At 72.0% G+C, this 47,452-nt stretch carries 42 protein-coding genes, 2 tRNA genes and 3 pseudogenes (1 of these 47 running past the window's edge); 19 read left to right on the forward strand and 28 right to left on the reverse strand.

The window, feature by feature from the left end:
* Window positions 1-141, forward strand: partial view of a hypothetical protein gene (locus tag BLS43_RS24160; protein ID WP_093088995.1) — the 3' portion only. The gene continues 111 nt to the left of window position 1, outside the view; 141 of the gene's 252 nt are visible here — the last part of the coding sequence; its start codon lies beyond the left edge, outside the window; it ends in the stop codon at window positions 139-141.
* A 4-nt stretch (window positions 142-145) separates the two neighbouring features.
* Here BLS43_RS24160 and BLS43_RS24165 read toward each other — a convergent pair whose 3' ends face one another.
* From BLS43_RS24165 to BLS43_RS24185, 5 genes are all read right to left on the reverse strand, one after another.
* Window positions 146-1,396 (reverse strand): glycosyltransferase, encoded by a 1,251-nt coding sequence (locus BLS43_RS24165; RefSeq protein ID WP_093088996.1) that lies wholly within the window; start codon window positions 1,394-1,396, stop codon window positions 146-148.
* Window positions 1,397-1,398: 2 nt separating this feature from the next.
* The gene (locus BLS43_RS24170; RefSeq protein ID WP_143030199.1) at window positions 1,399-2,832 is read right to left on the reverse strand and encodes a sugar transferase; all 1,434 of its coding nucleotides are present in this window, start codon (window positions 2,830-2,832) and stop codon (window positions 1,399-1,401) included.
* A gap of 319 nt (window positions 2,833-3,151) precedes the next feature.
* Window positions 3,152-3,937, reverse strand: a complete 786-nt coding sequence (locus BLS43_RS24175) for an SGNH/GDSL hydrolase family protein (protein WP_093088998.1) — start codon at window positions 3,935-3,937, stop codon at window positions 3,152-3,154.
* 101 nt (window positions 3,938-4,038) lie between these two features.
* Entirely contained in the window at window positions 4,039-5,151 is a 1,113-nt protein-coding gene (locus BLS43_RS24180; protein WP_143030200.1) for a hypothetical protein, read from the reverse strand.
* 54 nt (window positions 5,152-5,205) lie between these two features.
* Complete coding sequence (locus BLS43_RS24185; RefSeq protein WP_425438566.1) at window positions 5,206-5,802, reverse strand: HNH endonuclease; 597 nt, start codon at window positions 5,800-5,802, stop codon at window positions 5,206-5,208.
* Window positions 5,803-5,958: 156 nt separating this feature from the next.
* Here BLS43_RS24185 and BLS43_RS24190 point away from each other — a divergent pair, with 156 nt between their 5' ends.
* Together BLS43_RS24190 and BLS43_RS24195 are read left to right on the forward strand one after the other, a co-directional pair.
* Window positions 5,959-6,285 carry a DMT family transporter gene (locus BLS43_RS24190; protein WP_093089001.1) on the forward strand — a complete coding sequence of 109 codons (327 nt, stop codon included), beginning with the start codon at window positions 5,959-5,961 and terminating at the stop codon, window positions 6,283-6,285.
* Complete coding sequence (locus tag BLS43_RS24195; RefSeq protein ID WP_093089002.1) at window positions 6,278-6,778, forward strand: TetR/AcrR family transcriptional regulator; 501 nt, start codon at window positions 6,278-6,280, stop codon at window positions 6,776-6,778. The genes BLS43_RS24190 and BLS43_RS24195 overlap by 8 nt, the downstream gene beginning before the upstream one ends.
* Before the next feature lie 153 nt (window positions 6,779-6,931).
* Here BLS43_RS24195 and BLS43_RS24200 read toward each other — a convergent pair whose 3' ends face one another.
* From BLS43_RS24200 to BLS43_RS24210, 3 genes are read right to left on the reverse strand one after another with little or no spacing between them, the layout of a single operon-like run.
* The gene (locus BLS43_RS24200) at window positions 6,932-8,023 is read right to left on the reverse strand and encodes a cystathionine gamma-lyase (RefSeq protein ID WP_093089003.1); all 1,092 of its coding nucleotides are present in this window, start codon (window positions 8,021-8,023) and stop codon (window positions 6,932-6,934) included.
* 59 nt (window positions 8,024-8,082) lie between these two features.
* Window positions 8,083-9,090 (reverse strand): NAD(P)H-dependent glycerol-3-phosphate dehydrogenase, encoded by a 1,008-nt coding sequence (locus BLS43_RS24205; protein WP_093089004.1) that lies wholly within the window; start codon window positions 9,088-9,090, stop codon window positions 8,083-8,085.
* Entirely contained in the window at window positions 9,087-9,812 is a 726-nt protein-coding gene (locus BLS43_RS24210; protein ID WP_093089005.1) for a lysophospholipid acyltransferase family protein, read from the reverse strand. The genes BLS43_RS24205 and BLS43_RS24210 overlap by 4 nt, the downstream gene beginning before the upstream one ends.
* A gap of 55 nt (window positions 9,813-9,867) precedes the next feature.
* Here BLS43_RS24210 and cofC point away from each other — a divergent pair, with 55 nt between their 5' ends.
* Together cofC and BLS43_RS24220 are read left to right on the forward strand one after the other, a co-directional pair.
* Window positions 9,868-10,500: a 2-phospho-L-lactate guanylyltransferase gene (gene cofC, locus BLS43_RS24215; protein ID WP_093089006.1), complete on the forward strand. Its 633-nt coding sequence runs from the start codon at window positions 9,868-9,870 to the stop codon at window positions 10,498-10,500.
* 90 nt (window positions 10,501-10,590) lie between these two features.
* Window positions 10,591-11,322: a GntR family transcriptional regulator gene (locus tag BLS43_RS24220; RefSeq protein WP_093089007.1), complete on the forward strand. Its 732-nt coding sequence runs from the start codon at window positions 10,591-10,593 to the stop codon at window positions 11,320-11,322.
* Here the strand turns inward: BLS43_RS24220 and BLS43_RS24225 are convergent.
* From BLS43_RS24225 to BLS43_RS24265, 9 genes are all read right to left on the reverse strand, one after another.
* Window positions 11,319-12,986, reverse strand: a complete 1,668-nt coding sequence (locus BLS43_RS24225) for an ABC transporter substrate-binding protein (protein ID WP_093089008.1) — start codon at window positions 12,984-12,986, stop codon at window positions 11,319-11,321. The genes BLS43_RS24220 and BLS43_RS24225 overlap by 4 nt on opposite strands.
* A gap of 60 nt (window positions 12,987-13,046) precedes the next feature.
* Window positions 13,047-13,904 carry an ABC transporter permease gene (locus BLS43_RS24230; protein WP_093089009.1) on the reverse strand — a complete coding sequence of 286 codons (858 nt, stop codon included), beginning with the start codon at window positions 13,902-13,904 and terminating at the stop codon, window positions 13,047-13,049.
* Between the two features lie 3 nt (window positions 13,905-13,907).
* Window positions 13,908-14,954, reverse strand: a complete 1,047-nt coding sequence (locus BLS43_RS24235; RefSeq protein WP_093089010.1) for an ABC transporter permease — start codon at window positions 14,952-14,954, stop codon at window positions 13,908-13,910.
* Window positions 14,951-15,733, reverse strand: coding sequence for an ABC transporter ATP-binding protein (locus tag BLS43_RS24240; protein ID WP_093089011.1), 783 nt, complete (start codon window positions 15,731-15,733; stop codon window positions 14,951-14,953). Before BLS43_RS24240 ends, BLS43_RS24235 begins: the two co-directional genes overlap by 4 nt.
* Window positions 15,730-16,620 (reverse strand): ABC transporter ATP-binding protein, encoded by an 891-nt coding sequence (locus tag BLS43_RS24245; RefSeq protein ID WP_093089012.1) that lies wholly within the window; start codon window positions 16,618-16,620, stop codon window positions 15,730-15,732. The genes BLS43_RS24240 and BLS43_RS24245 overlap by 4 nt, the downstream gene beginning before the upstream one ends.
* A 48-nt stretch (window positions 16,621-16,668) precedes the next feature.
* Complete coding sequence (locus BLS43_RS24250) at window positions 16,669-17,976, reverse strand: NtaA/DmoA family FMN-dependent monooxygenase (protein WP_093089013.1); 1,308 nt, start codon at window positions 17,974-17,976, stop codon at window positions 16,669-16,671.
* Window positions 17,976-19,283, reverse strand: a complete 1,308-nt coding sequence (locus BLS43_RS24255) for an NtaA/DmoA family FMN-dependent monooxygenase (protein ID WP_093089014.1) — start codon at window positions 19,281-19,283, stop codon at window positions 17,976-17,978. Before BLS43_RS24255 ends, BLS43_RS24250 begins: the two co-directional genes overlap by 1 nt.
* 157 nt (window positions 19,284-19,440) lie before the next feature.
* On the reverse strand, window positions 19,441-20,745 hold the full coding sequence (locus BLS43_RS24260) for an NtaA/DmoA family FMN-dependent monooxygenase (RefSeq protein ID WP_176921513.1): 1,305 nt from the start codon (window positions 20,743-20,745) through the stop codon (window positions 19,441-19,443).
* Window positions 20,745-22,061, reverse strand: a complete 1,317-nt coding sequence (locus BLS43_RS24265; RefSeq protein WP_093089016.1) for an NtaA/DmoA family FMN-dependent monooxygenase — start codon at window positions 22,059-22,061, stop codon at window positions 20,745-20,747. Before BLS43_RS24265 ends, BLS43_RS24260 begins: the two co-directional genes overlap by 1 nt.
* A 292-nt stretch (window positions 22,062-22,353) precedes the next feature.
* Between BLS43_RS24265 and BLS43_RS24270 the strand changes: the two genes are divergently transcribed.
* Together BLS43_RS24270 and BLS43_RS24275 are read left to right on the forward strand one after the other, a co-directional pair.
* The gene (locus BLS43_RS24270; RefSeq protein WP_425438567.1) at window positions 22,354-24,696 is read left to right on the forward strand and encodes an RNA degradosome polyphosphate kinase; all 2,343 of its coding nucleotides are present in this window, start codon (window positions 22,354-22,356) and stop codon (window positions 24,694-24,696) included.
* Window positions 24,693-25,595, forward strand: coding sequence for an NUDIX hydrolase (locus BLS43_RS24275; RefSeq protein WP_093089018.1), 903 nt, complete (start codon window positions 24,693-24,695; stop codon window positions 25,593-25,595). Before BLS43_RS24270 ends, BLS43_RS24275 begins: the two co-directional genes overlap by 4 nt.
* 102 nt (window positions 25,596-25,697) lie before the next feature.
* Here the strand turns inward: BLS43_RS24275 and BLS43_RS32145 are convergent.
* Window positions 25,698-26,024: pseudogene (locus BLS43_RS32145) on the reverse strand (helix-turn-helix transcriptional regulator); the annotation flags it as partial.
* 80 nt (window positions 26,025-26,104) lie between these two features.
* Here BLS43_RS32145 and BLS43_RS24280 point away from each other — a divergent pair.
* Window positions 26,105-27,451, forward strand: a pseudogene (locus tag BLS43_RS24280) (AMP-binding protein); the annotation flags it as partial.
* 222 nt (window positions 27,452-27,673) lie between these two features.
* On the opposite strand, the gene BLS43_RS24285 reads toward BLS43_RS24280, so the two are convergent.
* The 3 genes from BLS43_RS24285 to leuC form a co-directional block, all read right to left on the reverse strand.
* Window positions 27,674-28,294: an HU family DNA-binding protein gene (locus BLS43_RS24285; RefSeq protein ID WP_093089019.1), complete on the reverse strand. Its 621-nt coding sequence runs from the start codon at window positions 28,292-28,294 to the stop codon at window positions 27,674-27,676.
* Window positions 28,295-28,409: 115 nt separating this feature from the next.
* Window positions 28,410-28,997, reverse strand: a complete 588-nt coding sequence (gene leuD, locus BLS43_RS24290; protein WP_093089020.1) for a 3-isopropylmalate dehydratase small subunit — start codon at window positions 28,995-28,997, stop codon at window positions 28,410-28,412.
* Complete coding sequence (gene leuC, locus BLS43_RS24295; protein WP_093089021.1) at window positions 28,997-30,409, reverse strand: 3-isopropylmalate dehydratase large subunit; 1,413 nt, start codon at window positions 30,407-30,409, stop codon at window positions 28,997-28,999. The genes leuD and leuC overlap by 1 nt, the downstream gene beginning before the upstream one ends.
* 74 nt (window positions 30,410-30,483) lie before the next feature.
* Between leuC and BLS43_RS24300 the strand changes: the two genes are divergently transcribed.
* On the forward strand, window positions 30,484-31,185 hold the full coding sequence (locus tag BLS43_RS24300; RefSeq protein WP_176921514.1) for an IclR family transcriptional regulator: 702 nt from the start codon (window positions 30,484-30,486) through the stop codon (window positions 31,183-31,185).
* Between the two features lie 171 nt (window positions 31,186-31,356).
* Entirely contained in the window at window positions 31,357-32,673 is a 1,317-nt protein-coding gene (locus BLS43_RS24305; protein ID WP_093089023.1) for a hypothetical protein, read from the forward strand.
* A gap of 29 nt (window positions 32,674-32,702) precedes the next feature.
* Here the strand turns inward: BLS43_RS24305 and BLS43_RS24310 are convergent, their stop codons facing one another.
* A complete protein-coding gene (locus tag BLS43_RS24310; protein WP_176921515.1) occupies window positions 32,703-33,482 on the reverse strand; it encodes an HAD family hydrolase in 780 nt (259 codons plus the stop codon).
* 35 nt (window positions 33,483-33,517) lie between these two features.
* Between BLS43_RS24310 and BLS43_RS24315 the strand changes: the two genes are divergently transcribed.
* On the forward strand, window positions 33,518-34,009 hold the full coding sequence (locus tag BLS43_RS24315) for a PH domain-containing protein (RefSeq protein ID WP_093089025.1): 492 nt from the start codon (window positions 33,518-33,520) through the stop codon (window positions 34,007-34,009).
* A 7-nt stretch (window positions 34,010-34,016) separates the two neighbouring features.
* Window positions 34,017-35,456 (forward strand): PH domain-containing protein, encoded by a 1,440-nt coding sequence (locus tag BLS43_RS24320; RefSeq protein ID WP_176921516.1) that lies wholly within the window; start codon window positions 34,017-34,019, stop codon window positions 35,454-35,456.
* On the opposite strand, the gene BLS43_RS24325 is transcribed toward BLS43_RS24320, so the two are convergent.
* On the reverse strand, window positions 35,419-36,984 hold the full coding sequence (locus tag BLS43_RS24325) for a helicase HerA-like domain-containing protein (RefSeq protein ID WP_093089027.1): 1,566 nt from the start codon (window positions 36,982-36,984) through the stop codon (window positions 35,419-35,421). The two genes, BLS43_RS24320 and BLS43_RS24325, sit on opposite strands and share 38 nt — an antisense overlap.
* A 38-nt stretch (window positions 36,985-37,022) precedes the next feature.
* Between BLS43_RS24325 and orn the strand changes: the two genes are divergently transcribed.
* The 5 genes from orn (at window position 37,023) to BLS43_RS24350 (ending at window position 38,893) form a co-directional block, all read left to right on the forward strand.
* On the forward strand, window positions 37,023-37,625 hold the full coding sequence (orn, locus tag BLS43_RS24330; RefSeq protein ID WP_093089028.1) for an oligoribonuclease: 603 nt from the start codon (window positions 37,023-37,025) through the stop codon (window positions 37,623-37,625).
* 61 nt (window positions 37,626-37,686) lie between these two features.
* A tRNA-His gene (locus tag BLS43_RS24335) sits at window positions 37,687-37,759 on the forward strand.
* A gap of 96 nt (window positions 37,760-37,855) precedes the next feature.
* Window positions 37,856-37,928 (forward strand) — tRNA-Lys (locus BLS43_RS24340).
* 330 nt (window positions 37,929-38,258) lie between these two features.
* Window positions 38,259-38,615 (forward strand): DUF6247 family protein, encoded by a 357-nt coding sequence (locus BLS43_RS30195; RefSeq protein ID WP_176921501.1) that lies wholly within the window; start codon window positions 38,259-38,261, stop codon window positions 38,613-38,615.
* Window positions 38,615-38,893 carry a hypothetical protein gene (locus BLS43_RS24350; protein ID WP_245707760.1) on the forward strand — a complete coding sequence of 93 codons (279 nt, stop codon included), beginning with the start codon at window positions 38,615-38,617 and terminating at the stop codon, window positions 38,891-38,893. The genes BLS43_RS30195 and BLS43_RS24350 overlap by 1 nt, the downstream gene beginning before the upstream one ends.
* Window positions 38,894-38,910: 17 nt before the next feature.
* Here the strand turns inward: BLS43_RS24350 and BLS43_RS24355 are convergent.
* The 4 genes and pseudogenes from BLS43_RS24355 to BLS43_RS24370 form a co-directional block, all read right to left on the reverse strand.
* Window positions 38,911-40,003: pseudogene (locus BLS43_RS24355) on the reverse strand (IS256 family transposase).
* A 139-nt stretch (window positions 40,004-40,142) separates the two neighbouring features.
* Window positions 40,143-41,120, reverse strand: coding sequence for an alpha/beta fold hydrolase (locus tag BLS43_RS24360; RefSeq protein WP_093089030.1), 978 nt, complete (start codon window positions 41,118-41,120; stop codon window positions 40,143-40,145).
* Window positions 41,117-41,617, reverse strand: coding sequence for a VOC family protein (locus tag BLS43_RS24365; protein WP_218129990.1), 501 nt, complete (start codon window positions 41,615-41,617; stop codon window positions 41,117-41,119). Before BLS43_RS24365 ends, BLS43_RS24360 begins: the two co-directional genes overlap by 4 nt.
* 79 nt (window positions 41,618-41,696) lie before the next feature.
* A complete protein-coding gene (locus tag BLS43_RS24370) occupies window positions 41,697-44,765 on the reverse strand; it encodes an AAA family ATPase (protein ID WP_093089032.1) in 3,069 nt (1,022 codons plus the stop codon).
* 381 nt (window positions 44,766-45,146) lie between these two features.
* Here BLS43_RS24370 and BLS43_RS24380 point away from each other — a divergent pair, with 381 nt between their 5' ends.
* Together BLS43_RS24380 and BLS43_RS24385 are read left to right on the forward strand one after the other, a co-directional pair.
* The gene (locus BLS43_RS24380; RefSeq protein WP_093089034.1) at window positions 45,147-45,728 is read left to right on the forward strand and encodes a zinc-binding dehydrogenase; all 582 of its coding nucleotides are present in this window, start codon (window positions 45,147-45,149) and stop codon (window positions 45,726-45,728) included.
* A gap of 461 nt (window positions 45,729-46,189) precedes the next feature.
* Complete coding sequence (locus BLS43_RS24385) at window positions 46,190-46,681, forward strand: SDR family oxidoreductase (protein ID WP_176921517.1); 492 nt, start codon at window positions 46,190-46,192, stop codon at window positions 46,679-46,681.
* A gap of 243 nt (window positions 46,682-46,924) precedes the next feature.
* Here the strand turns inward: BLS43_RS24385 and BLS43_RS24390 are convergent.
* Window positions 46,925-47,452, reverse strand: a 528-nt coding sequence (locus BLS43_RS24390) for a zinc-binding dehydrogenase (protein WP_143030201.1), incomplete at its 5' end; no start/stop codon positions are given.

The following is a 47,452-nucleotide window of genomic DNA, read 5'->3' on the forward strand; positions in this document are numbered from 1 at the left end:
CTCCTGGAGGCCCACCTGCTGGTGTCCGACCAGACCACCCCGCGTCCCGATCCGCGAGCCCGCCGCGAGCCCTCGCCGCGCGCCGAGGAGGAGGCTCCGCGTCCTGCGGCGCCGCCCTCCCCGAAGCGTCGCGGTCGCTGACGCGTCACATCGGGCGGGCCCACTTCCGGGCAGTGGCCAGGACCCGTCCCAGCAGTGCGGTGTTCTCCAGCAGGTCGAACTCTCGCTCCACGCGCTCGCGGCCGCGCCGGGAGCGCTCCGTCCGCCCGCACGGGTCCGCGATCGTCTCCTCCAGCCGGTCGCGCAGCGCGGCCGCGCTCCCCGGCTCGGCCAGCAGCCCGGTGACGCCGTTCTCCACGATCTCCGGAATGCCGGACAGCTCCGTCGACACCGCGGGAACGCCACTGGCGAGGGCCTCGATCAACGCGACCGGCAACCCCTCCATCTGACCGTCGGCGGCGACGACGCTCGGCAGCACGAACAGGTGCGCGCGGTCGAGCAGCTCGCGGACCTGCAGTTCGGAGCGACCACCGAGGAAGCGGACGCGGCGTTCGAGGCCCAGAGCGGCGACCTGCGCGCGCAGCGACTCCGCCAGGACACCCTCACCGACCAGGTCCAGCTCGATCCGGTCGACACCGGGGCCACCCTTGGCGAGGGCCTCGAGCAGCACCGCGTGACCCTTGTACTCCTGCAGCGAGGCGACGCACAGTGCGCGCAGCGGGCCCGCGGGCGGCAGCGCCCGCTGTTGGAAGCGGTAGTCCTCGGGCACCACGCCGCAGTGGACGATCGTGACACGCTCGGGCTCGATCCCTGTCTCGCGGAGCACGAGGTCGCGGTTGTAGCGGGAGATGGTGACGACGTAGTCCGCCTCGGCGGCCACGACGGCGAGCAGGGTGCGGTCGACGTAGAGGTCGTGGGCGTGCGCCGTGAACCCGTACGGCACCCCGACCAGCCTGCGACACAGCCACGCCGTGAATGCCGGATAGGTGGCGTAGTGGGCGTGGACACGCTCCGGAGGGTCGGCGGCCATGTCTCGCGCGTGCGCGGCGGCGACCGCCACGGCGGCCCCCATCCGCAGGAGCCTGCGCGGGTCCGACCGGTGCCGGACGACGACCACCGCGAGTGCGCTCAGGAACGGCCCGGGCCTGCGGACGAGTGCCCAGAGGACCCCGGCGAGCATCGCGGCGACCCCGGGCCGCCGCACCCTGGGGACGAACCGGCGGGCGACCTCGTGCACCGCTGTGGACTCGGGCGAGGGGAACAGTGCACGAACACCGACGGACCACTCCCCCGCGTCCTCCAGTGCCGCGATCTCGCGGGCGATGAAGGTCTCGGAGGTCTTCGGGAACCGGGAGACGACGTAGTCGATGCGGGGCGGCTCGGACGCGGGTGGCATGCTCAATGGTCGCCCCGCCGGACGAGCTCCCTGGCCGTCATCAGCATGATGCTGACATCGAGCCAGAGCGACCAGTTGGCGATGTAGTAGTTGTCGTAGCGGGCCCGGTCCGAGATCGAGGTGTTCCCGCGCAGCCCGTTGACCTGGGCGAGCCCGGTCAGACCGGTCGGCACGCGGTGCCGGGCCCAGTACCGGTCGTGGATCGCCGAGAACTCCTGCACGAACCCCGGACGCTCCGGGCGCGGCCCCACCAGGCTCATGTCGCCCCGCACGACGTTCCACAGCTGCGGGAGCTCATCGAGGGAGGTGCGGCGCAGCACCCGACCGACCGGACCGACCCGAGGGTCACCGGCGATGCTCCACCGTGTGGCCGACTCGGTGTTGTCCGCCGGGCGCATGCTCCGCAGCTTGAACAGGGTGAACAGCTTCCCGTCGAGTCCGACGCGCTCCTGCCGGAACAGGATGGGCCTGCCGCTCTCCACCAGCACGGCGAGCGCCGCGATGAGGATGACCGGAGCCAGGAAGAGGAGCGCCAGACCCGCGACGACCTTGTCCACCAGGATCTTCACCGACCAGCTGAGCGAGTGGGTCGGCGAGGTGGTGAGACGGACCAGGGGGTAGCTGCGCAGCCGCTCGACGTCCGGCGCGTCTCGGTACAGCTCGAAGAACCGGGGGACGACCAGCAACGAGACACCGAGCTGGCGGGCCGTGATGGCGAGGTCGACGACGTGGGTGTCCGCGTCCGCGCTGAAGGCGATCACCACGGTGGAGACCCGCTGGTCGCGGATGACCGTCGCCAGGTCGGAGCCCAGCACCGGCAGACCGGACTCCGCCGCCTCGGAGGCGTCCGCATCGACGAAGCCCAACGGACGCAACCCGACCTCGGGATGGTCGCCCATGAGCCGCGCGAGATCGAGCCCCACGCGACTCGCCCCCACGATCACGGTCCGCTCGGTGCGCCCGCGCCTGCGGGCCCAGCGGGCGAGCTGGAAGGCGATGTTCTCGAGCGGGACCGTGAGCGCCAGGAACAGCGATCCGGTGAGGGCGATCGCCGGGAGCTCGGACAGCCCGCGGGTCCAGACGAACGAGACGACGGTGAGGACGGCCAGGGCGACCGCGACGCTGAGCACCGAGCGCGGCAGCTCCTGCAGGAACGACAGCCGCAGCCGACCCCGGTAGACCTTGAAGCAGTAGCGGGTGCTGAGCACGATCCCCAGCACGGCCACGACGGCGGGCCGCTCCAGCCCCGCCAGGACACAGGCCACGAAGACCGCGACCGTGTCGGCCACGAGCAGGAGAGTGGGGATACCCCCGAACAGCTGCACGATCGGCCCGGCCTGGAACGCCTCGGATCGAAGCAGCTCGACCTTCGGCTGCAGGGGCACACCGGCGGGCACCGGGAGCAGTGAGGCGGGATGCGACTCGTTCTTCTCCATCGCCGTCACGCCGTGTTACCCCGCTTCGCTGTACTCGACCAGGTCAGGGCGACAGGACACACTGCGACCCTCTCACCCTTTCGTGTTAGTGAATCGACCGCTCGTACCATCGCGTTACCCCCAGCGAGTTCGGCCCCGACGAACACCACCCGGATTTCCCCTGCTCTCACCGGGTGAGCCTGTTACCCCGAACGGCCTACACCCGCTGACTCTCGGCGACGATGGCGACAGTCACTGCTGTGTTCGCCGAAGCACGCCCGGACGTTCCCTCGTTGTGGCGACGCTCACTCGGAGTGAGAACACGCGGGGATACGCGAGGTCAGGAGCCGATCGACTGCGACATCTCGGCGGCCGGCGCGACCTCGAGCACGGCGTGGTGGGCGTCGGCGATCTTGCGGTGCCCCAGCACCGACGGGTGGCAGCGGTCCGCGAGCGTGTCCCGCCGGAAGTCGACCAGCCCGTTGAGGTGCACGATGCGGACGTTCGGGCGCCCCGCGGCCTCCTCCACCTGGATGCGCTCGGCCACGGCGAGGCTTCGGCGCGACCGGGGGTAGAACACGGCGTTGGGGAAGCCGATGCTCGCGACGACGACCGGCCAGCCGCGCCGGTCGGTCTCGTCGAGGAAGGCGCGGAACTGCGCGCGGTAGGTCTCGTGCGGCACCCGGGGGACGCCTCCCGTGAGGTGGATCGCCGCGTTCTTGACCGCGATGCGCGCGGCAGTGCTGCGCATCTCGCTGCGTCGCTTGTCCGGCTCCGCAGAGTAGAAGGGCCTCGCGTCGAGCCCGACGAGCCCCCGCCACGACTCCGGACCGAAGCGCTCGACGGCCCGGTTCACGAAGGCCCGGGGATGCACGAGCGACTCGGTCTGCCCGGTGCTGATCAAGACCAGGTCCGGCTCGAACTTGTCGAGCCGCGGCAGCAGCGCCGTGCACTCCTCGACCGGGCGGCTGGCCTTCGCCTTCATCAGGATCGCGCTCGCCTGCAGGTCCTTGGCCACCATCCGGGGGTAGGAGTGCTCCCGAACGCCCAGTCCGGCCGCGAGGCTGTCGCCCAGCACCGCGATCCTGGGGTTCGACGGCACGACGAGCGGGTCCACGGCGCCCATGAGGTCTCCCATCTGCAATGGTCCACCGGCAGGAGCGGCGGATCTCGCAGGGTGTGTCGGCGCAGGCCGTGGTTCGTTATCGATTCGGCTCCCGAGGGCGCCTACATCCCCAGCTCCGTCGGCGACGAGAACCTCAGCTCCTCCCCCACACGAGCCAAGGCGGCCGCGACGGAGATCTCGTGCGGCTGCTGCTCCATGAGATCGGCCAGGCTCGGCTCGAACTCCGGGATGTCCGGCACGAAGTTGATGGACTTCAGCCGCACCCGCGCGCTGAGGTTGGCGGCGTCGATGGACTCGACGGTGATCGAGCTGATCTGCGGGCCCCACGTGCTGCCGGGGACGCCCGCCGTCTGGCCGTTCTGGTCCTTCACCAGGTAGGTGATGCCGTCCTCGATGCGGTGCACGAGCACCGCGGGCGCGCCGATGCCGGCGTCCCAGTCGCTGTTGTGGCGGAACTCCACGAGCAGGCCGCGGTAGTCGATCATCAGGAAGCCGGGGAGGTCGTGGCGGTGCAGCGGCCGCAGCTCGACCACCGTGTCCACCGCGTGCCCCGAGGTGATCCGCCGGACCCGGCTCTGGTCGACCCACCCCGCGATGGTCATGTTGCCCGCGTTGAGGCCGGGGCCTATGGGGTACACGGCGTCCCCGCGGACGGTGCGCGTCGTCCAGAACGGGTTGTCCGCCATGCGAGCGCGGGCGGTGCTCATGACGTCGAACGGGTCGGTGTAGTCGTCGGTCGTCCCGTCGAGTCGGGAATGCGCCAACCCGAACCCGTGCCCGATCTCCTGGCCGAGCAGGCCGGGCGCGAGCCCGGACATCGCCAGGTTCCTGCCGTCGTCGTAACAGACGACGCCCGAGCCGCCCCCGAAGAGATCCGACGGCGCGTTCGTCACCACCACCAGGTTGGCGTACGGGCTCAGGTCGATGCCCGCTCCCGCGGCGGCCTCGCGCGCCCACGTGATCAGGTCCAGCCTGCCCTGCGGGTTCGCGCCGCTGCCGACGTACTCCGACTGCTTCTGGGCGAGCTCCATCCAGCCGTGCACGTCCATCGCGAGCTCGAGCTGCCCGTGCGAGACGGCGCAGAAGAAGTCCGGCATGTTCCACCGCCCCAGCCCGGGCCCGGTGAACAGCTCCTCGTAGCGGGCTCGGGGCAGCGGCTCACTGTCATCGCCCTTGAACTTGCACAGCAGCACGGCCCATCGCGACGTCGTCACCCGGAGTGTCTCGCCCGGTACGTGACGTGCGTTACGTCGAGCAACCAGCCGACGTCAGGCCGCCTCGCTCAACCACGGCTCCCAGGCGGGATGCGGCTCGACCGCCAGCACCAGCACCCCACCCGCAGCCCGGTTGGGCGGTTTGGGGGCCTTCTCCAGCGTCCAACCGAGCTCGTCGAGGAGCTTGTCCGCCTTCTTGGAGTTGCAGGCCTTGCAGGCGGCCACGCAGTTCTCCCACGAGTGCGCCCCGCCGCGGCTGCGCGGGATCACGTGGTCGATGGTGTCCGCCTTCTTGCCGCAGTACGCGCAACGCCGCAGGTCACGGCGGAGGACACCGGCCCGCGTCATCGGGACGGCACGGCGGTAGGGCACCCGGACGTAGCGGGAGAGCCGCATCACCGACGGTGCCGGCACCGTGAGGTTCTCGGAATGGAAGGCCGCGCCCTCGAGGGCGGCCTGGACGCACTCGGCCTTGCCGGAGAGCATCAGCACGATCGCGCGTTTCGCCGTGACCACGGCCAAGGGTTCGAAACTGGCGTTGAGCAGCAACACCCTGGAACCCGGCGGGAGCGAGGTGACCTCGCCCGCCTCCCCCGCGGCTCCCCCGGTGTCCGGGACAGCGGCGAGGACTTGGGGTTGTCGGTCCGGCACGCGACCACCTCCGTCAGCTCTAGCTAAGTCGACCATACGAGAGGCCGGTTACGCACGTGTGATATTGCGGCGGACACGCGGTGGCGAGGGACGGTGCGTGCCGCCCGACGAGCGGCGCACCGAAACTGGAGCGCTCGCTCAGGTAGTTTGACCCCCATGTGGTTCTGGCTCGCCGGCGCGATCCTGGCGGAGGTGACCGGCACGGTCGCGCTCCGCTTCTCCGCGGGGTTCTCGAAGCTCTGGCCGTCGGTGATCGTGGTCGTGGGGTACGGCACGGCGTTCTTCTCGCTCTCCCAGGCGCTGAACCGCGGCATCCCGATCGGGGTGGCGTACGGGATCTGGGCGGCGGCGGGGGTGGCGTTGATCGCCGTGATCGGGGCCGTGTTCCTGAAGGAGCCGTTGAGCTGGGTGCAGGTGGGCGGGATCGCGCTGGTCATCGCCGGGGTGTTGGCCCTCGAGCTGGGCCGCACCACCCATGCCTGACGGCCGCCGGGCCAAGGGGGCGGTGCGGCGGCGGGCCCTGCTGGAGGCCACCCTCCGGGTCGTGGGTCGCGACGGGGTGGCGGCGGTGTCCCAGCGCACGGTCGCCGCGGAGGCCGACGTGCCGCCCAGCGCGGTGCTCTACTACTTCGCGAGCGTCGACGATCTCCTGGTCACGACCCTGCGCGAGGTCAACGACCGGTACTGCGCGGAGCTCGCGGAGCTCCCCTCGGTCGAGGCGCTGGCCGCCCATGTCGCGGCGCTCGACCCGGCAGCCCTGGTCGCGGAGTACGAGCTCTGGCTGCTCGCCGCCCGCCGCCCCGACCTGCGCAGCGAGCTGACCCGGTGGGACGCGACCGTGGACGCCCTCGCCGCCCGGCTCGCCCCCGACCGGGCCGAGACCGTGGCCGCCGCGCTGAACGGGCTGTACCTGCGCGCCGCCACCACCGGGGTGGACGCGGAGGCGGCGCTGCGCGTGCTCCGTACCCAAGACTGAGGAAGTCTCGCCACTCAGGGTTAACACCCACCTACGGATCGGCGAACATCCAGGCGTACACGGCTTCACCGCATCCGCGGTGGAGACGCCCCGATCGGCCCACCGCCCCGATCGGTGCGCGAGCGGCCCGTCCCCGCCGGGGGCGGGCCGCTCTCACGTCCGGACCCGGTCCAAGGCCCCCAGCACGTCGTCGACCAGGTCGTTCGTGTCCTCGATGCCCGCGGAGAGCCGCAGCAGCCCCTCGGGCACCGCGTCCCCCCACCGCGCCCGCCGGTCGGCGGAGGTGTTGACCCCGCCGAAGCTCGTCGACGAGACCACCAGCGACGAGGCCTCCAGGAACTGCTCGACGGCGCGGGCCGAGGGCAGAGTGAAACGCAGGACCCCGTTCCACCGCCGCATCTGTCTCGAGGCGATCTCGTGCGAGCGGTCCGACGGCAGGCCCGGCCACCGGACGTCCGCGGCCGCGGGGTGGGTCAGCAGGGCCTGGACCAGGGCGTGGGCGTTGCGCGCCTGCCGTTCCAGCCGCAGGTCCAGCGTGGCCAGGCCGCGGTGGGCGAGCCAGGTCTCGAAGGGGCCGGGGATGGCACCGCCACGGGTCCGCATCAGGGTCACCTGTTCCGCCAGCGCGGCGGAACTGCAGGTCACGTGGCCCATCAGCACGTCCCCGTGCCCGGCGATCGCCTTGGTGTCACTGGAGATCACGAAGTCCGCGCCGAGCGGGATCGGCCGCTGCCCCAGCGGGGTGGCGGTGGTGTTGTCGACCGCGAGCAGGGCACCGGCCTCGTGCGCCGCGTCGGCCAGGGCGCGGATGTCGCAGACCTCGAGCCCCGGGTTCGACGGCGTCTCCACCAGCACCAGGGTGGCGCCCGCGAAGGAGGCGGGAGACCCGGCCGTCGCGAACTCGCGCACCTCCACTCCGAGCGGCGCGAGCTCCTCGGACGCGACGAGCCGGGACACGTAGTACCCGTCGGACGGCAGGACGACCGCGGTGCCGGGCCGCGCGCACAGCCGCAGCACCGTGGACACCGCCGCCATCCCGGAGGCGAAGGCCACGCAGTGCCCGCCCTCCAGCGCGCCGATCGCGGACTCGTACGCCGTCCACGTGGGGTTACCGGCGCGGCCGTAGAAGTACGGCTCGTCCCCCGTCCCCAGGTGGAAGGTCGACGACAGCACCGGCCCCGGGTGCACCGGCTCCCCCGGCTCGCCCGTCGGATGCCCGACGCACCGCGTCCCGTCCCCCGCCATGTCCCCTCCGTCTCCGTGAGTGGCGATAGTCGCTCCAGCGACTATCGCCACTCACGGGGTCATTCCGCCTTCGGTGCGCGGGAGATCAGCTCCTTGGCCATCTCCCGCGCCGAGTAGCCCTCGTGGCACACCCGCCGGACGGCGTCGGCGATCGGCAGCTCCACGCCGTGCCGCTCCCCCAGCTCGCAGATCGACAGGCAGGACTTCACGCCCTCCGCGACCTGCCCGTGGTTGGCCGCCTCGGCCCGGGCCAGCGACTCGCCCCGGCCGAGGTGCTCGCCGAAGGTCCGGTTGCGCGACAGGGGCGACGAGCACGTCGCCACCAGGTCGCCGAGCCCGGCGAGCCCCGCGAACGTCAGCGGGTCGGCGCCCAGCGCGGCGCCGAGCCGGGAGGTCTCGGCCAGCCCGCGGGTGATCAGCGAGGCGCGGCTGTTGTCCCCCAGCCCCATCCCCGCGGCGATCCCGACGGCCAGCGCGATCACGTTCTTGCCTGCGCCACCGAGCTCGCACCCGACGACGTCCGTGTTCGTGTAGGACCGGAAGTAGTCGTTCGACGTGGCCGCCTGCAGGGCGAGCGCGCGCTCGTGGTCGGAGCAGGCGATCACCGTGGCCGTCGGCTCCCCGGCGGCGATCTCGCGCGCCAGGTTCGGTCCGCTCACCACCGCGACCTGGGCCGACGGCACCTCGGCCACCTCCGCGATCACCTCGCTCATCCGCTTGAGCGTGCCCAGCTCCACACCCTTGGCCAGCGAGACGAGGGTGCGCCCGGGCGGCAGCAGCGGCTTCCAGTCGGCGAGGTTGCCCCGCAGCGTCTGCGAGGGCACCGCCAACACCACGGCGTCCACGCCCGAGAGCGCCGCGGCGGCGTTCGTCGTGGCGGACACGGTCTCGGGTAGCCGGATCCCGGGCAGGTAGTCCGGGTTCTCGCGGCGCTCGGACACCGCGGTGGCCACCTCGGGCCGCCGGGCCCACAGCACGACATCGCGGCCCGAGTCCCCGACGACCTTCGCGAACGCCGTGCCCCACGAGCCGGCGCCGAGGACGGCGACGCGCGCGAGGGCCGTCACGAGTCGGTCTCCGGAGCGGCGATGGGGGCGTGGCGGTAGAAGTCCGCGGGGGCGGTCTCCCCGCGCACCTCGGCGAGCAGCTCCCGGCACCGGGTCATCATCAGGTCCGTCACCTCGCGCAGCACGGTGGCGTCGACGGGCTTGCCCCGGTAGGCGCTCAGGTCGATCGGCGCACCCCCGCGGACGTGCACCGTGGTGCGCGGCAGCGGGCGGAAGCGCTTGCGGTAGTGGTCGTAGATCTCCCGGGTGCCCCAGTGCACCACCGGGATCACGGGGACGTCCGAGCTGAGCGCGAGCCGGGCGGCGCCGGTGCGGGAGTGCATCGGCCAGCCGTCGGGGTCGCGGCTGATCGTGCCCTCCGGGTAGATCACCACGACCTTCCCGTTCGCGAGCCCGGCGATCCCGTCCCGCAGGCTCTGCTGCGCGTCCGCCGAGTCGCGGTGCACGGGGATCTGCTCGGACCCGACGAGCACCTTCCCGAACACCGGCACCCGCCAGAGGCTCGCCTTGGCGAGGAACCGCGGCACCCGGCGCGCGCTGTGCACCCACAGGGCGGTGTAGAGGGGGTCCAGGTAGGAGATGTGGTTGGCGACGACCAGCGCCCCACCCGTGGCGGGCAGGTACTCCCGCCCTTCGTACCGGGGGCGCCCCACCAGCCACGACGACGGGTAGAACACCGCCGCCGCGAGGTCGACCCAGAAGCCACCCTTCTCGCGCGTCACGCCCCTGATCCTTCCTTGTCCCGTTACCCGAGGTCCACCCGCCTAGGATGAGGATGTGCGTGCCGGACTGGTGGTGCCCGTCAAGGGTCTCGACCGGGGGAAGTCGCGCCTGCGGGGCGCCGCGGACGGCGGTGTCGGCGACCCCGCGCGGCACGCGGAGCTGGCCCTCGCGCTCGCCCTGGACACGATCGACGCCGCGCTCGCCGCGCCCTCGGTCGCGGAGATCGTCGTGGTGACCGACGACGAACGCGTCGCCGCGGCGCTGACGGGCACCGTCCGCGTCGTGCGGGACGAGCCCGCGGGCGGGCTCAACGCCGCCTACCGCCACGGCGCGGCGGCCCTCTCGGCGGGGCTCGCCCGGGGCGCCCTCCAGGCCGACCTCCCCGCCCTGAAGCCCGAGGAGCTGGAGGCCGCGCTCGCCGGGCACGCGCGCGCCTTCGTCGCGGACGCCGCGGGCACCGGCACCACGCTCCTGCTCAGCCCTGCGGGCACCCCGCTCGACCCCCGCTTCGGCCCCGGCTCCGCCGCCGCACACGTCGCCTCCGGCGCGGTCCCGGTCGGCGGCGGGCTCCCGGGTCTGCGCCGGGACGTGGACACCGAGACCGACCTGCGCGAGGCCTGCGCCCTCGGCGTCGGCAGGCGCACCGCCGCCCTGCTCGTCTGCGCAGGCACACCCCACATCGCGTGAGCCGAGCCGTTCCCCGCGACCGCCGCCCCGGCTATCCTCGCGGGTGGGACCCCAGCGCCGCGGTGTAGGTATCTGGGAGAGGTATGGCGCATGGACGTCCCCGCTCAGGCGCGGCGGCACCCCCGGTCGGTCGGCGGGCCCAACGAGCCCCGGAACCGCTCGGCCCGGCTGGTCCACCAGCTCATCCGCTCCTCGATCAAGTCGGGGCTGCTGCGCGCGGGCGACCCGCTGACCGAGGACGACCTCGTGCAGCAGCTGCGGACCACGCGCTCGTCGGTCCGGTTCGCCCTGCAGCTGCTGGCGGACGAGGGGCTGGTCACCCGGCAGCGCCGCATCGGCACGTACGTGCACGCCAAGCCCGTGCAGATCCCCATGCAGGACGTCGTGGACACCCAGGCGGGCGGGCCTCTGGACTACCGGCTGATCGGGGACGACACGTTCCCCGCGCACGGGCTCATCCGCAGCCGCATGCCCACCGACCGCTCCCAGCTGCGGATGATCGAGTACCTCATCTCCAGCGAGGGCACCACGATCGGCACCCTGGTCGCCTTCCAGATCGACCCGAGCATCGACATGTTCGAGCACCGGTCCGCCATCCACGACATCGCCACGACGTTCGAGGCCATCTACGGCAGGCCGTTCGGCCGGATGCAGACGTGGATCGACGCCGTCGACGCGGACGAGCAGACCGCGGCCCTGCTCGGAGTCAGCCCGGGGGCGGGGCTGCTCGTGCGGGACCAGACCCTGTCCGACGCCGACGGCGTCATCCACGAGTTCGCCTACGCGCACTACCGCGCAGACATGGTGTCATTCCACAGCTAGGGCGACACCGTCCCGAAGTTGAAGTAGTCGATCCAGTTGTCCGAGGTCCAGGCGTAGCCGGTGATCCGGCTGGAGACCAGCACGTTCGGCTGCACCTGCCCGATGAACACGATCGGCGCCTCGTCGAGGTACATCTTCTCCGCGGAGTTCCAGGCCTGGCCCGCCTGGTCGGACAACGCGTCCGGCAGGGTGTTGCCGTAGGCGAGGGCGTCCTGGAAGGGCTTGTAGTACCAGTCCGCGAAGTTGTTCGCGCCGTTCGGGGCCGTGTAGACGAGCAGCTCGTACGGCGGGGTGAGGGTGATCGCGTAGTCCCGCAGGATGAAGGCCTGCGAGGTGTGGTTGGTCCGCTGCTGCGCGAACTCCGACGCGGGCATCTCGTCGATCGTGATGTCGAACCCGGCCGCCTTGGCCTGGGTCTGGATCTGGATGGCCGCCTCGCGGACGTCCGGCTCGGCCGCCGACACGGCCAGGGTGAACCCGACGCCGTTCGGGAACCCGGCCTGCGCGAGCAGGGCCTTCGCCTTCGCCGGGTCGTAGGTGTAGTCGGGGAACCCGGCGTTCGAGTAGCCCGGCGCGTCGTCGAGCAGGAAGCCGGGACCCTTGCGCTGGGCGAGCCCGCGGTAGACGTTGTCGATGATCTGCTGGTAGGGCGTGGCGTAGGCCATCGCCTGCCGGACCAGCGTGTTGTCGAAGGGCGCCTTGTTGGTGACCAGCGGCATCATGATGTAGGTGTTCGGGTTGCTGACCTGCGGCGCGATCAGGTTCGGGTCCTGCGACAGCGTCGCGGAGTCCGCGGGGGTCACGTTCTCGGCCAGGTCCGCGTCACCGTTCTTGACGGCGTTGGCACGGGTACCGGGGTCGGGCACGATCCGGATGTTGATCGTCTTGACCTTCGGCGGGCCGAGCACGAAGTCGTCCCGGGCGGTCATGGTCACGGACTGGCCGGGCTTGTAGTCGGTGACCTCGTAGGGCCCGAAGCCGTAGTTCGGGTTCTGGGCGGACCACTTGACCGCGTACGGGTCGTCCGGGGTCACGTGCTTCTTGAGCTCGGTGCTGTCGTAGATCTGCCCGCACAGGTCCGAGAGCAGGGCGAGGAACGTGGTGCCCAGGCCCGCCTGCGGGATGGTGATGGTGAAGGTCTTGTCGTCGATCTTCTTGATCTGCTGGGCCGGGTCGGTCAGCGAGGGCGCCATGATGCCCGCGGCCAGCGACCCCGGGGTGCCGAACTTGCGCTCGTAGCTCCACAGCACGTCGTCGCTGGTGATCTCGTTGCCCGAGGCGCTGATCGCGTTGGAGAGGTGGAAGGTGTAGGTGAGCCCGTCCGGGCTGACCTCGTAGCTCGACGCGAGGTACGGGCCGTAGTTGTAGACGTCCTGCTGCTGCACTCCGCGGCCCTGCGGGGAGTCGACGAACGGCTTGCGCAGCAGCGTGGCCTGCACGTTCTTGCCGGGCTCGAAGCCGCCGAAGCCGTCGTCGAGGGTCCAGGTGATGCCGGTGTCGGGGGTGACGATCGTCATCGAGGCCCCGTCACCGCCCGCGGCGGTGCCCGGGTTGTTCGCCGACGAGGAACAGGCCACGGCGAACGCCGTCACCGCGGCGAGGGCCAGGGCGGCGCGGGACCGTCTCCATCGACCGGTCCCCCCGGGGGAGCGGAGTGCGGACATGGGTGTCTCCTTCTTCTGGGGTGGGTGGGGGGAGGTCGGTCGTCACGGGACGGGGGTGGGTCAGTCGTCCCCGAAGAGCCGGCGACCCACGCCGGACACGGCGAACACGGTGAGGGCGAGCGCGACGGCGGGGAACAGCGCCGACCACCACCGGCCGGAGGCGGCGCCCGGGGCGCCGATCGCGATCATCGAGCCCCACTCCGGGGTCGGCGGGTGCAACCCGACGCCGAGGAACCCCAGCCCCGCGGTGAGCACGATCGCCGAGCCGAACACCAGCGAGGCGTTCTCGAGCGCGGGCCAGGACGAGTTGGGCAGGACGTGCTTGGCGATCAGCACGAGCTCGGAGTCCCCGGAGACCCGCGCCGCGTCCAGGTAGGCCTCGCCCCGCACCCGCAGGACCTCGGCCCGGACCAGCCGCGCCTGGTTGGGGAGCAGGCAGACCGTCAGCGCCACCGTGAGCGACGGGATCGAGGCGCCGAAGAACGCGATCAGGACCAGGCCGATGATGATCGCCGGGACGGCCTGCACGAGGTCGAGCGCGCGCGAGACCCCGCGGGCCAGGGTGCCGACCGGACCGCGCCGGGACTCGTTCATCCCGACGACGAGCCCGATCAGGATGCCCAGCGAGGTGGCCAGCACTGTGGTGATCAGCCCGATCAGCAGGTTGTTGCGGGTGGCGGCGATGGTCCGGGAGAACACGTCCATGCCCGCGGAGTCGGTGCCGAACCAGTGCGCGCCGCCGGGCGGCAGGTCCGGCCGGTCCACGACGTCGATCGGGCTGAAGGGCACCAGGACCGGACCGAGCACGGCGAGCAGCACCAGGATCGCCGCCGGGACCAGGGTGACCGACGCGATGCCGGGCCGCCTGGTCCGCCTGCGCCGCGTGTCGCGGTCCGGGGTGTCGAGAGCGAGGGCCACGGCTCAGCCTCCGGCGGTCGCGACGCCGGGGCGGCGCCGCGGATCGAGGGACATGGTGACGACGTCGACCAGGAAGAACACGATCAGCGACACCGCGCCGACCACCAGCAGGAACCCGCGCAGCGCCACGAAGTCCGCGCGGGTGACGGCCTGGACCGCGTACTCCCCCATCCCCGGGATCGCGAACAGCTGCTCGACGACGACCGCCCCGCCGACCATGAACCCGAAGATGGTGCCGAACATGGCGATCGTGGACGGCAGCGCACGCCGCCCGACGCTGAGCAGCACCATCGGCCGCGACGCCCCGGACGCGATGCGGAACCGGGTGGCCTGGGCGTTCTTGGCCTGGTCCAGGGAGCGGATGAACAGCTTGAGCAGCATCGGTGCGTAGGCGACGACGAGCACTCCGATCGGCAGCCAGAGGTGCTGGATCATCGACGACATCAGCACGGTGTCGCTGGAGAGCAGCGCGTCGAGGAACGGGAAGCCGGTGGTGCGCGGGGGTGCGTTGAGCGAGGTGGCGTAGCGACCGATCGGGGCGGGCGCCCAGTGCAGGACCGAGTAGAAGACGAACACACCGGCCACCCCGAGGCAGAAGTCCGGCACCGCGCCCGCGGCCCGGGCGTAGGAGGCGATCACGCGGGACACCGCGTTGCGCGGCCGGAGCACCACGAGGAACCCCAGGGCCAGCGCGAGCAGCGCGGAGATCGTCATCGCCATCACCGCCAGCTCGACGGTCTCCGGCAGCCGGGTGCTCATCTCGTCCATCACGCCGATGCCACTGATGATCGAGTTCCCGAAGTCCAGCCGCACCGCGTCGCCCAGGAAGGTGGTCAGCTGCACCCAGATCGGGTCCGCGAGCCCGAGCGAGGCCCGAGTGGCCTCGTACTGCTCGGGGGTCATCGGCTGCCCGCCCGAGAGCACGGCGACCGGGTCTCCAGGGATGAGCTTGACCAGGAAGAACACCACCAGGGCGAAGATCAGCAGGTGCAGCGGCAGGACCGCGAGCCTGCGCACCCACCAGCCGTTGCGCGTCCAGAGGTGTGTCATGAGGGCACCCCCTCGGTCACGCGGTAGGCGTCGACCAGCGTCTGGGTGTAGGGGTGCTCGGTCTCGAACAGCACCCGGCCGACCGGCCCGCGCTCCACGACCCGACCCTGGTACATCACGACCAGCTCCTCGGAGATGAACGCGGTGGCGGGCAGCCCGTGGGACACGAACACCAGCCCCGCGTCGTGGTTCTCGCAGTGCTCCTTGAGCAGGTTCAGCACGGAGCCCTGCACGGACACGTCCAGCGCCGAGACGGCCTCGTCGCAGACGATCACCGTCGGCTCCACCACGAGCGCCCTGGCGATCGAGAACCGCTGCCGCTGCCCACCGGAGACCTGGTGCGGCTTGCGCGCGGCCAGCGCGGGATCGAGGGAGAGCGCCTCCAGGGTGCGGTCGATGGCCGCGTCCGCCGCCGCGGTGTCCAGCTCGAGCAGGTTGTGGCAGGGCTTGCGCAGCGCGTCCCGCAGCGTGCGCCGCGGGTCGAAGGACGACGACGTGTCCTGCGCGACGAGCTGCACCTGCCTGCGGAAGGCCCGCAGCGCGGGGGCGGACATCGAGGCGAGCGGCACCCCGTCGAACTCCACCGAGCCCGCGGTGGGGTGGTCCAGGCCGAGCATCATCCGCACGACGGTGGACTTGCCCGACCCGGACTCCCCGACGATCCCGAGCCGGGTCGAGGAGTCCACCAGCAGGTCCACCCCGTCGACGGCGGCGTGCTCGGCGCCGCCGCGCCCGCGGAACACCCGTCGGACGTCGGTGAACTGGATCGTGGCGCTCACGCGGGCACCCCTTCGACGCGGGCCATCGTGGGCAGCCGCTTCCAGTCCGCGTTCTCCAGCCGCGGCACGCAGGCGATCAGGCCGCGCGTGTAGGCGTGGGTGGCCGTGTCCGCCAGGGTCCGCGACGGGCCCTGGTCCACGACCCGGCCCTGGTACATCACCACGGTGCGGTCGGTGAACGCCTGGCACAGCGCCATGTCGTGGCTGACCATCAGCAGCGCCGCGCCCAGCTCCTCGGTCAGCTCGACCATGAGCTGCATCAGCTCCCGGGACAGGGTGGCGTCGAGCGCGCTGGTCGGCTCGTCCGCGATGAGCAGCCGCGGTCGCGCGCTGAGGGCGATCGCGATCATCACGCGCTGCCGCATGCCGCCGGAGAGCTCGTAGGGCCGGGCCGCGAGCACCCGCTCGGTGTCGTGCAGCCCCACCCGGCGCAGCCAGTCCGCGGCGCGCGCCCGGACCTCCTTGCGCGAGAGCTTCTCGTTGTGCCGGATCACCGCGCACAGCTGCTGGCCGACCGTCCACACCGGATCGAGCGAGGTCATGGCGTCCTGGAAGACCACGCCCACGCCGGTGATCCGCTCCGGGATCGCCAGGGCGCGGCGCGCCCGCAGGTCCGCCCCGGCGAACGCCATCGCCTCGGCGGAGACCTGCGCCTCCGGCGCGAGGAACCCCGCGACGGCCATGCAGGCGTTGGTCTTGCCGGATCCGGACTCCCCCACCACGGCGACCTTGTCGCCCGGGCGCAGGACCAGGTCGACGCCGTCGACCGCGGTGAACGGGCCGGTCGGGGTGGGGTAGGTGATCGTCAGGCCGCGCACCTCCAGCAGGGCGTCGGGCTGCGGGGTCGGGGTGGCCTGGGTGGACTCTTCCAGGGCACTGGTCGTCATGGGGCTCCTCGGCGGGTTCGGCGGGGCGGCGCTGCCCACTCGACAGAGCTAGAAGGAGAGCAGGTTCTCGCGGAAGGTCTTGTGGGAGTAGCCGTCGCGGATCACGCCGCGGCGGCGCAGGGCGGGCGCGAGGCCGTCGCAGACCTCCATGATCGACCGCCGGGTGACCTCGGGGTAGAGCAGGAAGCCGTCGCCGCCCGCCTCCTCCATGGCCTCGGCCATCTGGCCCGCCATGGTCTCCGACGACCCGACGAACTCCATGCCGTAGTTGCCCGGCCCCTCGGCCAGGTCGCGCAGCGTGATGTCCCGGGAGCCCTCGAGCCAGGCCTTGGCCGTGGTGGTCTCGCCGTTGCCGACCTCCTGGGGCACCGGCCCGTCGAGGTCGTACTTCTTGTAGTCCACGACCCCGCCGGAGACGTAGGACAGGTACCAGAGCCGCTGCTCGATGCTGTTCGGGTCCTTCTTCCGCGCGTGGTGGCGGTCGAAGCGCTCCTGGGCGTCCCGGTCGGTGTCCCCCAGGAAGGGCACCGCCATGAACAGGATCTTGAGGTCCTCCGGCTTGCGGCCGTGGCGGATCAGGCGCTCGTCCATGTCCTGGCGCAGCGCCTTCATCTCGGCGGGCGTCTTCGCCAGGGCGAGCATGGTGTCGGCGTTGCGGGCGGCCAGCTCGCGCCCCGGGGTGGAGTTGCCCGCCTGGGCCACGACCGGGCGCCGCTGCGGGCCCGGGATGGTGTTCAGCGGGCCCCGGACCTTGAAGTACCGGCCGACGAAGTCGATCGGGGTGACCTTCGTGTGGTCGGCGTAGCGCGGGGTGACCTGGTCGTGCACCAGCGCGTCGGGCCCCCAGGACTCCCAGAGCGCGCTGACGCAGTCCATCCACTCCTCGGCCATCGCGTAGCGCTCGGCGTGGTCGAAGTGCTGGTCGTAGCCGAAGTTCTGGGCGACGCGGTGGGTCACCGAGGTGACGACGTTGACCCCCGCGCGGCCCTTCGTCAGGTGGTCGAGCGTGACCATCGAGCGCGCGGCCAGGAAGGGCGGGTACTGGATGGTGGACATCGTCACCGCGATGCCGATGTGCTCGGTCGCCGCGGCGAGCAGTGGCACCAGCGGCACGGGGTCGTTCTTGGGCGCCATCAGCCCGTACTTGAGCGTGGTCTCCGCGGAGCCGCCGTAGGTGTCCTCGACCATCGAGGTGTCCTCGATGAACAGCAGGTCGAAGCCCGCGCGTTCCAGCGAGGTCGTCAGGTCGACGTAGAGCCCGGGCTGCGTCCACTCAGTCATGGACCGGCCCGCCCAGTCGCCGAACCAGGGCTGCATGCCGAAGCCGTTGCCCAGGAACCATCCGAGGCGGAACATCAGTCGAAGCTCCTCATGTTGTCGCGGAAGTGCTCGTGGGCGAACCCGGTGCGGATCAGGCCGCGGCGGCGCAGCGCCGGGCACAGGCCCTCGGTGATCTCGCGGATGTACTCCCGGCTCGTGGGCTGGGCGAGGAACATGAACCCGTCGCCGCCGACGTGCTCCATCGCCTTGTCCATCTCGTCGGCGATGTGGTCCGGGGTGCCGACCAGCGGCATGCTCGCCACCCGCATGTCGCTGGCGGCGTCCTTGATGGTGCGGCCGCCGAAGGCCTGCTTCCAGCCCTCGAAGGTGCCCTGGTGGCCGTTGGTCGTCACGTCGTCCGGGATGGGCAGGTCCGGGTCCAGCACGGAGAAGTCGATCTCCATGATCGCCCCGAAGTGCACCATCTGCTTCTCGAAGTTGCGCTGCTTGTCCGCGCGGAAGGCGGCCTCCTTGGCCTGGGCCTCCTCCATCGTGCGACCGATGATCGGCGCCACCACGAAGAACACCTTGATGTCGTCCGGGTCGCGGCCGTGCGCGGCGGCGCGGGCGCGGATGTCGTCCCGGTACTCCTTCATCCCGTCGAGCCCGTTCGGGATGCACAGCAGCATGTCGGCGTTCTTGGCGGCGAAGTCCCGGCCCCGGGGCGACGCCCCCGCCTGGCAGATCACCGGTCGCCCCTGGGGGCTGCGCGGGGTGTTCAGCGGACCCCGGACCGAGAAGTGCTTGCCCTCGTGGTGGATCGGCGCGACCTTGGTGTGGTCGGCGTAGTAGCCGCTGATCGGGTCGGCGACGACCGCGTCCGGCGCCCAGGAGTCCCAGAGCGCCGTGACCACCTCGACGAACTCCTCCGCGATCTCGTAGCGGAGGTCGTGCTCGGGGAGCTTGTCCATGCCGAAGTTCTGCGCGGCGCGGTCCTCGCTGGAGGTCACGATGTTCCAGCCGACCCGGCCGCGGGTCACGTGGTCGAGTGTCGAGAACGTCCTGGCCAGCAGGTACGGCGGGTAGAAGGTGGTGGACGCCGTACCCACGATCCCGATGTGCTCGGTGGCGTAGGCCAGCATCGAGATCACCGGCACCGGGTCCAGCTTCGGCGCGTACATCGCGTGCTTGAGCTCCAGCTCGGCGGTCCCGGCGTAGATGTCGGAGACCATGAGCGAGTCCTCGAGCATCATGAAGTCGAACCCCGCCCGCTCCATGTCCCGGACCATGTCGACGTAGTAGCGCGCGTCGGTCCAGCTCAGGGCGTCGTTCGACCAGCCGGTCCGCCACTCGGGCGTGGTGAGGTTGCCGAACCAACCGAGCCGAAACGGCGATGCAGCCATGGTGCGCGTCCTTTCTGTCCTGGAGAAGCAAAACCGGGCGGGGTGTCGTCGGGAGGTCGGAGTGGTAGCCAGTCGATTTCGCAGTCCGTCACTCGGGACACGAGCCCGCTGACCTGCGACGACGTCGGCGCAGGCCGGAAAAACGCCGGGAATTCGCTCAGAACGAGCGCAGGTTCTCCCGGAAGGTGGCGTGGCTGAAGCCCGTCCGGATGAGGCCGCGGCGCTGGAGCTCGGGGCAGAGCCCCTCGGTGATGTCCGCGATGTAGGCGCGGCTCGGGGGCTGGGAGAGGAACATGAAGCCGTCCCCGCCGACGTGCTCCATCGCCTCCTCCATCCGGTCCGCGATGGTGGCCGGGCTGCCGACGAGCTCGATGCTGCCGATCCGCATGGCTCCGGCGGCCTCCTTGATCGGCTTGCCGCCGAAGGCCTCCTTCCAGATCGCGAACTGGCCCTGGTGCCCGTTGGTGGTGACGTCCTCGGGGATGGGCAGGTCCGGGTCGAACACCGAGAAGTCGATCTCCATCGTCGCCGCGAAGTTGACCATCTGGAACTCGTAGTTGCGCTGGGCGTGGCCGAGGTACTCCTCGTGCTTGGCCCACGCCTCGGCGTCCGTCCGCCCGACCACGGGCTCGACCACGAAGAACACCTTGATCTCGTCCGGGTCGCGGCCGTGCGCGGCGGCACGGGCACGGATGTCGTCCCGGTACTCCTTCATGCCGTCCAACCCGTTGGGGATGGTGAGCAGCATGTCCGCGTTCTTCGCCGCGAACTCGCGTCCCTTCGGCGAGGCACCCGCCTGACACACCACCGGGCGACCCTGCGGCCCCCGCGGGGTGTTCAGCGGCCCCCGCACGGTGAAGAACTCGCCCTCGTGGTGGATGGGCGCGACCTTGGTGTGGTCGGCGTAGTAGCCGGTCACGGGGTCCGCGACGATCGCGTCCGGCGCCCACGAGTCCCACAGCTTCCGCACGACGTCGACGAACTCCCCCGCCACGTCGTAGCGCCGGTCGTGCTCGGGGATCTTCTCCATCCCGAAGTTCTGGGCCGCGCGGTCCTCGCTGGATGTCACGACGTTCCAGCCGACCCGGCCACGGGTCACGTGGTCCAGCGTCGAGAAGGCCCTGGCCAGCAGGTACGGCGGGTAGAAGGTGGTGGAGGCCGTGCCCACGATCCCGATGTGCTCGGTGGCGTAGGCCAGCATCGAGATCACCGGCACCGGGTCGAGCTTGGGGGCGTAGACGGCGTGCTTGAGCTCGAGCTCGGCGGTCCCGGCGTAGATGTCGGAGACCATGAGCGAGTCCTCGAGCATCATGAAGTCGAAGCCCGCGCGCTCCATGGCCTGCACCATCTCCACGTAGAACCGGCCGTCGGACCAGGTCAGCGCGTCGTCGGTGGACCAGCCGTCCCGCCACTCGGGGGCGGTGAGGTTGCCGAACCAGCCGAGCCGGAAGGGGGCGCCCATCAGAAGGCCAGCAGGTTGTCGCGGAACGGGACGTCGTCGAAGCCGTCCCGGATCAGTCCCCGTCTGCGCAGCGCCGGGCTGAGCCCGTCCGCATACTCCGACAGGGTGCGGGCGTTGAGCGCGCGGGGTTGGTAGAGCAGGAAGCCGTCGCCGCCGACCTCGTCCATCAGCTCGCCCATCTTCGCCGCCACCGTGTCCGGCGACCCGACCAGGCCGAGGTCGGAGATCTGGCGGACCCCGGTCACCACCTCGCGCAGCGTCTTGTCCTCGTTGCCCACGACGTACTGGCGCATCGAGCTCTGCTCGCCGTTACCGAGGACGTCCGGCATCCTGGCGTCCAGGTCGAAGGTCGAGAAGTCCACGGTGCCGCCGCTGATGTAGGACAGCTGCCAGAGGATCTGCTCGATGTGGTGCGGGTCCCGGGTGGCCGCGACCCGCTGGGCCTCCCGGTCGCGGGCGTGCTCGTCGCTCTCCCCGAGCATCGGGGTCACCAGGAACATGATCTTGATGTCGCTCGGCTTGCGGCCGTGGGCGATCATCCGCTCGTGCATGTCCTCGCGGAAGGCCTTCATCTGCTCCGCGCTGTGCCCCATGGCCAGCATGGTGTCGGCGTAGGTCGCGGCGAGCTCGCGACCGGGCACCGAGTTCCCCGCCTGCCCCACGACGGGTCGACCCTGCGGCCCGGGGATCGTGTTGAGCGGGCCGCGCACCTTGTAGTACTTCCCCGCGTGGTCGATGGTGTGGACCTTGGAGGCGTCCGCGTACATCGGGGTGTCGAGGTCGCCGACCACGGCGCCGGGTTCCCAGGAGTCCCACAGCCGCGTCACCACCTCCATCCACTCGGCGGCCATCCCGTAGCGCTCGTCGTGCGGGAGGTGCGCGTCGTAGCCGAAGTTCTGCGCGACCCGGTGGGTCACCGAGGTCACCACGTTGATCCCGGCGCGACCGTCGGTCAGGTGGTCCAGGGTCGTCATCAGCCGGGCGGCCGTGTACGGCGCGTACTGGATCGTGGACATCGTGTTGATGATCCCGATGTGCTTCGAGCCCGCCGCCATCAGCGGGACGAGCGGGAGCGGGTCGTTCTTGGGCGCCATCTCGCCGTGGGCGAGGGTCCAGGCGGCCGATCCGCCGTAGGTGTCCTCGATCATCGCGGTGTCCTCGATGAACACGAAGTCGTAGCCGCCGCGCTCCAGCGTGGCGGCCATCTCGACGTACCGCCGGGGCTTCATCCAGTCGCGCCAGGCCTGGCCGTCGAACGTGCCGCGGCCGGGCTGGATACCGAAGCCCGAGCCGAGGAACCATCCGAGGTGGAACATGCGTGAGGGTCCTTCCGCCGCCGAGTGACCCGGGAGGACCGGGCTGGACGGGACAACGAAAACGCCGAATCGTGACCGGCGTGGATCGCAGCCGTAGCCGAGCCGTTTCGCGAGCCCCGCCCCGAGCCGCGGCGCGCTGAGCAGGGCCGACGGCGTCCGGGGTCGCTTTCAACGCCGAGACGGCTCGCCTCGGACACCGGCGCGTGACGTCGGGTCGAGACCTCCCCGTGACCCACTGTTCACCCGGATGTCGGCAGTCCCACCCCGTCCCGCACACGGGCGGTGTAGGAGAATCGCGCCGGTGAGCAGTACGGGCGGAGAGCAGACACCACCACGCAAGTCCACGCGCCGCGCCCCGGCGCGGCGGCCCGCCACCCGCCGTCGGACCAGCGCCGCCACGACCGTGGCGGGGGCCGAGCAGCGCGCCGCACCCGGCAACCCGGCCGAGCCCACCCAGGCGAGCACTGCGACCGCCCCGACCGCCGCCTCCCCACCCAGCCCCGGGGCCGCGCCGATCTCCCCGCCCGCACCGACCACCGTCGCCGCGCCGAGCGGGCTGCCGGAGGACCGCTACCTCAACCGCGAGCTCTCCTGGCTGGACTTCAACGCCCGGGTCCTCGCGTTGGCCGAGGACACCTCCCAGCCGCTGCTGGAGCGGGCGAAGTTCCTCGCGATCTTCGCCAGCAACCTGGACGAGTTCTACATGGTCCGGGTCGCCGGGCTGAAGCGCCGGGACGAGACGGGCCTGGCCGTGCGCAGCGCGGACGGGCTCTCCCCTCGCGAGCAGCTCGCCCGCATCCACGAGCGCTCCCAGGCCGTCTCCGAGGCCCACGCGCGGGTGTTCCTCGACGAGGTGCGCCCCGAGCTGGACCGCAACGGCATCCACATCCGCCGCTGGTCGGACCTCACCGAGATCCAGCGCGGCAGGCTCAGCGACTACTTCGCCGCCCAGGTCTTCCCCGTCCTCACCCCGCTGGCGGTCGACCCGGCGCACCCCTTCCCGTACATCTCCGGGCTGTCGCTGAACCTCGCCGTCACGGTGCGGGACACCGACTCCCGCACCGAGCGCTTCGCCCGCGTCAAGGTCCCGAACAACGTCCCGCGCCTGGTGCGAGTACAGGACGACGACGGTAGGCCGGGCCGGGACGTCACGTTCCTGCCGATCGAGGACCTCATCGCCGCCCACCTCGGCGAGCTGTTCCCCGGCCTGGAGGTCGCGGAGGTGCACGCCTTCCGCGTCACCCGCAACGCGGACCTCGAGGTCGAGGAGGACCGCGACGAGGACCTGCTGCAGGCCCTGGAGCGGGAGCTCGCCCGCCGCCGGTTCGGCCCGCCCGTGCGGCTCGAGGTCGTCGACACCATGTCCGAGCACGTGCTGGAGCTGCTGCTCCGCGAGCTCGACGTCGACCCCGGGGACGTCGTCACCGTCCCCGGCCTGCTGGACCTCACCTGTCTCTGGGAGGTCTACGGCACCGACCGCCCCGACCTCAAGGACGAGCCCTTCCGGCCCGCGACGCACCCGGCCTTCGCCGACCGCGAGACGCCGAAGAGCATCTTCGCCACCCTCCGGGACGGGGACGTCCTGGTCCACCATCCCTACGACTCCTTCTCGACGAGCGTGCAGCGCTTCATCGAGCAGGCCGCCGCCGACCCGAACGTCCTGGCGATCAAGCAGACGCTGTACCGGACGTCCGGCGACTCGCCGATCGTGGACGCCCTGATCGACGCCGCCGCCGCGGGCAAGCAGGTCGTCGCGCTGGTCGAGATCAAGGCCCGGTTCGACGAGCAGGCCAACATCCGCTGGGCGCGCGAGCTGGAGAAGGCGGGCGTGCACGTCGTGTACGGCCTGGTCGGCCTGAAGACGCACTGCAAGACCTCGCTCGTGGTGCGCCAGGAGGGCTCCACGATCCGTCGCTACTGCCACGTCGGCACGGGGAACTACAACCCGAAGACCGCACGGCTCTACGAGGACGTCGGCGTGCTCACCGCCGACCCCACCATCGGCGCGGACCTCACGGACCTGTTCAACTCCCTCACCGGCTACTCCCGGCAGACGAGCTACCGCAGCCTGCTCGTGGCGCCGTACGGCGTGCGGCGCGGCATCGTCCGGCGCATCGAGGACGAGATCGCGGCGCACCGGGAGGGCTCCCCGGACGCGCGGGTGCAGATCAAGGTCAACTCCCTGGTGGACGAGCAGGTGATCGACGCGCTGTACCGGGCGTCGCAGGCGGGCGTGCCCGTGGACGTGGTGGTGCGCGGGATCTGCGCGATCCGCCCGGGTGTGGAGGGGCTCAGCGAGAACATCCACGTGCGGTCCATCCTCGGGCGCTACCTGGAGCACTCGCGCATCTTCCACTTCGGCGCGGCGGACGAGTACTGGATCGGCAGCGCGGACATGATGCACCGCAACCTCGACCGCCGGGTCGAGGTGCTGCTGCGGGTGGCGGACCCGCGGTTGGCGGGCCAGCTCAAGGACATCATGGACTCGGCGCTCGACCCCACCACCCGCTGCTGGGTGCTGACGGACGACCGCTGGGAGCCCTCCCCGCCCACCGGCACGGACCTGGAGAAGGTCCGCGACCACCAGGCCGAGCTGATGATCGCCCACTCCGCCCGGACCACCGACGCCGAATGACCGACCTGCACGCCGCCCTCGGTGCGGACGTCCTCGCCGCGGGCACGGTGTTGTGGCGGGGCGAGCACGTCGCGCTGGTCCATCGCCCCCGCTACGACGACTGGTCCCTCCCCAAGGGGAAGCTGGAGCGGGGCGAGTCCCTCGCCGCCTGCGCGATCCGGGAGACCCGGGAGGAGACCGGCCTCCGGGCCCGGCTCGGCCGGCGCATCGGGGACGTCCGCTACACCGTCCCCGAGGGCCGCAAGCTGGTGCGCTACTGGGCCGCCGAGGCGCTGGAAGAAGTCGACTTCGTCCCGAACGACGAGGTGGACGAGCTGCGTTGGGTGTCTCCGACGGAGGCCGCCCGCCTGGTGACCTACCCGCACGACGCGCAGGTCCTGGACCGGTTCACCCCGCCGTCGACGGTCCTGCTCGTCGTCCGGCACGCCAAGGCGGGCAGCCGGAACAACTGGGACGGCGACGACGACCTGCGCCCCCTCTCCGGGGACGGCCGCCACCAGGCCGAGCACCTCGTCGGTTTCCTGGGCCTCTTCGGCCCCGAACGCTTCCACTCGGCGACGCCGGTCCGCTGCGTCGACACCCTGGCCCCCGCCGCGGGCGCCGCGCCGATCCTCCCCGAGCCGCTCCTCGGCGAGGAGGGCTACTGGGCGGACCCGGCGGCAGGCCGGGACCGCTTCCGCGCGCTGCTGGCGACCCCCGGGGTCACGGCGCTGTGCAGCCAGGGCGGCGTGATCCCCGACGTCGTCGCCGAGCTCCTCGAGGAGTCCGGCGCCCGCCCCACCGGCGTCCCCTGCCCCGTCGAGAAGCCCGTGCCCAGCAAGAAGGCCGGCACCTGGGTGCTCACCACCGGCCCGGACGGCGGCCTGCGGTCGGCGGACTACTACCCGACGCCGGGCTAGGGCGTCGAGGCGGGAGGTGGCGCCGAGCTTGGCGGTGGCGGCTTTCAGGTACCCCTTCACGGTGTGCACGCGCAGCCCGAGCAGCGCGCCGTAGAGCACCCCGACCGGTCGCCGTCCGACGATCACCGGCGCGGCCGCGATGGACCGTAGGCCCTCCGCCTTGATCAACGCCTTGTACCGGCTGGTGGTGAACGGGGTGTCGAAGTGGTCGTCCGCCACGAGGAGTCGGCGCAGTTCGGCGGCCTTGCCGCCCAGCCCCTTCCCCGGCTCGAGCACCACCCCGGCGAGCGCGCCCACGGTCTGGCCCTCGAACAGCTCCAGCCCCACGGCACCGGACGCGGCCACCGGGCCGCCGAAGGCGAGCGACACCCCGCTCGCCGCCCGGACGCGGGCGAGAGTGCGCCGCATCCGTGCGTCCAGGTCGCGCATCGACCCCTCCTCGGGGGGTGTTCCGCGACGGCTCCGTCGCGCACCCTGTCGGCAGTCATCGTCGCCGCGGAAGGACCCCCATGACCGTCCAGGAACTCGTGCGCACCTACGGCGCCCCCGACGCGAACGCCCTGCACCTGCTCTGCCGCCGCCACCCGGCGGACGCGGTGGCGTTCACCGTGGTCGAGCCGGACCTCACCAGCCGCGACCTGACCTACGGCGAGCTCGACGAGGCGTCCGGGCGGGTCGCGGCGGGGCTCGCGGCGCTCGGGGTGGGCCGCGGCGACCGTGTCGCCACGCTCATGGGCAAGTCCGCCGAGTTCGTGATCGGCCTGCTGGCGATCTGGCGGCTCGGCGCCGTCCAGGTCCCGCTGTTCACCGCGTTCGCGCCGCCCGCGATCGCGCTGCGCATCACCGGGAACGGCACCAAGGTCGTGCTGGTCGACGAGTCGCAGCAGCCGAAGCTGGACGAGATCGACACCGACGCGCGGATCATCCCGACCGGCGCGCTCGCCGACCTGGACGGCGACGCTCCCGAGCCGGTGGCCGTCGGCGGCGACGGCGTGCTGATCGAGCTCTTCACCTCGGGCACCACCGGCACGCCCAAGGGGGTGCCGGTGCCCCTGCGCGCGCTGGCCGGGCTGCACTCCTACCAGGAGCTCGCCCTCGACCACACCGACGAGGACGTCTTCTGGAACGCCGCCGACCCCGGCTGGGCGTACGGGCTGTACTACGCGATCACCGCGCCGATGGCGACCGGCCGCCGCAGCCTGCTCCTGCACGCGGGCTTCTCCCCCGCGCTGACCTGGCAGGTCCTCGCCGAGTTCGGCGTCACGAACTTCGCCGCGGGCCCCACGGTCTACCGCGCCCTGCGCAGCGACCCCGCCCCGACGCCCGCGGGGCTGCGGCTGCGGCACTGCTCCTCGGCGGGCGAGCCGCTCACCCCCGAGGTCGTCGAGTGGGCCGAGAAGGAGCTCGGCCTGCCGGTGCGCGACCACTACGGGCAGACCGAGACGGGGATGACCGTGGCGAACGCCTGGCACCCGGATCTGCTGGCCGACATCAAGACCGGCTCGATGGGACGTCCGCTGCCCGGCTGGTCGGTGACCGTCCTGCGGTCCGACGTGGACGAACCCGCACCGGTCGGCGAGCTCGGCCGGGTCGCGGTCGACGTGCCGAACAGCCCGTACATGGCGTTCACCGGCTACCGGGACGCCGCGGAGCGCACGGCGGAGCGCTTCAGCGCGGACGGTCGCTGGTACCTGACCGGAGACGTCGCCACCGTCGACGCCGACGGCTACCTCACCTTCGGATCGCGGGACGACGACGTCATCCTCATGGCGGGCTACCGGATCGGCCCGTTCGAGGTGGAGAGCGCACTGCTCAGCCACCCGGCCGTGCTCGAGGCCGCCGTCGTCGGAGAGCCGGACGAGCTGCGCGGCGAGGTCGTCGTGGCGCACGTGGTGACCGCGCCGGGCACGACCCACCGACGACGCCCTCGTCGCCGCCCTGCAGCAGGCGGTCAAGTCGAAGCTCGCCGCCCACGTCTATCCGCGGCGGATCCACTTCGTGTCGGAGCTCCCGAAGACCCCCAGCGGGAAGATCCAGCGCTTCCACCTGCGCCGGACCTGACCCTTCGGAGGGGAGCGCTACTTCTTCTTGGCCGCCTTCTTGGGGGCGGCGGCCTTCTTCGCCGTGCTCTTCTTGGCGGCGGGCTTCTCCGCGGCCGCGGTCTTCGTCGCGGTCTTGGGCGCGGCCTTGGTCGCGGTGGTCTTGGCGGCCGTCGTCTTGGCGGCGGGGGTCTTGGCCGCCGCGGTCTTGGCGGGCGCCTTCTTCGCCGGCGCCTTCTTGGCGGGCGCGGCGGGGGTGTCCTCGGAGAAGGTGCTCGTGGCACGCGCGGCGCGCGTGGCCGGGCGGGCAGCCGTGGTGCGCGAGGTGGTAGTGCGCGAGGTGGTGGACCGGCGGGCGGGCGCCTTCGCCGCGGTCGCGGCCGTGGCCCCGCCGCTGACGGTCGACTTGAACGCCGTGCCGGGCCGGAAGGCCGGGACCGTGGTCGCCGGGACCGGGACCGTCTCACCGGTGCGCGGGTTGCGCGCGACGCGCGCGGCGCGCGCCCTGGCCTCGAACACGCCGAAGCCGGTGAGGGTCACCGAGCCGCCGGAACCGACCGTCTCGGTGATGATGTCGAGCACGCCGTCCACTGCGGACGCCGCGGTCCGCTTGTCGCCGAGCTTCTCCGCCAGGGCCTCTACCAGCTGCGTCTTGTTCATGGCCCCGCACCGTAGAGGCTCCGGACCCGTTGCGCCAGGACGAACTCCTTGCGGCACAACGACAAACGCCGCCCGCTCGGCTGAACGGACGGCGTTTGCCCTGGTCAGGGCGCATTCAGACGGTCACCGGCTTGTGTGCGGGCCGCTGCGACTCGAAGGCCGTGATGGCCTCCTCGTGGCGCAGGGTGAGCCCGATGTCGTCCAGGCCCTCCAGCAACCGCCAGCGGATGTAGTCGTCGATCTCGAACGGGACGGTGATGTCCTTGGCCTGCACGGTCTTCTCGCGCAGGTCCACGGTCACCTCGGTGCCGGGCTCGTTCTCCAGCAGCTTCCAGAGCAGCTCGACGTCCGGCTGTGCGACCTGCGCCGCCACTAGACCCGCCTTGGCGCTGTTGCCGCGGAAGATGTCCGCGAACCGCGCGGACACCACGACGCGGAACCCGTAGTCCATCAACGCCCACACCGCGTGCTCGCGAGACGAGCCGGTGCCGAAGTCCGGGCCCGCCACCAGCACCGAGCCCCGGGTGAAGGGCTCCTGGTTGAGGATGAACGACGAGTCCTGGCGCCAGGCCGAGAACAGCCCGTCCTCGAACCCGGTGCGGGTCACCCGCTTCAGGAAGACGGCGGGGATGATCTGGTCGGTGTCCACGTTGGACCGGCGCAGCGGCACGCCGATCCCGGTGTGGCTCGAGAACTTCTCCATCAGACCAGGTCCTCCGGGCTGCTCAGGGTGCCGCGCACCGCGGTCGCGGCGGCGACCAGCGGGGACACCAGGTGGGTGCGGCCGCCCTTGCCCTGGCGGCCCTCGAAGTTGCGGTTGGAGGTGGACGCGCTGCGCTCACCGGGCGCAAGCTGGTCCGGGTTCATGCCCAGACACATCGAACAGCCCGCGGAACGCCACTCGGCCCCGGCGTCGGTGAAGACCTTGTCCAGGCCCTCCTCCTCGGCCTGGAAGCGCACCCGCATCGAGCCGGGGACGACCAGCATGCGCACGCCGTCGGCCACCTTGCGCCCGTTCAGCACCTCCGCCGTGGCCCGCAGGTCCTCGATGCGACCGTTGGTGCACGAGCCCACGAACACGGTGTCGACCTTGACCGACCGCAGCGGCTGACCGGCCTCCAGCCCCATGTACGCCAACGCGTTCTCGGCCGCGACGCGCTCGTTCTCGTCCACGATGGCCTCGGGATCGGGCACGTTCTCGCCCAGCGGCAGGCCCTGGCCGGGGTTGGTGCCCCAGGTGACGAAGGGGGTCAACGCGTCCCCGTCGACGTCCACCTCGGCGTCGAACACCGCCTCGTCGTCCGTGCGCAGCTCGCGCCAGGCCTCGACCGCCTCGTCCCACTGCGCGCCCTGCGGGGCGTGGTCGCGGCCCTTCAGGTAGGCGAACGTGGTCTCGTCCGGCGCGATCATGCCCGCGCGGGCGCCCGCCTCGATGGACATGTTGCAGATCGTCATCCGCGCCTCCATCGAGAGGTTCTCGATGACGTTGCCGCGGTACTCGAGCACGTAGCCCTGCCCGCCGCCGGTGCCGATCTGCGCGATGATCGCGAGGACGACGTCCTTGCTCGTGACGCCCGGCCGCAGCCGCCCGTCCTTGCTGGTGACGTTGATCGCCATGGTCTTGAACCGCTTGAGCGGCAACGTCTGCGTGGCGAGCACGTGCTCCACCTCGGACGTCCCGATGCCGAACGCCATGGCGCCGAACGCCCCGTGCGTGGAGGTGTGCGAGTCGCCGCAGACGACCGTGGTGCCCGGCTGGGTCAGCCCCAGCTGCGGCCCGACGACGTGGACGATGCCCTGCTCGGCGTGGTTCATCGGGTACAGCCGCACCCCGAACTCCGCGCAGTTCTTGCGCAGCGTCTCCACCTGCGTGCGCGAGACGGGGTCGGCGATCGGGGCCAGCACGTCGAGCGTGGGGACGTTGTGGTCCTCGGTGGCGAGGGTGAGGTCCGGGCGGCGGACGGGGCGACCGGCGAGCCGGAGCCCGTCGAACGCCTGCGGGCTGGTCACCTCGTGGACGAGGTGCAGGTCGATGTAGAGCAGGTCGGGCTCCTGCCCCTCGCCCTTGCGGACCAGGTGCTGGTCCCAGACCTTCTCGGCCAGCGTGCGTGCCACCGCTGCCGCCTCCTTCGTGTGAGCTGCGCGTCTCGGTGGTGGTTTCCCAGGATATGGGACTAAGATATCGAGACGTGAGACAGTCTAGCGGCATCGGCGTACTCGACAAGGCCGTGGGTGTATTGCGCGCGGCGGCGGACGAGCCCATGGGGCTCTCCGAGCTGTGCGAGGCCACGGGCCTGCCGCGCGCCACGGCGCACCGCCTCGCCGTCGGGCTGGAGGTGCACGGTCTGCTCGCCAGGGGGTCCGACGGCCGGTGGCGGCCCGGGCCCACGCTCGCCGAGCTGGCGGGCGGGCACGCGGACCCGCTGCTGGAGGCCGCGAGCGCGGTGCTGCCGCGGTTGCGCGACATCACCGGCGAGAGCGTGCAGCTCTACCGGAGAGACGGCATGCACCGGGTCTGCATCGCCACCGCGGAACCCGCGGCGGGGCTGCGGGACACCGTGCCCGTCGGCACGCGGCTGCCGATGACCGCGGGCTCCGGCGCGAAGGTGCTGGCCGCCTGGGCCGACCCGGCCACGCAGCGGGCGGTGCTGGGCGCGGCGTCGTTCACCGACCGCGTACTGGTCGACGTCCGGCGGCGCGGCTGGGCGCAGAGCGTCGCCGAGCGGGAGTCGGGGGTGTCGAGCGTGTCGGCGCCGGTGCGGGACGCGCAGGGCCAGGTCGTGGCCGCGGTCTCGGTGAGCGGGCCGGTCGACCGGATCGGCCGCCGACCGGGCGTCCGCTGGGCCGCGGACCTGCTCGCCGCGGCGGAGGCGCTGCAGCACCGGCTCTGACTCCGGTCCGACGCCGAGCCCCACCTCTCACCGCTCGTGCGGCCACGCCCGTCGCACGAGGTCCGGGTCACCCGTCCCGATGGCTAACGTGGCGGGCACTCGGGTCGATGGACCCGACGTACCAGGCGCCCCGCTCCCCCGCTCCCCGGCGCCGCGTCAGAAACGGTGAGGATGACTCCCTACCTGCTCGGTGTCGTCGTGGGCACCTCGCGGACCTCGGCCGCCCTCGGCCGCGCCGGCAGGCCCCCCGAGGTCCTGTCGCCCGGCGCGCTGGTCGCCGACCGGCCCGAGGCGGTCGCGGCCGTCGTCCGGCACGTGGCGGACGAGACGGCCGCGCGCGAGGGCCGCGAGGCCGAGCGGATCGTCGTCGCCCACCCGGCGGCCTGGCGCGAGGCCGAGCGCGAGATCGTCGCCGCGGGCCTGCTGGACGCGGGTGTCGCCGCGGCCCTGGTGACCCTGCCGCAGGCCGCCGCCGTGGCCTACGCCGCCGACGAGCGGCTCCACCCGGGCGCGCTCGTCGCCGTCTGCCACGCGGACACCGGGCCGGTCGAGGCCGCCGTCCTGCAGCGGGACGCCAGCGGCTTCTCGCTGCTCGGCCTCCACGAGTCCGCGGACGGCGTGGACGCGGTGCGGCGCGCCGCCGAGGCCGCGGGCGTGGCCGCCGAGGCGCTCACCGCCGTGGTGGTGGTCGGCGGAGCCGGGCGGCTCATCCCACGACTGTCGGACGAGCTGGGGCGGCCCGCGGTCGCCCTGGCCGAACACGCCGTGGCCGAGGGTGCCCTCGGCGCGATCCCGGGGAACGGAGAGATGGTGCAGCAGAGCGGAGAGTTCACGACCCCGCCGACGGGCACCGGCCGGTGGCCGGGCGCACCGACGGCGTACGTGCAGGCCGAGGTGCCCACGCAGTACGACCCCTACGCGGACCCGTCCTACGGGCACTACGCCGCGGGGCCCGACCCGGAGGCCCGCACCGAGGCCCTGCCCATGGACGAGCAGGCCACCCGCTTCGCCCCGGCGCCCGAGCCGTCCGGCGGGCTGTTCGACTCCTACGCCGAGTACGACACCGACCGGCCCCGGAGCCGCTCCCCGCTGCTCGTCGTGGGCGCGGGCGGGCTCGTCGCGGCCCTGGCGGTGATCGGCGCCGTGGCCTTCTGGCCGGACGGCCCGTCGGTCGGCAGCGCCTCCAACCGCGTGGACACCAGCGCGATCGCCCCGCCCCCCACCGAGGCCCCCGTCGCCACACTGCCGCCGGTGGCGGAGGAGACGAGGGGGGCGAGCCCCTCCACTCGCCGTACGACGACGCGGGTGGTGCCCACGACGACGCCGGTCGCCCCGGTCGCCCCGGTCGTCCCGCCGCCCGTCGTCGTGGATCCCCCGGTCGTCACCACGACGACACCTCCGCCGGTTGTCACCACCACCACGACTCCTCCCGTGGTCCCGAATCCGGACCCACCCGCCGAGGAGAACCAGATTCGGCCGCAGAGGTAGGGCTTGCGGGCGCGCCGCCCGCTGACCGACTAGAGGAACCGCTCCAACACCTGTGCCAGCCCGTCCTCCCACACCGGCGCGGTGACCTCGTCCGCGTCCGCCTTGACGGTGCCGGGGGCCTGCCCCATGGCGACGCCCGTGCCCGCCCACCGGAGCATGGCGCGGTCGTTGTCGCCGTCCCCGACGGCGAGGACGTCCTCCCGGGCCACGCCGTGTTCCGCCGCGACCGCGGCCAGCGCCGACGCCTTGCTCACCCCGGTCGGCACCATCGTCACCCAGGGCATCTCGTGGTCCAGGGTGTACTCCGCCCCGGGCACCACGACTCCCCGCATGCCCGCCGCGACGTCGGCGGGTGTGTGGCCGGGCCAGTAGGCGATCACCTTCGGCGTGGGGGTGCCCAGGAGCTCCGCCTCGGGCACGACGCGCACCCGGCCCGCGAGGATCCCGTCCGGGAAGGGGGCGCTGATCCGTTGTCCCACACCGGTCTCCTCGCAGCCGAAGACGGCGCCGGGCAGCGCCGATCCGACCGTGGCGACCATCGGCGCCGGGTCCATCGCGGCGCTGCGCAGCACCGCCCGCGAGGCCGTGTCCAGCACGACCGCCCCGTTCGAGCAGACCGTGAACCCGCTCGTCAGGCCGAGGCTCTCCAAGACGTGGTCCACACCAAGCACCGTCCGCCCGGTGCAGATCATGACCCGCGCCCGCGCGGAGACCCCGCGGACGGCGGCCAGGACGCGGGCGCTCGGGGGCCGGTGAGCGTGGACGGTGGTGCCGTCGATGTCGAGGGCGATCAGACGCGGGGGGCGCACGTCCACCGACCCTACTGCTCGGGCAGCATGAGCCCATGCAGAGCACGCTCCCCCTCCGCCCGCCCGCGCACCGCGTGGACCCGCGGGCCCGGCAGTGGTGGCGGCTGCGCGGACTGGGTGTGGCGGCCGTCGTCGCCCTGCCCCAGCTGGTGGTGGCGCTCGTGCTGGGCGGGCCGCTGTGGTTGTGGGCCACGCTGATCGCGACGGTCGTGGTCGGGGTGGGGTACGCGGCCGTCGTGCCGGAGATCCTGTTCCGGATCCACCGCTGGGAGGTCACCGACGAGGCCGTCTACACGCTGTCGGGCTGGCTGGTGCGGGAGTGGCGGATCGCGCCGATCTCCCGCGTGCAGACCGTGGACACCGAGCACGGCCCGCTGCAGCAGCTGCTGGGGTTGGCCAGCGTGACCGTGACGACGGCGTCGGCGCGGGGTCCCGTCGCCATCCGCGGCCTGGCCACGGCCGAGGCCCGCGAGCTCGCCCGCCAGCTCACCGAGACCACGCAGGCCACCCCCGGCGATGCGACGTGAAGGCCCGGTGACCGACTGGCGTCGGCTCGACCCGCGCATGATCGTGGTCGCGCCGGTGCACGCGTTGATCCGGCTCGTCCCGCTCCTGCTGATCGTGCTGGTCACCGGCCGCTCGGGTGATCCGACACGGGTGTGGATCTCGCTTGGCATCGCGGGGCTCGTCGTGGTCGGCGGCCTGATCCGCTGGCGCACCACGAGGTACCGCATCACCCCGGAGCGGGTGGAGCTGCACAGCGGCTGGATCCGACGGCAGCGCCGTTCCGTGCCGCGCGACCGCATCCGCACCGTCGACCTGACGGCGACGTTGCTGCACCGGGCCTTCCGGCTCAACGTCGTCGTGGTCCGGGCCGCCGAGCACGGCGGCGAGCACTCCGGCCTCAACCTGGACGCGGTCAGCGGCGCGGAGGCCGAGTTGCTGCGTCGCGAGCTCCTGCGCCACAGCGCCGCGCCGTCGGAGGACCCGGCCGAGCCGCAACCCGAACCCGGACCCACCGAGCTCGCCCGGCTCGACTGGCGCTGGCTGCGCTTCGCCCCGCTCACCTTCTCCTCGCTGGCCGGGTTCGGGGCCATCGCCGCGGCGGCCTTCAACCTGCTCCTCGAGCTGGGCGTGACGCCCCGCGAGCTCGGCGGCGCGGCGTTCCGGCTGCTCAACGGCACCGGCTGGACCCTGCTGGTGGTGTCCGCGCTCCTGCTCGCGGTCATCGGCTCGAGCGCGCTCTTCGTGGCGCGCTGGTGGGGCTACCGACTGACCCGCGAGCCGGACGGCACGCTGCGCGTCCGGCGGGGGCTGTTCACGTCCCGGTCGCTGTCGGTCGCCGAGGACCGGATCCGCGGGGTCGGGGTGCACGAGCCGCTCCTGCTGCGGGCGGGTCGCGGGGCGCAGACCAGGGCGCTGGCCGCGGGTCTGGGCCGCGAGCGGCAGGGCGGGGTGCTGCAGCCGCCCGTGCCGCGGGCCGAGGCGCACCGGGTCGCGGGCGTCGCGCTGCAGGCTCCCGATCCCACCCGCACCGCACTGACGGCGCATCCGCACGCGGCACTGCGCCGCCGGTTCACCCGCGCGCTCGGGCCCGCGGCGGGTGTCGTGGCGGCCGCGATCCTGCTCGGCGTCCTGGACCCGACGCGGGCGTGGATCTGGCCGTGGACCCCGGTCCTGCTCCCGCTCGCCGCCCTGCTGGCCCTGGACCGCTACCGCGCACTCGGGCACACGCTCACCGAGCACCATCTGGTGAGCAGGCTCGGCGGGTTCTCCCGCCGCACCACGGCGTTGCAGCGCAACGGGATCATCGGCTGGCGGGTCCGGCAGAGCCTGTTCCAGCGGCGGGCGGGCGTGGTGACCCTGGAGGCGGTGACGGCGGCGGGCGAGGGAGGCTACGAGATCCTCGACATCGCGCCCGCCACCGCCGCCGGGCTCATCGACGCCGTCGGGTCCCGAACAGGCTCCGGCTGATCTCCCGGCCCAGTCCGGCCGCCATCGACCGCATGAACTGCTTGGCCGCGGGCGAGCCGAGGATGTTCTCGATCAGCCCGGGCTCCTCCTTCTCCCGCCGCGGGGGCGGCGGCGCGTCCTGCGCGACCGGCGGCGGGGCCTGCTCGGCCTCCTGCTGCGCCTGCTGCTGGGCCATGCGCGCGGTCAGCATCTCGTAGGCCGACTCCCCGTCGACCGTGGTCCCGTACTTGGCGTACAGGGGCGAGGCCTTGGCCGCGTCCGTGATCGCCGGGCCGCCGATCGCGGCCATCAACGACCGCGGCGCCCGCATCCGGGCCCACGCGACGGGTGTGGGCGCGCCCCGCTCCGACAGGACGGTGACGATCGCCTCGCCGGTCCCCAGCGACGTGAGGGCCTCCTCGAGGTCGTACACCTTGGACGTCGGGTAGGTCTTGACCGTCTTGGTGAGCGCCTTCTGGTCCTCGGGGGTGAAGGCGCGCAACGCGTGCTGCACCCGCGCGCCCAGCTGCGACAGCACCGCGTTCGGGACGTCCGTCGGCAGCTGCGTGCAGAAGAACACCCCGATCCCCTTGGAGCGGATGAGCTTCACGGTCTGCTCGATGCGCTCGAGGAAGGCCTTCGAGGCGTCGTTGAACAGCAGGTGGGCCTCGTCGAAGAAGAAGACGAGCTTCGGCTTGTCGAGGTCGCCCGCCTCGGGCATCTCCTCGTAGAGCTCCGCGAGCAGCCACATCAGGAAGGTGGAGAACAGCTTCGGATTGGCCGCCTGCTCGGCCAGCTCGACGAGCGTGACCACGCCCTTGCCGTCGACCTGGCGGATCAGGTCGGCGGGCTCGAACTCCGGCTCGCCGAAGAACTCCGTGCCGCCCTGGGCCTCCAGGTTGACCAGGGCCCGCAGGATGACGCCCGCGGTGGCCGCCGAGACCCCGCCGATGCCCTTCAGGTCCGCCTTGCCCTCGTCGGACGTCAGGTGCTGGATGACCGCCCGCAGGTCCTTCGTGTCCAGCAGCGGGAGCCCGCGCTGGTCCGCGAAGTGGAAGATCAGCCCGAGCGTGGACTCCTGGGTGTCGTTGAGGTCCAACACCTTCGACAACAGGATGGGCCCGAACTGGGTGATCGTGGCGCGGATCGGGATCGCGCTCGAGCCGCCGCCCAGGCTCAGGAACTCGACGGGGAAGCCCGTCGCCACCCAGTCGTCCCCGGTGTCCGCGGCCCGGGACTGGATCTTCGGGCCGTCCTCGCCGGGCTTCGAGAGCCCGGACAGGTCCCCCTTGACGTCCGCGAGCAGCACGGGGACGCCGGCGTTCGACAGCTGCTCGGCCAACCCCTGCAACGTCTTGGTCTTGCCGGTACCCGTGGCCCCGGCCACGAGGCCGTGCCGGTTCAGCGTCGCGAGCGGGATCCGGACCTTGGCGGTGGGATCGACCTTGCCGTCGACGAGGACGGTGCCGAGCTCCAGCGCCTCGCCCTCGGTCGCGTAGCCGGCGGCGATCTGCTGGGCGGCGCTGTTCACGGTGGTGTCTTCAGCCACACGGCGGAGCCTAGACCAGGAGGCTTACGCTGCGAGCCATGAACGACCGGTTGGTGTGGATCGACTGCGAGATGACAGGTCTCGATCTCCAGCGGGACGCCCTCGTCGAGATCGCGGTCCTCGTCACGGACGGCGACCTCAACGTGCTGGGTGACGGCGTCGACGTCGTCATCCACGCCGACGAGGCGGCGCTCGCCGCGATGCCCCCCGTCGTGGAGGAGATGCACCGCAAGTCCGGGCTCACCGAGGAGATCCGGGCGTCGCGGGTGACGGTGCGGGAGGCCGAGGCCCTCGTGCTGGAGTACGTGCGCGCGCACGTGCCGGAGGCGGGGACCGCGCCGCTCGCGGGCAACTCCATCGCGACCGACCGCGGGTTCATCGCCCGGGACATGCCCGAGCTCGACGCCCACCTGCACTACCGCATGATCGACGTCAGCTCCGTCAAGGAGCTCGCCCGCCGCTGGTTCCCCCGGGTCTTCTACGCCAAGCCCGAGAAGGGCCTCGCGCACCGCGCCCTCGCGGACATCGTCGAGTCCATCCGGGAGCTCGAGTACTACCGCCGCACCCTGTTCGTCCAGCCCCCCGGCCCCACGTCCGAGGAGGCCAGAGCGGCCGCCACCGCGGTGGCACCCCCGGCGTAGAGCCGACCCGGGGCATCACGTACTCTCTACGAGGCCGCCGGGGAAACCCGGCGAACCGATGGTGGGTGTAGCTCAGCTGGTAGAGCACCTGGTTGTGGTCCAGGGGGCCGCGGGTTCAAGTCCCGTCACTCACCCGGGGTCCGCGGACCCCCCTCGCACGACCCCGCGGGAGCGCTGGTACAGTGGATCCCGGTGTCGCGCAAGGGACACCGCACAACAATTCAACACATGCACCGCTAGCTCAATTGGCAGAGCAGCTGACTCTTAATCAGCGGGTTCACGGTTCAAGTCCGTGGCGGTGTACGCAAAGTCCCAGGTCACCGACTCTACCAGTGACCTGGGACTTCTTGTATCAAGATCGAGTGACCGCTTTGGTCGACGCTTATCCGTCCTGATCACCCGTCATCGACCAAGCTCCGTCACGGCGAGCCGCTCCACCGAGAACCACCCGTCTGGACCAGCGGGTCACGGGACGGAAGCAGGGCAGTGAGCGGTCGCGGCAGAGCACACAGCCTCAACACTCGACCGCCACTACGAGTCACTTGCTCTGTCGTGATCCACGAACACCGGCCTCACCTGCCACGCCATGCGAACCGAGGCGGAGATGTCGGACCTCGGCGATACCATGGCCCCATGACCGCCCAGCCCGTCCACCGTGCCGACGCGGTCCCCCCTGCCCCCGCGTCCGCGCCAGCCGAGATCCGCCGCCACCTCCTCCCCGAGGAGGCCGGGCAGTTCGACAGCGAGTGGCGCGCCGCCATGGCCCGCTCCGCCGAGGCCCTCGATCTGACCGAGGTCTACCGCATCCTCGACCGCTGGCGCGACATCGCCGCCATGACCCAAGCCGACCCCGAAGCCCACCGCCACATGCTCCACCGCGCCCAGCGCATCCTCGCCGGACACGACCACGGCACCATCACCGCCGCGCAGCTCCGCGCGAAGATCGCCCGACGCCTCGACACGACCACCGAGGACGACACCCACGGCTGATGTACGACATCACCACCGACGGCGAGGTCGAAGCCCAGATCGACGCCCTGCCCGCCGAGCTCCTCCCCTATCTCGCCCAGCTCTTCGATGTACTAGAACTCGTCCCGTGGAACAGCGACCCGTACAACGAGGCCTTGCCCGGCGGGATCATGCGCAAGCTCCTCTTCGGCCCCACCGGCCGCACCGCAGAGGCGATCTTCCTCATCGTCGAGGACCAACAGCGCGTCGACATACTCCGCATCACCTGGATTCACGGGACTGTCAACTTTCCGGTGTAACTGGGGTTGGTTGAGGGCTATCGGCGTCCGGCGGACAGGCGTCCGTCGAAGGTGATGTCGAAGGCGTTCAGGGCTGGTTTCCAGCGGATGGACCAGCGGCGTTGTCCGGCGCCGGTGGGGTCGAGGCTCATGATCGCCATGTAGACGCACTTGAGCGCGGCGGCCTCGTTCGGGAAGTGCCCGCGCGCCTTGACCGCGCGGCGGATCCGAGCGTTCACGGACTCGATGGCGTTGGTGGTGCAGACGATCTTGCGGATCTCGACGTCGAAGTACAGGAACGGCACGAACTCCGCCCACGCGTTCTCCCACAACCGCACGATGGCCGGGTAGCGCTCGGTGGCCGCGGAACTCCAGGAACCGTTCCATCGCCGCCGCCTCGGTCGGAGCGGTGTAGACCGGCTTGAGGGCCTTCGCGACGGCCTCGTAGTGCTGGCGCCCGGCGTAGCGGAAGCTGTTGCGCAGCAGGTGCACCACGCAGGTCTGGGTGATCGTCTGCGGCCAGACCTGCCCGATCGCCTCCGGCAGCCCCGTCGCAGACGACCATGAGCACGTCACCGACGCCGCGGTTGCGGATCTCGGTCAGCACGTGCAGCCAGTACTTCGCACCCTCCCCACCGGCGGCGGGGTCACCGGCCCACAGGCCCAGGATGTCGCGCTGCCCGTCGACGGTGACGGCGAGCGCGACGGCACGAGCTCGTCCACCCCGGGCATGCGGCGCTGCCGCTTGGCCACGATCTTCGGGGTGAACGGGCCATCGCGGTCGCGGGGGACCTCGATCTGCACCGGGCCGGCCTCGGTGAGCACAGTCTTGGCGCGGTGTCCGTTGCGGGAGTTCCCGCCGTCACACCCGGCCGGGTCGTGCGCGTCGTTGCCGAGGTGGTCGGTGATCTCGCCCTCCAACGCCGACTCCAGCACCCGCTTGGTCAGCGCAGCCAGTAGCCCACCCTCACCGGTCAGGGCGAGCCCGCTGGCGCGGGCTCGCCCGGCCAGCTGGGCGATCAACTGCTCGTCGAGGGCATCCAGCCCGCCCAACACAGCAGACGTCGGCGCAGCCTCGCCGCCGTCCAGCGCGTCGAGGTCCACACGCTCACCAGCAGCGAGCTCGGTCATCGGGTCCACACTCCATGATCGGAGTTACACCGATGTTCTTACAGTCCCCGCAGCTGGCAGCGGCAAGGTTCATGTGCGGGTCGTGCCGCTGAGGGCTCCGGGGCCCGAGCCCAGCGCTCGCTGACCGATGGCGACGCGCTCAGCTCACCGTGGTCCGGCCCGCCTCCACGGCGGCGAGGACGTCCTCGACGGCCTTGATCACGATGGGGGCGTTCTCGATCATGATGTTGTGGGCCGAGTTCGTGTTCGTGATGTGCTGCGAGCCCGGGTACTCGGCGGCCAGCTTGGCCTGGGCGGCGGCGTTGGTGCGGTCGATGACCTGGCCGAAGTCGCGGGGCACCCACGGCGGCAGGAAGCCCTCGTCGAGGTACTGGGGCACGAGCTGGTCGAACTTCACGCTGGCCTGCAATACGACGACCGGCTTCGGCGACGGTGGCACCTCGACCTCCGCGGCCTCGACCTGGTCAAGGCTGTGGTCGAAGTCGTACTGCTCCATGTCCGGATAGGCGGCGAGCTGCTCGGGGGTGCGGTTGTTGGCGGGCACCCAGATCGCCCATTCCTCAGGGGTCATCGAGGCGCGCAGCTCGGGGGACAGCACGTCGATGAAGACGATGCCCTTCACGTCGTCGGGGTGCTCGGTGGCGAACACCCGTGCGATGTTGCCTGCGAAGGAATGGGCGGCGATGACGTAAGGGCCCTCCATGCCGAGGGCGCGGATCACGGAGTCCCAGTCGCGGGCGCCGTCCTTCGGATCGGTGGGCTGGGCGACCGGCGTGCTCCTGCTGGGTGCACCGTCCAGGTACTGGACGCCGGGCCGGTCGAGGGCGCAGGTCCGGGTCTGCGCGCCGATGGTGTCGTAGACGTTCGGGCCCTCCTGCTCGGGTGCGTGCCAGAGATCGGACGCGGTGCCACCGCCGGACATCAGCAACACGGTCGGCGCTCCGTCGGTGGCCTCGCCGTGGCACTCGACGTAGATCGTGCGACCGCCACCGATGTCGACGTTCTCGGCGACGGTGGCGCTGCTCGCCGCGCGGGCGGGTGTCGAGCACGCCGTGCCGAGCACGGCGAGGCCGAGGACGGCTCCGAGCAACGCCAGCGGGAGTCGGGCGGGTCTCATGGTCGGTTCCTCTCGAAGGTGGCGGAGTGGTCGCCGAGCGCGCGTCGGGTCCGCTCGTACCAGGCGGGGTCGACGATCTCGTCCTGGTCGCGCACCGACGACGGGTCGTAGGCGGGGTCGAGGCAGTTGACCTCGCCCTCGAACCCCTCCGGATCGTGGAAGCGCAGCGAGAGCATCGGGCCCAGGCGCCGGATGTCGCCGCTCGATGCGCCTGCGGCGACCAGTCGGTCGCGCAGCGCGACCAGGGCGGCCTCGTCGGCGACGCGGAACCCGAAGTGGTCGAGGCGGCCCCGCTCGAACATCGGGGCCCCGGAGGTGTCCGGGGCGTAGCCGGGCACCTCGAAGACCTGCAGCATGGCGTCGCCTGCGTGGACCACCGCCTGCCGGGCCTGGTCTCGGCCTACGCCCACCACCAGGGTGGTCTCACAACCGAGGATGTCCTCGTAAAACGAGCGGAACAGGTCGAGGTCGGCCGTCACCACGGCGATGTGGCTCATCCCCGTCGGACCACTCTCTGCACCCGTCCCCATATGGCGGAGGCGTTCACCCCCGTGGAACGAATCGTTCCGCGAGCGCCTAGGAGACTGCCCAGGAGAGCGCCGCGCCGGGAGGCGGGAGGTAGAGGCAGTGCCCGCCCGTCCGCACCGACTGCTCGAGGTGCGCGCCCAGCATCGGCGCCTGGTCGGCGATGGCGGCGATGGCACGACGGAGGCTGCGGACCACGTTGATGCGGGCCCGTTCGGCGTCCGATCCCGACGGCCGGTCGCGGCCGCCGATCCCGACGGCCCGGCGCAGCTCGCGCAGCAGGGCGTCCATCTCGACCTGGGCCCGTTCGCCGCGCACCGGGTCCCCGCAGGCTTCGGCCGCATCGATCTCGGTCTGCAGCTGGTGCAGGCGGCGGCGGTACTCGCGCTTGGCGCGGGCGTCGAGGCTCGGTCCGAGGTCGGCCGCCGTCGGCGTCTCCAGGTGGCCGGCCAGCTCGAGGGCGCTGACCTCCACGGTGGGTGTCCGCAGCAGGCGGGCGAGCTGGCCGAGGCCGTTGCTGTCGGACAAGCGGGCGTCGCCGATCGGGGAGGTGAGTACCCAGAGAGGGCCGTCGCGCCGCATCGACGCAGGCCGGCCCGGAGCGGCTCCGACACCGCTCGGACGCTCGATCCCGCTTGTCAGGGCGAGGGACGCGGCCTCCGCGCGCAGGGCCGAGGGATCGTCCGTTCCGCAACCCGCCCGCTCCACCGCGTCGGCCAGGTGGTCGAGGCAGTGGACCAGGAGCGGTGGCGACGGCATGGCGCGGGCGGTCGCCACCGCGTCGCGGGCGTGGTGGACGGCGGCCTCGTGGTCGCCGTCGAGGCAGGCTAGGCGACCGAGCACGTCGTCGACGGGGAGCCCGGCGCTGTGCCCGCCGCCGACATTGAGCAGCCCGGCGTAGGGCAGCAGCGCCCGGTAGGCGGCCGATGCGTACCGGGCGGCACCCGCGCGGGCCACCGTGTCGGCGAAGACCCGTAGGAGGTGGTCCCCGGTCATCACCCGCAGCAGCAGCTCGGGGGCGGGTCCGTAGCGGTGCAGCATCTCCTCGACGGCGGCTTGGTCGCCGAAGAGCCACCCGCCGAAGCCCTTCTGCACCTCGAACACGGGCGAGGGGACGTCGGCCAGCATCTTCGCGGTGATCGCGTACAGCTCCTCGGCGCGGGCATCCGGCCGGCGGTAGAGGTCGACGAGCATCACCCGATGCATCGACTCGACCCCGAGCACCACCACCGGTTCGGTATTGCCCTCGCCGACGCGCGCTGCCTCCTCCATGGTCGCCACCGCGGCCGCCCGGCTGCCGCTCAGGGCGAGGAGCGTGGTGCGCGAGATCAGCGTGCTCTGGCGCCACGACGGCGACGGCAGCACCGCGGCGAGCACCTCGGCCCGACCGAGCGAGTGGGTGGCGGCGGCCAGATCACCGCGGTTGAGGTGGAATCCTGCGGTGCGCTGGTAGCCCGCCAAGGCGAGGTCCGCTCGGCCTGCCCGCTCGGCCAGGCGCACCACCTCCTGTCCCAGCGCCACGCCGGCGTCGACCTCAGGTCGGCCTGCGGCGGTGATCATCTGCTTGACCAGCATCTGGGCGATGAGCACGGGATCGTCGGTGGCGCGGGCGACGGCGACTGCCTCGGCGGCCCATGCCTGCACCCGCTCGCCGGCATCCGGATCGGCGCCGCCGACGGTCGTGAGCCTGCCGAGCAGCATCGCCCGCAGGTGCCGCTCGTGGGGCGGCAGGGCGGCGAGGGCCTGCTCCAGCCGACGCACCCGAGGGAGGTCGGGCACGAAGGCGGCCGCCCAGAGGTCGGCGCCGATCTCGGCCCGGGCCCGCACCACCGGGTCGTCGCTCTCCCGAGCCAGCTCCGCCGCCTCCCGGTAGAGCGTCAGCGCCTGTTCGAGGTCGCCGAGCGACCCGAGCACCTCGGCCAGGTCGAGGGCCACCCGCGCCCGGAGCTCGCTGCGGTCTCCGGAAGCGGCTTCCCGGGCGTCCCAGAGAAGGGCGGCGGCCTCGGCGGGCGCACCACCGAGCACCAGCTCGGCCGCCACGGAGATTGCCCTGTCGACGTCGTGCTCACCGGCACTCGACCGCAGCCGGTGGGTGATGGCCGCGGCCCGCGCGGCGACCCCGGCGACCGCATCCCAGGCCGCGGCCAGCCGGTCGTGCGCCCCGCGAGAGTCGGCGAGGCTCCCGGCCGCGTCGGCGAACAGGGCATGGCGGAACCGGACGCCCGTCGGACCGACCTCGTCGAGCACGCCGGCCGCGAGCGCCGGCTCGAGCCGGCGGACGAGCACATCGGGTGCGGAGGATCCGGCCGCGGCGAGGACGACGAGCGGACAGGCCGAGCCGGCCACGGCGGCGAGGGCCAGCGCCTCCCTCGTGTCGGCGTCGAACCGGTCGAAGGCGCGCCCCACGACCTCTCCGATCACGCCGTTCACGCTCGAGCCGTCCGGGGAGCGCACCAGCTCCTGCACGAACATCGGGTTGCCGCCGGTGCGGGCGTGGAGGTCGGCGGCGTCCACCTCACGCGCGGCCTCGAGGGCGGCGAGTCGCCCGACCGCCTCGACGTCGAGCCCGCCCAGCCGCACCACGCGGGAGACCCGACGCAGCCCGTCGAGGCGCGGCATGTCGGGCTCGTGGTCGCGGCTGGTGGCCACGAACGTCACCGCGGCGTCCCCGAGGGTGCGCGGGAGCTGCCCCAGCACCCAGATGGCCGACGCGTCGGCCCAGTGAAGGTCTTCGAGCACGACGAGCGCCGGTGCAGAGGCGGACAGGGCGTCGGCCAGCGACTCGAGGTGGTCCCACCGGCGGACCTCGGCAGGGAGCGACTCGTCGGTCGACGGCTCCACCCCCACCGCGCGGGCCACGCCCCGCCAGAGCTCCATCGGCTGGCGCCACGTCGGGTCGGCCTCGCCGCGCAGGACCCGGGTGCCTGCAGCTCGGGCCATGTCGGCCGCCGCATCGGCCAGCCTGGTCTTGCCGATGCCGGCCTCGCCGATCAGCAGGGTGATCGTCGGGCGCCCGGCCTGCGCGGCGTCGAGCGCCTGGCATACCCCGTCCAGCTCACGGTCCCGGCCGACGATCACGCCGACGGTCGCGGGCCATCTCACCTCCCCCGACGCGCCCACGGTCCGATCGTGTCAGAGATCGCACAGGGCCGTCGATGACCGACGACGAAGCTGCGCGCACCGCGTCCCGGGCAGACGCACGTCGTGGATGCCCGGAGCCGGCCCCGGGCATCTCGTCGGCTGCGGCACCATGGGCCTGTCACTCCGGCCGCGGGAACGTGCCTCAGTCGGCGACACCGCCGGGCCGACGAGCGACGTCGACGGCGTGGCAGCCCGTGCGGCTGCGCGACCGCGTCATCCGCGGGTACTGGTCCATCGACATGGAGCCTCTCCTGACCACCGCCCGACGCCGACTGCCCGCACTCGCCAACGAACTCCGCGACGCCCTCGCCGCTCTCCCCGCAGGCGACTGAACTGGGGCGCCAGACCGTTTGCGGGGCCATGACCGCGGCCCACTGTCTGGGCCGCGACCACACCGCCCTGCGGGGAAGGAACGTACTCGTGGCGGGTGGCGCGGGAGCGGTCGGGCACTACGCCATCGAGTTCGCGAAGCACGCCGGTGCGCAGGTGGTCACCACGGTCAGTTCGGCCGAGAAGGCTGAGCTGGCGAGCGCCGCCGGCGCCGACCATGTGATCGACTACAAACGGGAGGACGTCGCCACTCGGGTCCGCGAGACCGTCGGCACGGTCGACCGTGTCGTCGAAGTGGCCTTGGGCGCGAACATCGAGCTCGACGTCGCCGTAGCAGCGCCGGGCGCGATCATCTCCGTGTACGCACGGGAGCCGGAGAACCCCCGCATCCCGGCCAACGACCTGATGGCCGCGAACGCTGTGATCAGCTTCGAGCTGCTCTACGAGTTCTCTGAGGCCGAGCTGACCAGCGCGATCGAGTGGACCACGGCGGCATTGGCCGCCGGCGCGCTCACGCCCCTCCCCGCGACGGAGTTCGCGCTGGAGGACATCGTCGATGCCCATCTCGCTGTCGAGAACGGGGCGATCGGCAAGGTCATCGTCCGCCCCTGACACGAGGCCGACGAGGCCGCTCTCCAGGTCACCGCTCATGCTCGGCCACCGTGTCTCCGCACGATCACCACACAAGATCGCCAGCGCCATGATGTGTGCTTGAGCAGCAGGATGACGGTTCGGGGATTCAGGGAGATCACCCGACTCCCCTCCAGCGGGTTCTCCGTTCAAGTCCGTGGCGGTGTACCACGAGCCCCAGGTCACAGCAGGTTGGCAGTGACCTGGGGCTGTGGTTCTTAGATCAACTCGACGCCTGTCCACGGTGATCACCCGTCTTCGCCCGTGAGCGACGGTCGTCGAGAAGATCACCGGTCGGACCGGCGTGCCTCAGAGCCCCAGCTTGTCGGTCCCGCCCGGCAATCTCCGCTCATGAACGCCGACCGGGCACGGCGAGGACACTCTCGTGCGGGTCACGGGCGGCCACCCCGTACTCATCGGCCGAAGGCGTCGGCGAGGAGGTCTTGCTCGCGGAGCTGGTCGACGAGTCTGAGCGGCTCGTCCCTCATCGAACAGGGCGAGCCACCCGTCGCCGTCCGGCCCCTCCACTGCCCCGTTCTCGCGGGGCGAGAGGCGGGGTCATCCGACTGGCCTCGTACCTCGCGCACGAGCTGGCGCCGTGGAACATCCGGACGAACAGCATCTCCCCCGGGTGCGTCGCGACACCGAGAGGCCTGAACTTCTACGGCGCCGAAGGATCCGCGGACCGTCAGGTGGTACTGAACGCCCAGCTCACCAAGCGGCTCGGCGAACCCGACGACATCGCGAGCGCCGTCGTGTACCTGGCCTCCGACGAGGCGTCGTGGATCAACGGCCTGAACCTTGCCATCGACGGCGGCCATCACGCCTCCGGGGGAGCGGGCACGGCCGACGCGAACGACGTGGCCGTCCACTCCCCGAAGACGGCAGCGTGGTCGACGGTGGACCACTGGACGACGTCGGGCGCACGGGCGTAGCGCAGGACACGGGACGTCCGGAGGTCGGCCGTGGGCAGCGGTCATCGAGAAGACCGCCGGTTCGGACTACTGAGATGACCCGCCCGCCCGTGGGGCGCAGCCGAACTCATGGACGAGGCCGCGGCGGGCAGTGTGGCGACCGGAACCGAACCGGCTCCTTGCGGTTCCGGCGACGGTCCGCCCGACCCACGGCGAGGGCGGCTTGCGCGGGGGTGCGCGCAAGCCGCCGTCGGAGCGTCGGTCTCAGGGGACGAGGATGGCGCGTCCTCGCACGCGGCCCTTGTCCAGGTCGGTGATGGCCTGTTGGAAGTCGTTGAGGGCGTAGCGCTGGGTGTGCAGGGTGACCAGGCCGCGTGCGGCGAGTTCCATGAGGTCGCAGAGGTCGTTGTAGCTGCCGACCAGGTTGCCCACCACGTTCTTCTCCGCCGAGACCAGGTCGATCGTCGGCAGGTTGAGGTTCTCCCCGTATCCGACGACGTGGTAGTCGCCGGCGGGCTTGGTCATCGCCAGTCCCTCGGCGGTGCTGCCGCCCTCGCCGACGAAGTCGACCACCACCTCCGCCCCGCCGAGCGCGAGCACCTCGTCGACGTGCCCGCCGTCGGCCACGATGCCGAGGTCCGCGCCGATGGACTCGGCCAGCTTCACCGCGTCGGGGTTGCGGTCCAGTACGACCAGCCGGGCCGGGCTCAGCGCCTTCAGCACCTGGATCCCGATGTGCCCCAGGCCCCCGGCGCCGATCACCACGCAGGTGTCTCGCGGGCCGAGTCTGCG

This window comes from Pseudonocardia oroxyli (genome assembly GCF_900102195.1).
GTDB classification, from domain to species: Bacteria; Actinomycetota; Actinomycetes; order Mycobacteriales; family Pseudonocardiaceae; genus Pseudonocardia; species Pseudonocardia oroxyli.

Bases quoted from the DNA above. Each gene is read 5' to 3' on its own strand.
- BLS43_RS24285 (WP_093089019.1), bottom strand. From the start codon at position 28,294: ATGAACAAGACGCAGCTGGTAGAGGCCCTGGCGGAGAAGCTCGGCGAC.
- BLS43_RS24265 (WP_093089016.1), bottom strand. From the start codon at position 22,061: ATGTTCCACCTCGGATGGTTCCTCGGCTCGGGCTTCGGTATCCAGCCC.
- BLS43_RS24350 (WP_245707760.1), top strand. From the start codon at position 38,615: ATGTACGACATCACCACCGACGGCGAGGTCGAAGCCCAGATCGACGCC.
- BLS43_RS24220 (WP_093089007.1), top strand. From the start codon at position 10,591: ATGGACGTCCCCGCTCAGGCGCGGCGGCACCCCCGGTCGGTCGGCGGG.
- BLS43_RS24275 (WP_093089018.1), top strand. From the start codon at position 24,693: ATGACCGACCTGCACGCCGCCCTCGGTGCGGACGTCCTCGCCGCGGGC.
- BLS43_RS24315 (WP_093089025.1), top strand. From the start codon at position 33,518: ATGCAGAGCACGCTCCCCCTCCGCCCGCCCGCGCACCGCGTGGACCCG.
- leuD (WP_093089020.1), bottom strand. From the start codon at position 28,997: ATGGAGAAGTTCTCGAGCCACACCGGGATCGGCGTGCCGCTGCGCCGG.
- BLS43_RS24380 (WP_093089034.1), top strand. From the start codon at position 45,147: ATGACCGCGGCCCACTGTCTGGGCCGCGACCACACCGCCCTGCGGGGA.
- BLS43_RS24225 (WP_093089008.1), bottom strand. From the start codon at position 12,986: ATGTCCGCACTCCGCTCCCCCGGGGGGACCGGTCGATGGAGACGGTCC.
- BLS43_RS24365 (WP_218129990.1), bottom strand. From the start codon at position 41,617: ATGAGCCACATCGCCGTGGTGACGGCCGACCTCGACCTGTTCCGCTCG.
- BLS43_RS24165 (WP_093088996.1), bottom strand. From the start codon at position 1,396: ATGCCACCCGCGTCCGAGCCGCCCCGCATCGACTACGTCGTCTCCCGG.
- BLS43_RS24190 (WP_093089001.1), top strand. From the start codon at position 5,959: ATGTGGTTCTGGCTCGCCGGCGCGATCCTGGCGGAGGTGACCGGCACG.
- BLS43_RS24255 (WP_093089014.1), bottom strand. From the start codon at position 19,283: ATGGCTGCATCGCCGTTTCGGCTCGGTTGGTTCGGCAACCTCACCACG.
- BLS43_RS24360 (WP_093089030.1), bottom strand. From the start codon at position 41,120: ATGAGACCCGCCCGACTCCCGCTGGCGTTGCTCGGAGCCGTCCTCGGC.
- BLS43_RS24175 (WP_093088998.1), bottom strand. From the start codon at position 3,937: ATGGGCGCCGTGGACCCGCTCGTCGTGCCGTCGAACCCCAGGATCGCG.
- BLS43_RS24170 (WP_143030199.1), bottom strand. From the start codon at position 2,832: ATGGAGAAGAACGAGTCGCATCCCGCCTCACTGCTCCCGGTGCCCGCC.
- BLS43_RS24305 (WP_093089023.1), top strand. From the start codon at position 31,357: ATGACTCCCTACCTGCTCGGTGTCGTCGTGGGCACCTCGCGGACCTCG.
- BLS43_RS24200 (WP_093089003.1), bottom strand. From the start codon at position 8,023: ATGGCGGGGGACGGGACGCGGTGCGTCGGGCATCCGACGGGCGAGCCG.
- BLS43_RS24260 (WP_176921513.1), bottom strand. From the start codon at position 20,745: ATGGGCGCCCCCTTCCGGCTCGGCTGGTTCGGCAACCTCACCGCCCCC.
- BLS43_RS30195 (WP_176921501.1), top strand. From the start codon at position 38,259: ATGACCGCCCAGCCCGTCCACCGTGCCGACGCGGTCCCCCCTGCCCCC.
- BLS43_RS24245 (WP_093089012.1), bottom strand. From the start codon at position 16,620: ATGACGACCAGTGCCCTGGAAGAGTCCACCCAGGCCACCCCGACCCCG.
- BLS43_RS24235 (WP_093089010.1), bottom strand. From the start codon at position 14,954: ATGACACACCTCTGGACGCGCAACGGCTGGTGGGTGCGCAGGCTCGCG.
- BLS43_RS24195 (WP_093089002.1), top strand. From the start codon at position 6,278: ATGCCTGACGGCCGCCGGGCCAAGGGGGCGGTGCGGCGGCGGGCCCTG.
- orn (WP_093089028.1), top strand. From the start codon at position 37,023: ATGAACGACCGGTTGGTGTGGATCGACTGCGAGATGACAGGTCTCGAT.
- BLS43_RS24250 (WP_093089013.1), bottom strand. From the start codon at position 17,976: ATGTTCCGCCTCGGATGGTTCCTGGGCAACGGCTTCGGCATGCAGCCC.